The sequence below is a fragment of the Sphingomonas spermidinifaciens genome (assembly GCF_002351485.1).
GTDB classification, from domain to species: domain Bacteria; phylum Pseudomonadota; class Alphaproteobacteria; order Sphingomonadales; family Sphingomonadaceae; genus Sphingomonas; species Sphingomonas spermidinifaciens.
The window spans coordinates 1,068,767-1,125,031 of the sequence record NZ_NWMW01000002.1; the positions used below are offsets into that span (position 1 = coordinate 1,068,767).

The following is a 56,265-nucleotide window of genomic DNA, read 5'->3' on the forward strand; positions in this document are numbered from 1 at the left end:
GGTCGCGGCATCGATCAGGCCCTGGCTCTTGGCGGTCGGCCAGAGCTGTGGGTGGGCGATCCCCTGCGTCCCTGCATCCTGCGCAAGCGCAGTGGTGGCGAGCAGCGCGGACAGCGCGGCTGCGGCAGTCTTCTTCATCATATCCCCCGTCTTTTCTTGTCTTGATCAGGTCAGCGTTCGGGCGCCGCGGTCAGTGCAGCCGCGACCGCGCCATAGAGCGGCTTCGGCCTGAAGTCGCGGTCGTAGAGCGTCGGGCGGCGGCGCGCCTTGTCCCCGCGCGGCTCGAACCCCTCGATCCAGCTGTAGCGGTCGCTCAGCCCCCAGGCGAGCACGTCGCGAAGCTGGCGATAGGAGAGCGTCACGTCGAGATAGGCGCGCGCATAATCGGCCACCCCGCGATCGCGTATGGCCGGGTCGGCAGGCAGGCGGTTGTCGCGCACGTCGAACTCTGTGACGACCAGCTTGTAGCCCATGCCGGTCACGGCATCGAGGAAGCGGCGCCATTCGGCCTGTTGCCCGGCAATCCCGCCCGCAGTCCCCTGCGTCACCAGATGCGATTGCAGCCCCAGCGCATCGACGGGGGTGCCCCGCTTCCTGAATCCCTCAAGCAGCTTGAGAACGCCGGCGCGGTGCGCGTCATTGCCGGGCTCCCAGCTCATATAGTCGTTATAGACGAGCTGCGCGCCCGGCGCCGCGGCGCGCGCCGTGCGGAAGGCGAGGTCGAGCGTCGGCTCGGCCCCGCCGATGGCGCGCGACAGCGCAGTTTCATAAAGGCCGCTGCCGTTGGGATTGACCGCCTCGTTGACCACGTCCCAGCTCGCGACCTGCGGTGCGTAGCGGGCGATCACCGTCTGGATGTGCTGGGTCAGCATCGCCGCGCCGGCAGTGGCGGGGCGGGGGCCGAAATCATGCGTCGCCTCCCAGCGCGGCATCCATTTGGTCTGGTGCCACAAAAGCGTGTGACCGCGCATCGCCATACCCTTGGCCTTAGCAAGGGCGACGATGGCATCGGCGCGCTCGAAGTCGAACGTAGCAGGAGTGGGGCGCAGCCGTTGCCACTTCATCTCGTTCTCGGCGACGAGAATACCGCAGTCGCGCTCGAGGAGCGCGGTGTAGCGCGGATTGCCGATGCCGCCGCGATCTGCGCCCGGCGCGCTCCAGGCGGTCGCAGAGCCGAAGCGGAGCCCGCGTGTGCGGGCGATGGCGTCGAGCCCGCGCGCAGGCGGTGCGGCGATTGAAGGCGCCGCCGCGGTCATCGCCGCTGCACCCATGAGCGTCAACGCCTCGCGCCGTGTCGCGCCGCGTGCCGCCGGATCGTCCGTCATGTCGAGCCTCCCCTCGCAGAACCGTGCCGATCAACCGTCGGCATCGTGAGGCAACACTCCATCAGATCGGCCGAACTTGGTAGCGGTAAAATACGTATGCTGTGGTCGAAAGTAGCGGGTGCGCAGCGGGTGGAGTACAAGGTTGTTGCGCAAATAGCGCAGTTTAGCCGTGTTTCATCTGGCGACGCGACCGTGGCTGGACAGTTGCGGCTGTCACGAAATAGCCTCCCCACCGGGAAAGCCGTCGGCTTTTGGGGGAGGCTCATCTTGAAGTATCATCGTTCCGACCGTCGCATCGTCCGTTCGCTGCTCGCGGCCGCGCTGCTGTCGTCCAGCGGGCTCGTCGCGGTGCCGGCCGCGGCGCAGACGGCCGCGCCGGCCGTGCCGCCGCCGCCCGCGGGCGGCTATTACATGGCCGACGGCACGCGCACCGCAGATTACAACGCCGCGCTCGAATCGTGGCGGACCGACGCGCAGTTCAGCGTCGATTACACCAAGCGCTATCTCGGTCTCGAATATGCCTATGTGCTCGGTCTGACGGGCGCGGGGCAGACGATCGGTATCAACGATTCGGGTGTGCTGCCCAATCACCCGCTTTTCCAGGGCGCGGGCAAGCTGACGGGTCTGCGCACCGTGGTGCCTGCCGCCTATGGCAATGACGGCATCGTCAATCCGCGCCGCCCGTGGGAGATTCACGGTACCCATGTCGCCGGTACGGCGGCGGGCGCGCGCATCGCAGGCGAACGGATGTTCGGCAACGCCTTCGGCGCCAACATCGTCTCGGTCACGGCCAATTTCGCCGCCGGCGACTTCCTGTGGTGGAAGGACCAGATCCTCGACGGAACCACGGTCTCGACGCCGCGCGACAACATCATCGACGCGGCCAACACCGGCATCGTCCGCATTGTCAACAACAGCTGGGGATCGGGCACGTCGCTGCCCTATACCGCCACGCTCGCACAGGCGAAGGCGGCGTTCGCTCAGAACCTCAACGGTTTCTACGATCCGGTGCTCGCCAACGACGTGCTCGTCGTGTTCTCTGCGGGCAATGGCGGCGGCGTCCATGCCAGCATTGACGCCGTGACGCCGCTCAACGACATGCGGCTGCGCTCGAACTGGCTGTCCGTCGCCAACTATCGGGCAAACGGAACCGCTGCGCCCAGCACCAGCTTCTGCGGGCAGACCGCGACATGGTGCGTCGCCGGTCCGGGCAGCTCCGTGATCTCGGGCGTCAATCTCTATACCGTCAATACCGCGGCGATCCGCGCCAAGTACACCCCGGCGATGTTCGCCGGCATCTATTCGGCGACGACGGTCGCGGCGCTCAACAACGCTGCCACCAACGCGTGGATCAACGTGCTTGTCGGCTACCTCACTCGCAAGGACGCCGCCGAGGCAGCCGGCGTCGAGTTCGACGAGGCGCGCGAGCGGACCTTTGCCGCGCAGCAGGCGGTGGCGATTTCACTCGCTTACGGCTCGCGCTTCGTCGGCGGCGACCCCAATGGCTATACCTCGACGCTCGCCAACATCCTGACCGCGAACGTCGGTCTGCTCACCCGCGGCTTCTCCGAAAGCGTGCTGGTCCAGGCCGACGCGCTCATCACCGCAGAGCTGCGCAACTTCATCAGCTATGGCGGGCCGGGTTACGGCGCGCTCACCGGCACGTCGATGGCGGCGCCCAACGTGTCGGGCTTCGCCGCGCTGCTGATGGAGTGGTTCCCCGAGTACAATACCGGCCTCATCTCCGACATCCTCGTATCGAGCTCGCTCGACCTCGACGCCGCGGGGGTCGATCTGAAGTCTGGTTGGGGCGCACCGCAGATGGGCGTGGCGCTCGCCGGCCCGACCGCGCTTCGCGAGACGCGCACCGTCGATGTCGCGACGGGCACGGTCGATCTCTGGACCAACGACATCCAGGACGCGCGCGACCGCTATTCGCCCGAAGTGCTCGCCGGCTTTCCCGACGATATCGGCGGCCTTACCAAGCGTGGTGGCGGCGAACTGATCCTCGCCGGCGACAATAGCTACAGCGGCGCGACCCGCGTCGAGCAGGGGACGCTGACCGTCAACGGCAGCCTCATCCGCTCGGCCCTGACCGCGGCAGGGGGCGGCACGATCGGCGGCACCGGCAGGCTGTCGAGCCTGGCGGTCGCCTCGGGCGGCACCGTCTCGCCGGGCGCGGCGGGCGCGATCGGCACGCTCAACGTCAGCGGCGCGGCGGTATTTACCTCGGGCGGACAGTATCTCGTCGATGTTGGTCCCAATGGCGCATCGGACCGGCTGGTCGCCGGCAGGGCGGAGCTCGGCGGCACGCTGACATTGCGTCAGGCGGCGGGCACGTTGCCGCGCTTCGGCGACGCCTATACCGTCCTCACCACGACCGATGGCGGGGTCACGGGCACCTTCGCCAACGCCACCTCGATCAGCGCGATCCTGTTCCCCGAGCTCCGCTACGGTGCGAATTCGGTTGGCGTGCGCGTCGCTGCGCGGCCCTATGCCAGCGTCGTCGCGGCGACGCCGGTGCAGACCGCCTATGCGAGCCTGCTCGACAACAACCGCGCCGCCTATTCGTCGCTGGCCGGCATCTATAGCGGCCTCGACCTCGCCAGCGTTGACACGATCCGCGGAACGCTGGAAAGCCTGGCCCCGCGGGCCGAGACGACGCGCCGCGCGATCGGCACCGTCGCACTCGACAACATGGCGCGCTTCTATCGCGAGCGGCTCGCCTCGTTGCGCACCGACAGCTTCGCCGGCGGCAGTGTCGCGATGATCGGCAAGCCGCTCGAGTTCGCGGCGAACGAGATCGCGATGCCCGGCCGCGCCTCGCAGGTCAGCGACAGTCCTTCGACGATGATGGCCGAGGGTGTCCTGCCCGAGACGGTATCCGCCTATCTGGCCGGTGGCTATATCGACGGATCGGCGGCGCCGATGCTGGGCGCGATGCCGGCGGGCGGCCGCGACCGCTTTGACGGCTTCTACATCGTCGGCGGGCTCGAGGGGCAGCTCGGCGGAAATGGCGTGCTCGGCTTCGGCCTGTCCTATTCGGACATCGACGGCGATCGCGTGATGAACCAGCAGGCGCGCGGCGAGCTGATTCAGGGCACGCTCTACGGCAAGATCGGCGCCACCGTCGGAGCGTCGCTCGATGCGCAGTTCAGTGCGGGCGTCTATCAGTCGAACGTCCGCCGGTCGGGAACGTTTGTCGGCAACGCCTATGACTTCTACGGTCGTGACGATGCGTTCACGCTCTCGACCGAAGTGGGTGCCAGCTACAATCTCGGCAGCGAGGCGTTCACCTTTGGCCCCCGCGCGGCGATCCGGGCGAGCCGCATCGAGTTCGGCAAGGTCGCCGAACAGGGCGGCGGCGGTCCCGCGCTGACGATCGACGGGGAGAAGTTCGACAGCTTCCAGCTGCGCGGCGGCGTGCAGGCGCGCGGCAATGCATCGGGCTTCCGTCCCTTCGCCTCGGCTTATGTCGTCCACGACCTCGAGGATCGACCCGGCGTGTTCCGTGCGGGCTTCCTTGGCGGCACGCCGGCACGGGCGTTCTTCCCGACCAGTTCGCAGGACCAGACCTGGGGCGAGGTCGGCGGCGGTATCGCTTTCGGCAGCGAGCGGTTCGAGTTCTCGATCGCGGCGGATACGACGATCGAGCGCGACGACGTTCGCAATCAGTCGTACCGCGCGGGCGTGACGGTCCGCTTCTGATCGGGGCGGGGGCGGCGGTCGTCGCCCCCGCACGGTTGGCCTGCCGATGGTTGCGCTCCTGATCCTTGCGCTGGCGGCGCAGCCGGTGCCGGCGACCTTCTATAACCGGCCGGGCGCACGGCCCGGTGATGTTGCGATCAGCCTGGAACGTTGCCGGATGATTGTAACGGGCACCACCGCGCTCGGCCCGCCGCTGGGGCCGCCGGTGCTGAACGGCGGCGAGGTTCGCGCGCCCGACGATCTTCGACGCTGCATGCGCGAGCGCGGCTGGCGGCGGTTCGCGCTGACGCGGGCGGCGCGACGCCGCCTCGCGGCGATGCCCCCGGCGCGCCGTGCGGCGAGCATTGCCCGGCTGGAGGGCGCGGTCCGGCCGGCGGGCAGTCGTCCGCTCGATCCGCCGCCAATCCGCCTGCGCGTACCCGCGCTGACCGACGACGTGGCGACCCCGGCAGGGCTCGAACCTGCGACCTAGTGCTTAGAAGGCACTTGCTCTATCCAACTGAGCTACGGGGCCGTCGGGGCAGGGGCTAATCGCCCCATGCGGCGCCCGCAATCCCTTATTCGGCGGGCGCCAGCTCGGCCGGTCGGGTCAGCCGCAACTGGCGGACCGTCGGCCAGAGAAAGCCGGCGCCGCCCGCCACGAGCGCCAGATCGATCAGGTAGAGCGGCCCAATCCCGCTGGTCATGATCGCCAGATGGCCGAGCCCGGCCGCGACCATTGCCGCGCCGAGCGCAAGCCGTAGCCCGCGCGCCCACGCCTCCGCACGCGGCAGCAGGATGCCGGCGCCGATCAGCAGCGCAAGGCCGCTCCAGAACAGCGCCACCATCGGCGCCTCAGCCCCTGTCACCGCTCGAAGCGCAAGCGCGGCGAGCATCAGGAGCGGCGCGCCCCACACGGTCGCCGCCCACATCGCCTCCAGCCGCGGGCTGGCGCGGCCGCGCTGGCGCCGCTTGACCAGCCAGATCGACATGCCCGTGCCGCAGATCACCGTCACCGCCGCGCCCAACAGGACGTAGGCGAGGCGCACCGGCCAGCCGCCGAACGACCCGAAATGCAGATCGTAGGTCGAGGCGGCGAACTGTCGCCCGATCGGCCCGTCGCTCAGCCCCACCTTGTGCGTCGGGTTGCCGGCCGCATCAAAGGCATAGGTTTCACCATAGATCAGCCGCCGCGGATGCTTGGCGAGGATCGTCAGATATTGGCCACGCGTGCCGGGTTCGTGGAGGATGACATAGCTCGGCTCGATCCCCGGATGCGCGGCGGTCAGGTTCGCCATCGCCCGGTCGATGCGGGCGAGCGAGGCCTTGCCCTCGGCATGCGCGGGCTCGCCGCCGAAGATCGGGGCATAGGCCTTCTCGACGTCGCCGCCATACCATTTGGCCGCCATCGCATAGAAGCCGACGCCGCCCAGCCCGATCATCGCGCCGGTGAGCGCCAGCGCAAGGCCGAACGGCAGCGTCCACACCCCCAGCCGGTTATGCCAGTCGGCGAGCGCCAACTGCTTTTGCCCCCGTGCCCGGAGCCGGAAGGCGTCGCGGAAGATGCGCGGGTGGGCGAGCACGCCGCCCAGCGTCAGCGCCGCCATCATCACGCCCAGCGCGCCGACGATCGTCAGGCCGAGCGTGCCGGGGACGTGCAGATAGACGTGGAGGTTGATGAGGAACTCGGTCCAGCCATGCGCCTCCTTGTCGGCGACGGCACCGCTCTCGTCGATATAGACCGCCTGATTGTCGGTCGTGACGACCGCGCGGGGCAGGGCGCCGTTGGGCAGGCGGATGTAGAAATGCTCGGTCGGCTTCTTTCCCGCCTCGCTCGCCAGCACATCGCGCGCGGCGGTCTGCAGCGCCGCGGGGCTGATCGTCGCGGTCTCGGCAACGTTGGGCTGCTCCCAGCGCTGAATCTCCTCGCGCAGCACGACGATCGTGCCCGACAGGCAGATCAGGTAGAGGAGGCCGCCGGCGAGCAGCCCGATCGCGGCATGGCCCGACAGCGCGCGGCGGACGAGGTCGGCGGTGGGAAAGCGCATGTCGTTGTCCTCAGCCGAGCAGCCAGAAGGTCGCGCCGGAAACGGCGCCGATCGCCACAAGCGGCCGCAGCATCGCCGCCGCACGCGCCTCGAGCAGCAGCACCACGCCGAGGATCGACCAGACGAGGGGCGTCACGAACAGCGCAAGCGTGATCGAGTCGGCCTCGACCGCGCCGCCCGCTCGCGCCGCGGCGGCGAAGGCGAGGCCGGCGAGGAGCGAGACGAGCCCGGCGACGGGGACCGCGATCAGGAAGATGGCGACCCGCCGCCCGACATCGCGCCAGTCGCGCGCGTGGAGGTGGACCGAAGGCTCGCTCTCCACGACCCGCGCAGCCCGCGACGGCGCAGCGGACGCGAGCGCTGCCCGCGCGAGAAAGCCGAACGCGACGAGCATGACCGGAAGCGCGCCCAGTGCGATGCCCCAGGCCCCGTCGCGCGCGGCGAGGGCGGCAAGCGCCACCGCGATCGCCGACCATCCGGCGAGCGTGAGACGAACCTGCGCCGGCTCGCGAGCGTCCCAGGCGAGGCGCAGGACGACGGTGCCGGCGGCGGCCAAAAGAAGCAGCGCGGGGGTCAGCATGGTTGATGACGCGGGGAGGGCATGGCCTAGGCTTATGCCCGTCCGCATTGTTGATAGCAAGTCGCAATAGCGGTCAGATCGAGCGAGGCTCGTCTGGCCGACGATCTGTTCCGCAATAAGCGTGCCCGCCGGGGAGGGGGCAATCAGGTCCGTCGCCGGGACGACGCCCTCGATCCAGGCCATCCAGGCATCGCTGGAGAAAAGGACGATTTGCCTTGAATGATACGGTGCGACATCGGGTCCGGGGTTTGAGGTCAGCATCGTAAAGGCCTCACCCACCGTTGCATCCCGTCGCCAGATGCCCGCCACGCAGAAAAAGGCATTGGGCCGATTGCTGCTCGCATAGCGGTTGCGACGACCGTCTGATCCCGCTGCAAGCGCAAATGACCATTTGTCCTTGCGCTTCCGCGAGCCGTCCGCGGCGTCGGTGAACTCGTAAAACGAATCGAGTGGGATCAGGCAGCGCCCCCCATTTCTCGAGTTGTCGAAACGCCGTCCCTCACTTCGAAAGTTGTAGAGCGGTCTTCCGTTCGGCAATGGCCAGCTCCATCGGCGCATGACGAGTTCCGCACCGGTCTCGCCGTGACGAACGATCGCACTGGCATCGGTGATCCGAACGCTACCGGTCGCAGGAAGGTTGGGCACACCCTCCGGAAAGCGAAGCGGGATGCGGCGTTCGGCGAAATCCTTGCGGATCTGACCGATCGCCATGCGCCGAGCCGCTTCGTTGCACATCGGTTCAGTGAGGCCGGTGGGTCATTCAGCCGCCACCGCTTGCCCCCGCCCGCGCTCCAGCAGCGGTGCCAGATACCGACCCGTATAGCTCCGCGGCTCCTTCGCCACGTCCTCCGGCGTGCCCACCGCGACGATCTCGCCACCCTTGACGCCGCCTTCGGGGCCCAGGTCGATGATCCAGTCGGCGGTCTTGATGACGTCGAGATTGTGCTCGATCACCACCACCGTGTTACCCTGGTCGACCAGCGCGTGGAGCACCTCCAGCAGCTTGCGCACGTCCTCGAAGTGGAGGCCCGTCGTCGGCTCGTCGAGGATGTAGAGCGTCTGGCCCGTCGAGCGGCGCGCGAGTTCCTTGGCGAGCTTCACGCGCTGCGCCTCGCCGCCCGACAGCGTCGTCGCCTGCTGCCCGACCTTGACATAGCCGAGGCCGACTTCGGCGAGCATCGCCATGCGCTCGCGGATCGGGGGGACGGCCTTGAAGAACTCGACCGCGTCTTCGACGGTCATGTCGAGCACGTCGGCGATCGACTTGCCCTTGAACTTCACCTCCAGCGTCTCGCGGTTGTAGCGCGCGCCGTGGCAGACGTCGCAGGTGACGTAGACGTCGGGGAGGAAGTGCATCTCGATCTTGAGCACGCCGTCGCCCTGGCACGCCTCGCACCGTCCGCCCTTGACGTTGAAGCTGAACCGGCCGGGCTTGTATCCGCGCGCCTGCGCCTCGGGCAGGCCGGCGAACCAGTCGCGGATCTGGGTGAACGCGCCGGTGTAGGTCGCAGGGTTGGATCGCGGGGTGCGGCCGATCGGCGACTGGTCGATGTCGATGACCTTGTCGCAATGCTCGAGCCCGGTGATCCGATCGTGCTTGCCCGCCAGCACGCGCGCGCCGTTGAGAGTCCGCGCTGCGGCGGCATAGAGCGTGTCGATCGTGAAGCTCGACTTGCCCGACCCTGACACGCCGGTGACGCAGGTGAAGGTGCCGAGCGGGATCGACGCGGTGACGCCGGTCAGGTTGTTGGCGACCGCGTTGTGGACGGTCAGCTTCTTCTTGTTGCCCTTGCGCCGCTTGGCCGGCACCGCGACCTCGCGCACGCCCTTCAGGTAATCGGCGGTGACGCTGCCCTCCGCCGCCAGGATCTCGTCGAGCGTCCCCTTGGCGACGACCTCGCCGCCGTGGACGCCCGCGCCCGGCCCCATGTCGATGACATAGTCGGCGGTGCGGATCGCATCCTCGTCATGCTCGACGACGAGAACGGTGTTGCCGAGGTCGCGCAGCCGCCGGAGGGTCGCCAGCAGCATGTCGTTGTCGCGCTGGTGCAGGCCGATCGAGGGCTCGTCGAGGACGTAGAGCACGCCCGACAGCCCGCTGCCGATCTGAGAGGCGAGGCGGATGCGCTGCGATTCGCCGCCCGACAGCGTGCCCGACGTGCGGTCGAGGTTGAGGTAGTCGAGACCGACATTGTTGAGGAAGCCCAGCCGCTCGTCGATCTCCTTGAGGATCGCGCGCGCGATCTCGCGTTGCTGCGGGGTGAGTTCGTCGGGCAGACGCTTGTACCAGTCGAGCGCATCGAGCACCGACAGCCGCGTCACCGTGCTGATGTCGGTTCCGGCGATCTTCACCGCCAGCGCCTCGGGCTTCAGGCGCGCGCCGCCGCACGTCTCGCAGGGGTGCGCGGCCTGGTATTTGGACAGCTCCTCGCGCATCCACGCGCTTTCGGTCTGGAGCATGCGGCGGTTGAGGTTGCCGATCACCCCCTCGAACGGCTTCTTCACGTCATAGGATTTGCGTCCGTCGACGAAGGTGAGCGTGACTGCCTTGCCCTTGGTGCCCGTGAGGATGATCTCCTGATGCTCGGGACTCAAATCCTTCCAGGGCGTGTCGAGCCCGAAGCCGAACTCGCGCGCGAGGGAGCCGAGCACCTGCATGTAATAGGGGCTGGGCGGGTTCGACTTGGCCCAGGGCACGACCGCGCCCTTCTTGATCGACAGGTCGTGATTGGGAACGACGAGGTCGCGGTCGAACTCGAGTCGTTCGCCCAGCCCGTCGCACGCCGGGCAGGCGCCCTGTGGCGCGTTGAACGAGAAGAGCCGCGGCTCGATCTCGGGAATCGTAAAGCCGGAGACGGGGCAGGCGAACTTCTCGGAAAACACGATGCGATTGGCGGGAATACCCGCGCCCTTCATCGCGCCGGCATCGGTCGCCTCGTTCTCACGCCCCGGCACGACGCCGTCGGTCAGGTCGACATAGGCGAGGCCGTCGGCCAGCTTCAGCGCGGTTTCGAAACTCTCTGCCAGCCGCGTCGCGATATCCTCGCGCACCACGAGGCGATCGACCACCACCTCGATGTCGTGCTTGTACTTCTTGTCGAGGGTCGGCGCTTCCTCGATCAGGTACGTCTCGCCGTCGATGCGGACGCGCTGGAAGCCCGCCTTCTGCCACTCGGCCAGCTCCTTGCGATACTCGCCCTTGCGGCCGCGCACGACGGGGGCGAGGAGGAGCAGGCGTGTGCCCTCCGGCAGGGCGAGCACGCGGTCGACCATCTGGCTGACCGTCTGCGCGGCGATCGGCAGGCCGGTGGCGGGCGAATAGGGGATGCCGACCCGCGCCCAGAGCAGGCGCATATAGTCGTAGATCTCTGTGACGGTCGCCACCGTCGAGCGCGGGTTGCGGCTGGTCGTCTTCTGCTCGATCGAGATCGCCGGCGACAGCCCCTCGATATGGTCGACGTCGGGCTTCTGCATCATCTCGAGGAACTGGCGCGCATAGGCGCTCAGGCTCTCGACATAGCGCCGCTGCCCCTCGGCATAGATGGTGTCGAAGGCGAGGCTGGACTTGCCGCTGCCCGACAGGCCGGTGATGACCGTCAGCGTGTCGCGCGGGATGTCGATATCGACGCCCTTGAGGTTGTGCTCGCGCGCGCCGCGGACGGAAATGTGGGTCAGGGTCATGCGGTCCGTTCTAGCTTCGTTCCGGGGCGGATGCCAGAGCGACAGATAGGTCGCATGCGCGCCGGTTACGAGGGGCGCGCGCGACGCCAGGCGAGCGACCTGCGGTTGAGCTCGGTCAGGTCCATGTCACCCGCCAGCGCTTGTTCGCCGAGTGCGACGGCACGCGCGAGCGCTGCGTCATCGGCATGGGCATAGGCCGGGCGCCGCGCCACGAAGTCGTACCACACGCCGCCGAACGCATTGTCGAGGAGGATGCGCTGGAAGCAGTGATCGGCGCGCACCGGCCAGCCGCGCTCGGCGGCGAGCGACGGCATGACCGTCCGCGTCAGGTCGAGCCAGCGCGCCTCCAGGATCGCGCGTTCGCTCAGAGCAACTCCACCGCCATCGCCGTCGCCTCACCCCCGCCGATGCAGAGCGAGGCGAGGCCGCGCTTCTGGCCGTGGGTTTCGAGCGCCGACAGCAGCGTCGCCAACACCCGCGCGCCCGAGGCGCCGATCGGATGGCCGAGCGCACAGGCGCCGCCATGGACGTTGAGCACCTCGTGCCCGATCGACAGGTCGCGCATCGCGATCATCGCGACGACGGCGAACGCCTCGTTCACCTCGAACAGGTCGACGTCGCCGACTTGCCAACCGGCCTTCTCGAGCGCCTTTTGCATCGCGAACACGGGTGCGGTGGTAAAGCGCGCCGGGGCGTGCGCGTGCGCGGCGGTGGAAACGACGCGGGCGACGGGCGTCAGGCCGAACTTCTCGGCCAGCGACGCGCGCGTCATCACCAGCGCGGCCGCACCGTCGCTGATCGAGCTGGCATTGGCCGCGGTGATCGTGCCGTCCTTCGAGAAGGCGGGCTTGAGCGTCGGGATCTTCGCCACGTCGCCGCGAGCGGGCTGTTCGTCGAGGCGGATCGTCTCGGTGCCCTTGCGGCCCTTCACCTCGACCGGGACGATCTCGCGGTCGAACGCGCCCGACGCCTGCGCCGCTTGCGCGCGCTCGAGGCTGCGGATCGCGAAATCGTCCTGCGCGGCGCGGGTGAACTGATATTCCGCCGCGGTCTCTTCGGCGAAGCTGCCCATCAGCCGGCCGGGCTCATAGGCGTCCTCGAGCCCGTCGAGATACATGTGATCCTTAAGCACGTCATGGCCGATGCGCGCGCCGCCGCGGTGGCGCAGCGACAGGTAGGGCGCGTTGGTCATGCTCTCCATGCCGCCCGCGACGATCCAGTCGGCGCTGCCCGCCGCCAGCGCCTCGGCCGCCATGATCGCCGCCTGCATGCCGGAGCCGCACATCTTGTTGACCGTGGTCGCCTCGACATGGGTGGGCAGGCCGGCGCCGATAGCCGCCTGCCGCGCCGGCGCCTGGCCGAGACCGGCGGGCAGGACGCAGCCCATATAGATGCGCTCGATCGCCTCGCCCTTCAGCCCCGCGCGTTCGACCGCCGCGCCGACCGCTGCGGCGCCGAGCTCGGTCGCGGTGGCGCCGGTCAGCACGCCCTGGAAGCTGCCCATCGGCGTGCGGGCATAGCTGGCGATGACGACGGGATCGGCGGACATGCGGGGCTCTCCTGGTTCTTTGCCCGCGATCTAGGGGCGATCGGTGACGATTGAAACCTTGGCGAGCGCGCGGCGGGGCGGGTAGGGGCGGGCGATGGTCCCGCCGCTCCTCTGGCCCGTGCTGCTCGGCGTGCTGGGCGCAGTGTTCGGCAGCTTCATCGCGGTGATCGCGATCCGTTGGCCGGCGGGAGAGCGGGCGAGGGGACGTTCGCGCTGCGACGCGTGCGGCGAGACGCTGGGGGCGGGCGAGCTGGTGCCGGTGCTGAGCTTCGTCGTGCAACGCGGCCGGTGCCGGCGGTGCGGCGCGCGGATCGGGCGGTCGCACTTCATCATCGAGCTGCTGGGTCTGACGATCGGCGTGGTCGCGGGACTCGTCGCGCCGGGGGTGGAGGGCGTGGCCGGGGCGGTGTTCGGCTGGCTGCTACTTGCGCTGGGCGCGATCGATCTGGCTGCGTTTTGGCTCCCCAACCGGCTGGTCGCGGCCTTGGCGCTGACCGGGCTGGCGAGTGCGCTGACGGCGCCGCCGCCGATTGCCGACCGGCTGATCGGCGGCGCGGCGGGGTTCGGCGTGCTGTGGCTGGTCGCCGCCGCCTATCGCCGGCTGCGCGGGCGGATGGGCCTGGGCGGCGGCGATCCCAAGCTGTTTGGGTCGATCGGGCTCTGGCTTGGCTGGCGCGCGCTGCCGGGCGTGCTGCTCGCGGCGTGTATCATCGGACTGGTGTGCGCTGTTGTCCTGCGGATGCGCGGGGATGCCAAGCTGCCGCTGGGGACGCTGCTGGCGGCGGCGGCGTTTGCGGCATGGTTGGCGGGCGCAACGCTGGGCTGAGCGCGGCCTGTCCTCGCCCTTCGGGGAAGGAGACTCGCTTCTGATTCAAGCAGAAAGCGAGCGCGATCCGGGTTGCTGTCCGTTGGATCGCGCTCGCCTCTTGGCCGCGTTAGGCTCGATAATCTAAACATACGGTGAACCGGCGGCGCGGGGCGGATCGACGAGCGAAAGGGAGTGCAACCCGCCGTCCAGCCACCAAGAGATATCTCAAATAGATCCGTGACTTGCCATCACCCTTTTGGGGCGGGGTGGGTGGCTTGCGGCAATTCGTACCCGGAGAAGCATTCCGGTCGGGATGCACTCTCGCTATGCCCGCGCTATGCGCTCGCTCCTGACCCTCGCCGCCCTCATCGCCATGCCCGCCGCTGCGCAGGATCTGGCGCCGCTGCCGCCCGAAATGCCCTGGCAAGGGGCCAATGAGGCGCTGGTCGCCAAGCCCGGCAGCCGCTGGATCACGCCGGCCGAGGCGGCCAACTTCGACCGTACGCCCGATTACGCCGCGACCCGGGCATTCGCCGAGAAGCTCGTCGCCGCCTCGCCGCTCCTCAAGCTCGAGGTGTTCGGCCGCAGTCCCGAGGGGCGCGACCTTTACTTCATCCGGGCCAGCAAGGGGCCGGGCCGGCCCGTCGTCCTCGCACAGGCGGGCATCCATGCGGGCGAGATCGACGGCAAGGATGCCGGCCTGATGCTCCTTCGCGACATCGCCTTTGGCGGCAAGGCGGCGCTGCTCGACAAGGCCGATCTTGTCCTCGTCCCCATCTTCAACGTCGACGGGCACGAGCGCGCCTCGCGGTACAGCCGGCCCAATCAACGCGGGCCGATAGTGCAGGGATGGCGCACGACCGCGCAGAACCTCAACCTCAACCGCGATTACCTGAAGGCCGACGCGCCAGAGATGCAGGCGATGCTGGGGCTGATCCGCCGGCTCGATCCCGTCCTCTATCTCGACCTGCACGTCACCGACGGCGTCGATTACCAGTATGACATCACCTACGACTTCAACGGGCTGTACGGGCGATATGCGGCGAGCCCGGCGATCGGGCGGTGGCTCGACTCGCGGCTGCGTCCCGCGTTCGATCGCGATCTGACCGCGGCGGGGCATGTGCCCGCGCTCTATATCGACGCGCTCGACAATCGTGCGCTGGGCAAGGGTATCGCGCACAATGCGGATGCCCCGCGCTTCTCGACCGGTTGGGGGGACGTGGCACGGGTGCCCACGGTGCTGCTCGAGACGCACAGCCTCAAAAACTATAGGCGCCGCGTGCTCGGCACCTATGTCTTCATCGAAACGGCGCTGAGGACCGCGGGCGACGAGGCTGCGGCCTTGCGCCGGGCGATCGCCTCCGATCGCGCGGCGCGGCCGACGACGATCGTGACGGCATGGAAGGACGATCCCGCGCCGCTGTTCACGATGGATTTCAAGGGGATCGCGCAGGAGACCTACCGCTCGCCCGCCTCGGGCCGCGAGGAGGTGCGCTGGACCGGGCGGCCCGTTCAATTGAAGGTGCCGGTGATGGGCCAGTCGCCCGCCGCCCGCGTGACGCTGCCGCGCGCCTGGTGGATCCCGGCGAGCGCCACGGCGATCCAGAAGGCAGCGGGGCTCCAGGGCCTGAAGATGGAGGTGATCGACCGCCCGCGCGAGATCGAGCTCGACATGGCGCGCGTGCTCGACCCCAAGCTCGGGGCCGCGAACGAGGGCCATGTGCCGTTGTCCGGCCGCATCGTCCATGAACGCCGCCGCGTGACCATGCCCGCGGGGTCGGTGCGCGTGCCCGCCGACCAGCCGCTCGCGCTCGTCGCGGCGGCGCTGCTCGAGCCCGAGAGCGAGGATGGGGCGGTCGCCTGGAACCTCACCCCCGCGATGCTGATGCGGACCGAATATATCGAGGGATACGCCATCGCTCCGCTCGCCGACGCGATGCTGGCGAAAGACCCCAAGCTCAAGGCCGAATTCGAGGCGAAGCTTGCCGCCGATCCGAAGTTCGCAGGCGACGGTCAGGCGCGGCTTGCATGGTTCTACGAGCGGACGCCCTATTTTGACGATCGCTATCTCCTGTATCCCGTCGGGCGAGAGCTTCGCTGACGGCTTGACTCCAGCCCAGGTTCCGCTAATGGGCCGCGCTTCGCACGGTGGCCATGCTGCCGTGTGTCCGTCCGAGACAGCAGGTGGTGGGGTCTGCCCTCCTTAATGTCCTGCCGAGACGGGGAATGTGTTTCCACCGGTCCGTTCGCGGATCGGGTCGGCCGCCGGGCCAGTGTCCGGCCATGACGAGCATGCCCCTCGGACGAGGGGGTCGGGCAGCCGCCCGGTCCTCGACGTAACCGGACCCTTCGGGGTCCATTGTGAGGAGACCGGCATGGATCGTTCGCAAAAGACCGAAGCCGTTGCCGAGCTGAACCGCACCTTCAACGAGATTGCCGTGGTGGTCGTCACCCGCAACCTGGGGCTGACCGTCGCCCAGTCGACGCAGCTCCGCACGAAGATGCGCGAGGCCGGTGCGAGCTACAAGGTTAGCAAGAACCGCCTTGCCAAGATCGCGCTCGAGGGCACCGACTATGCAGGTATTTCGGACCTGCTGACGGGTCCGACTGCGCTTGCCACTTCGACCGATCCGGTCGCCGCCGCCAAGGTCGCGATCGATTTCGCCAAGACGAACGACAAGCTCGAGATCGTCGGCGGCGCGATGGGCAAGCAGGTGCTCGACGCCGAAGGCATCAAGGCGCTGGCGTCGCTGCCGTCGCTGGACGAACTGCGCGCCAAGCTGATTGGCCTCGTGCAGGCGCCCGCGACCAAGCTCGCGACGATTACCCAGGCACCGGCGGCGCAGATCGCCCGCGTGCTTGGCGCCTATGCGGAAAAGGACGCCGCCTGATCTTCGGGCGGCAACGGACACTGACCACATTCAACCCATTTGAAATTGGAGTTTATCATGGCTGACCTGAACGCGCTCGTTGACCAGCTGAGCGAACTGACCGTCCTCGAGGCCGCCGAGCTCTCGAAGCTGCTCGAAGAGAAGTGGGGCGTTTCGGCCGCGGCCGTTGCCGCTGCCCCCGCCGCCGGCGGCGCCGGTGCGGCTGCTGCCCCGGTCGAGGAGAAGACCGAGTTCGACGTGATCCTGACCGGCGACGGCGGCAAGAAGATCAACGTCATTAAGGAAGTCCGCGCGATCACCAACCTCGGCCTGACCGAGGCGAAGGCCCTGGTCGAGGGCGCGCCCAAGGCCGTCAAGGAAGGCGTGTCGAAGGACGAGGCCGAGAAGATCAAGAAGCAGCTCGAGGAAGCCGGCGCGACCGTCGAGGTCAAGTAATCTCGAACGGCTCGCCCGCATCCCCTGGATGCGTCGAGACAGGGAAGGGGCGGTCCGGCGACGGGCCGCCCTTTTCTGTTCGGACCTCGCTCGGGAGACCGCTTCTATTCCCCACCGGTTGCTCGCGGCGTCCGCTCAACCTTCAAGAGTTCAACCTGCAAGAAATGCACCGTCCGCGCCGGCTTCACCTTTGCGAGGGACGGTCGGGGTCGCTATGTGGAGCGGGATAGGCGCGCGTATCGGCGCCGATGCGAGGCGGGTTGATGGCTGGCAAGACGATGATGCGGTTCGGGATGGGTCTGGGGTCGGCGGTGCTGCTGGCCGGCGGCGCGCAGGCGCAGCAGTCGTTGCTGCCGCCCGACATCGTGCCCGAGACGCAGAGCGCGCCCGTCGCACCGGCCCCGCGCGTGCAGGCGCCGGTGGTACCGACGCCCCCCGTTATCGCGCCGCGTCCGCTGCCCAAGCTGTCGGGCGAGCAGGCAGCGCTGCTCGCGCAGCTGCTGGGCAAGGACATCAACGAGCAGGGACTGCGCTTCTCGGGCAAGGCGCCGCCCGCGCCCGCCGACAATGACGCGCTCGTCCGCGCCGCGCTCGACCATGCCAAGGCGGTGCGCGCCGGGCGGCTCAACACCGCCGATTTCCAGGCCGACTGGGCGCTCCGTCCGCAGCCCTATGATCCCTATCCCTCGTTCATGCAGGCGGTGCAGGCCGATCGCCTCGGCCAGTGGTTTGCCGAGCTCCCGCCGCCATGGGCGGGCTATGAGGGGCTGCGCAAGGGGCTGACCGCCTATCGCCGCATCGCCGCCGCGGGTGGATGGAAGACGATCCCCGCCGGCCCGGACATGGGCCTGGGCGCGAAGGGTGCGCGGGTCGCGGCACTGCGCCAGCGTCTGGCGGTCGAGGACAGCACGGTTTCCACCGCCGGCGACACCTATGACGAGGGACTTCGCGCCGCGGTCCAGCGCGCCCAGCGCCGCTACGGCCTCAACCCCACCGGCATCGTCTCGACCGGGACCATGGCGGCGCTCAACGTTCCCGTCGCGACGCGCGTGCGCCAGATCATGGCGAACATGGAGCGCTGGCGCTGGCTACCGAGCGAGCTGCCCAAGGATCGCATCCAGGTGAACATCGCCGCCGCCGTGATGACGGTGTTCGAGGGCGACCAGCCGGTCATGTCGATGAAGGCGGTGACGGGGAAGCCCGGCGGCGGCGAAACGCCGATGCTGTCGTCGAGCATCCATTCGGTGGTGCTCAACCCGCCGTGGAACGTGCCCGCGGGCATCGCGAAGCGCGAGCTCTTTCCCAAGGGCATGGGCTATCTCAAGGCCAACGGCTTTCGCGTGATCGGCGAGGGCGACAGCGCCCGGCTCCAGCAGGCATCGGGCGACACCAGCGCGCTTGGCCGGTTCAAGTTCGATTTCGACAATCCCTTCGCGGTCTATCTGCACGATACGCCGGCCAAGGGCGGCTTCTCGCGCTTCGACCGGCTGGCGAGCCATGGCTGCATCCGCCTCGAAAAGCCCAATGCGCTCGCCAAGCGGCTGCTGCGCGACGTGCCCGAATGGACGCCCGAGGCAATCGACGAGCAGGTCACGACGACGACCAAGACGGTGCGCGCGCGGCTCAATACGCCGGTCGCGGTCTACCTTCTTTATTGGACCGCGTTCGCCAGCGGCAACGGCCAGATCAACTTCCGCGACGATCCCTATGGCTGGGATGCCAAGCTTGCCGACAAGATCGAGAACCGCTCGGCCGTGCAGGTCGCGAGCCGTTGATCCCATCTGACTGGAGACTGTTTCCGATGCGCTTCCCGTTCCGCCCGGCCCTGATGCTCCTGCCGCTCGCGCTTGCGGCGTGTTCGGGCGAGCCCGAGGTGCCCGCGCCCGAAGGCCCCGACGCCAACCTGACCGAGGCGCTGCCGACCCCGGAGCCGCTGCCGACCGCGACGCCCGAGCCGCTGCCGACGCCGTCGCCGACCCCGACCTTCGAGCCCGCCCCCGCGCCCGAGGTCGAGGCCGACCAGCAGATGCAGGACGACGCCGAGGCGACGGGCATGACCGCCCGCATCAACCGCGATGACGCGCCGGCGGAAGAGCCCGCACCCGTGCCGGCGGAGGAGCAGTAAGCGCCGACAAGAAGCGGAACCCCGGATCAGGTCCGGGGCGGGCTGGCAAGAACGCTGTCGCTTATACAATACGCGCCATCCCGGCCTTGAGCCGGGATGGCGCGTCTTTCTTTTCACCCTCCGCTCGCCATCCGTGCCGCCCAGGTCGCATAGAGCGCGCCCCAGCCGTGTGCCGGGTGCTGCGGGTCGAGCGCCATGCCGAAGCCGTGGCCGCCCTTGTCGTAGAAATGCGCCGCTACCGGCACGCCCGCCGCGCGTGCCGCTGAAATCATCGCGGTGCTCATCTCGAGCGGCACGATCGGATCGTCGGCGGCGTGGAGGAGGAAGAGCGGCGGCGTCCCGGCATCGACGCGGCGTACTGTGTCGTAGCGTGCCGCTGCCTCGTTCATGACCGACGGGCCGAGCAGGTTGGCACGCGAGCGGCTGGGTGAGCCGGTTTCCGCCAGTGTCGTCACCGGATAGACGAGCCCGGAGAAATCGGGCCGTGCGTATCCGCGATCGATCGCGTCCACCGGCTCGTAGGTCGGATCATTGTAAGCGGTCGAGAGCGACCCCGCGAGATGCCCGCCGGCCGAGAAGCCGAGGATGCCGAGCTTCTTCGGGGCGATCCCGAATTCGCTCGCCCGCGCCCGGATGATCCGCATCGCGCGCTGCGCATCCTGGAGCGGCACGTCGGCCCGGTTCGCCCAGCCCTCGCCCGGGAGGCGATAGACGAGTGCGAAGACCGTGAACCCGAGCGGATTGAGCACCTTGGCGACATTGTGCCCCTCGTTCTCGACCGACACGAACTGATAGCCGCCACCGGGGATTGAAAGGATGCCGATGCCGTTGGGATTGGCGGGGCGATAGACCGACAGCGTCGGCCTGGCGATCCCGCGCAGCCACAGCTCGCGCCCGCCGGGACCGTAGCGGACGGGGGTGGGGAGCGTCGCGGGCGTCCCGGGCGCCTTGCCCGGCCACAGGTCGAACGTCTCGCGCGGTGGCCAGGGCAGGTCGCTCGGCCGATCGTCGCCAGTCTGCGCCCGCGCGGTTCCCGCTGCGACCAGCCCAGCGGCGGTCATGCCCAGCATCGTGCGTCGGTCCATCGTCATCCCCTCACTCTTGTCATCGCCGCTTCATACTGAAGCGCGAGGCTTTGCATCCGGTGGCCGGGTCCCATATGGGACCGCCATTCCCTTACTCGCGCGAAAGGCGACGATGTGAAAGACGTTCTGGTGATCGGTGCGGGCGGCGTGTCGTCGGTCGCGGTGCACAAGATGGCGAAGAATCCCGAGCTGTTCGGCAAGGTGACGCTCGCCAGCCGCCGCAAGTTCAAGTGCGACGCGATCGCCCAGTCGGTGAAGGAGCGCTTCGGCGCGACGATCGACACCGCCGAGGTCGATGCCGACGACGTCGATGCGACCGCGCGCCTGATCGACCAGGTGAAGCCGAAGCTGCTCGTCAACCTCGCGCTCCCCTATCAGGACCTCAATCTGATGGAGGCGTGCCTGAAGACCGGCGTCGATTACCTCGATACCGCCAATTACGAGCCGCGCGACCAGGCGAAGTTCGAATATGGCTGGCAATGGGCGTATCAGGACCGCTTCAAGCAGGCCGGCCTGATGGCGCTGCTCGGCTCTGGCTTTGATCCCGGCGTGACCAGCGTGTTCGCGACGTACATCAAGAAGCACCTGCTCGACACGATCGAGACGCTCGACATTCTCGACTGCAACGGCGGCGATCATGGCCAGCACTTCGCGACCAACTTCAATCCGGAGATCAACATCCGCGAAGTGACCGCGCCCGCGCGCCACTGGGAGAATGGCGGCTGGGTCGAGACGCCCGCGCTCTCCGAGCGTCAGGTATTCATCTTCGACCAGGTTGGCGCGAAGAACATGTACCTGATGTACCACGAGGAACTGGAAAGCCTCGTCAAGCACATCCCCGAGATCAAGCGCGCCCGCTTCTGGATGACCTTCGGCGAGCAGTATCTGACGCACCTGCGCGTGCTCCAGAACGTCGGCATGACCTCGATCGAGCCGGTGATGTACGAGGGGCGCGAGATCATCCCGCTCCAGTTCCTGAAGGCGGTGCTCCCCGAGCCCGCGACGCTGGGCGAGACGACCAAGGGCAAGACCAATATCGGCGACATCGCGACGGGGACCAAGGACGGGGCCGAGAAGACCGTCTATGTCTATAACGTCTGCGACCATGAGGACGCCTATGCCGAGACGGGCAACCAGGCGGTGAGCTATACCACCGGCGTGCCCGCGATGATCGGCGCGGCGCTGATGCTGAATGGCCATTGGCGCGGGGAGGGCGTGTTCAACATGGAACAGTTCGATCCCGATCCCTTCATGGACATGCTCAACCAGCACGGCCTGCCCTGGCAGGTCAAGGAACTGCCCGAGCCGCTGCGGTTCTGATCCATTGCCAGTGAAGCCCCCCGGCGCGGTTCGCCGGGGGCCAGGAGCGCCATGAAACCCGACGATACCCGCGCCGCTTCGCCGATGACGACCAAGTCGGGCGGGGCAGGCGCCTTTGCCCGCTTCGACCTCAGCCGCGTGCCGAGCCCGTGCTTCGTCGTCGACAAGGCGGCGATCGAGCGCAACCTCGCCATACTCGCCGACGTGCGCGACCGCGCCGGCGTGAAGGTACTGCTGGCGCTGAAGGCCTTTTCGATGTGGTCGCTCGGCGATCTGGTGGGCAAGTATCTCGACGGCACCGCCACTTCGGGCCTGTGGGAAGCGCGGCTGGCGGCCGAGCATTACACTGGCGAGATCGCGACCTTCTGCGCGGGCTACAAGGCGAGCGACATGGTGGAGGTCGCCACGCTGTCCGACCACATCATCTTCAACTCGCCCGGCCAGCATCGGCGCTTTGCCGACCTGCTGGCGGCGGCGCGGCATGGCGGCGCCTCCTTCGACGTGGGCCTGCGCCTCAACCCGATGCATGCCGAGGGCGAAGTCGCGAAGTACGACCCGGCGCAGCCGCACTCGCGCCTCGGCCACCCCGCCGACCAGCTGACCGCCGCCGATCTGGAGGGCGTCACCGGCCTCCATTTCCACTCGCTGTGCGAACAGGACTTCCCGCCGCTCCGCCGCACCTGGGAAGCGCTGCGCCCGCGGATCGAGCCGTTCCTCGGCCAGCTTCAGTGGCTGAACTTCGGCGGCGGGCACCATGTCACGCGCGCGGATTATCAGCGTGACGATCTCGTCGAGTTCCTGAAGGCGGTGAGGGCCGACACCGGCCTCGAAGTATATCTCGAACCCGGCGAGGCGATCGCGTTCGACGCCGGCATCCTCGTCGGTGAGGTGCTCGACGTGCTCGATAACGGCATGCCCGTCGCCATCGTCGACATCTCAGCCACCTGCCACATGCCCGACGTGATCGAGGCGCCCTATCGCCCGGCGATGCTGGGTGAGGTCGAGGGCGGCGTTCCCGTCCGCCTCGGCGGCCCCTCCTGCCTCGCCGGCGACATCATCGGCGACTATCGCTTCGCCGAGCGGCCGGCGCCAGGCACGCGCATCGCCTTCCTCGACCAGGCGCATTATTCGATGGTCAAGACCACCACGTTCAACGGCGTCCCGCTCCCCGCCATCGCCCTCTGGGACTCGCGCGACGACTGCCTGGAAATGGTGCGTGAGTTCGGCTGGGAGACGTTCCGGGACCGTTTGTCCTGACGTAAGGGATAGCGAGGCATCGCGTTTCACGGCCGCCCCGGGACATGAGCGACCGTCGAATACCGCGTGTCGAGGCGCTGCGTCGGCTTCGTGCGAAACGGAGCGCGTCGATCATCGGCATGATCGTCACGTTCGCCATGCTGGTGGCGCTCTGCGGCATGCTGGCGTTCGTCCTCACGCGGGGCGAGGCCGTCGCCTGGGTCCGGCTTCCGGACGGTTCGTGGTGGGCGATACCGCGGTGGTACGCGCAGATCGGCGCTGCCATCCTTCTTCTGCCGGTGATCGGGCTCCTCGTGTGGCGACTCGGCTTCGGGCTCTACCTGTTCTCGATTGCCGCCAGCCCCTCCTCGATAGACCACTCGCTGGAACAGGGTGAGACGATCCGGTGGGAGGGGCGGCAGGGCATCCATGCCTTCGGTCTGATGCACTGGGTCGGCATCGGCGTGACCGCGCTTGTCGCGTCACTGTGCCTGTACTTCCTCTGGCGCTCGTGGACCGAACCTGATCATGTCGCCGAGAGTGTGCTGGGTACCTCCGTCGTGCTCTTTCTCGGCGGCTTTTCTGCCATCGGCGTGATCGTGACGCATGGCGGCGATGTGTTGCGGATGGCGCGCGATCGAATGGCGGTGACCGATCGCCGGATCATCTGGTTCGATCGCAAGGGCCGGATATCACGTGAGCTATTGGCAATCGATCTGATCGGAGCAGGGTTCGTCGAGGGCGACGACCACCGCGGCTGGGTGATGGTGACGACACGGCGGGGTCGCCGTGTCCGCGAGATCGACCTGTTTGGCGTGCCGCGACCGCACGAGGCCGTCACGGCGATCGAAGCGATGATGCGTGACCATCGGCAGGCCTGACGACACAAATAGGGCGGCGGAAGCGTGATGCCTCCGCCGCCCTTTGCTTGTCGGTGATCGCGATCAACCGCGGCGGGCGCCCAGCCGTACCACGTTGCCGCTGTCGGCTTCGTCCTCCAGCCCCGCATACAGCGTCGCCATCGGCTCGTCGGTCACCTCGATCGTCTCGTCGGTGCCGAAGCCGTTGAAGGCGGTCCGCATCGCCGAGCCATAGGCGCCGAGCATGCCAACCTCGATATAGTCGCCCGTATCGACGTCGGCGGGCAGATCGAACGGTCCCGCCATATGGTCGAGGTCGTCACAGGTCGGCCCATAGAAGCTGAACCCGACGTCCTTCGCCCGGCTGTCATGCTCGCGCAGCAACGTCACCGGGAAACGCCAGGCGACATGCGCGGCATCGAACAGCGCGCCATAGGCGCCGTCGTTGATGTACAGCTCGTCGCCGCGACGCTTCTCGACGCGCACGATCAGCGAGCTGTACTCGGCGCACAGCGCGCGGCCGGGCTCCGCCCAGAGCTCGGCCGAATAGCTGATCGGCAGGCTCTCGAACGCGCGGTGGATCGTCTCGAAATAGCGCTCGAGCGGCGGGGGCTCCATGCCGGGATAAGCCGAGGGAAAGCCGCCGCCCACGTCGATGACGTCGACCGTCACCGCCGCCTCGACGATCGCCATGCGCACGCGCTCCATCGCCTGGCCATAGGCGTCGGGCGACATCGCCTGGCTGCCGACATGGAAGCAGATGCCGAGCGTGTCCGCCGCCTGACGCGCGGCGAAGAGGAGCGCCTTGGTCTCGCCCGGGCCGGCGCCGAACTTCGACGCGAGGCTGAGCTTCGACAGCTCCGACGAGACGCGGATGCGCACGCAAAGGGTCAGGTCGTCGGCACCCTTGGTGGCGCGGACGATCTTCTCGAGCTCCTCGATCGTGTCGAGCGAGAAGGTGCGCACGCCGTGCGTGAAATACGCCTCGGCAATTGCTTCCTCGGCCTTGACCGGGTGCATGAAGCAGAGCGTCGCCTCGGGCAGGGTGCGTGCGACGAGGCGCACTTCGCCGATCGAGGCCACGTCGTAATGCGTGACGCCGTTGTCCCAGAGGATCTGGAGCAGGTCGGGCGACGGATTCGCCTTCACGGCATAGAGCGTCCGGCCCGGGAACTTCTCGACGAAGAACCGAGCCGCACGAGCCGCAGCGTGCGGCCGAACCAGCGTTACCGGCTGAACCGGTCGAAGGGTACGAGCTACCCCCAGCGCGCGATGATGCTTGGCCAATTCAAGGGACCTCCAATTGCCTTTCGGCATACGGTGAAAAAAGCTGCCTTGCGGTTGGAAGTCCCATGGGGCAGCGGAGGGCGCACATAGGGTCCATGCCCCGGGGTGTAAAGCGATTCTGCGGGGTTTTTTGCGGTCGGAGACGATTTGTGACGTTTTTGAGACAACCGACCCGCGCGGGGGTGCGCGACGCCGCGGCAAAGGTCGCCGCGGTGGTACCGCCGACCCCGTTGCTCACCGCCGAGCTGCACGGCCAGACGCTTGCCTTCAAGGCGGAATGTCTTCAGCCGATCGGGGCGTTCAAGCTGCGCGGCGCCTGGCACCGGCTGACCGCCATCGCGCCGGAGGATCGGGCGAAGGGCGTCGTCGCCTTCTCTTCGGGCAATCATGCGCAGGGGGTCGCATGGGCCGCGCGGCGGCTGGGCATGCCGGCGGTGATCGTGATGCCGCACGACGCGCCGCGGGTGAAGCGCGAGGCGACGCTGGCGATGGGCGCGGAGGTCGTCGGCTATGACCGGCTGACCGAGGCGCGCGAAAAGATCGCCGCCCACCTCGCCCATGCGCGCGGCGCGGTGCTGGTGCCGAGCTATGACGACCCCTGGATCATCGAGGGACAGGGAAGTGCCGGGATCGAGGCGGCGCGGCAGGCCGAGGCGCAGGGTTTCGGCGCCATCTCGCGCGTGGTGAGCCCTTGCGGCGGCGGCGGGTTGGCAGCGGGCCTCGCGCTCGCGCTGCCCGAAGCGGCGATCGTCACCGCCGAGCCCGCGGGGTGGGACGACATGGCGCGCAGCCTCGAGGCGGGCTGGATCGAACCCGTCGGGCCGGATGCGCCGCCCACCGCCTGCGACGCGCTCCAGACGCTGCGCGTGAGCGAACGGACGTTCGAGGTGCTTGCACGCCGCGACGCGCACGGCGTGGCGGTGAGCGAGGCCGAGATACGAGAGGCACAGCGCTGGGCGGCGGCGAAGCTGCGGCTGGTGGTGGAGCCTGGCGGTGCGGTGGCGCTCGCCGCGCTCCTCACGCGCAGGGTCGAGCCGCAGCCGGGCACGCTCGTCCTGCTGTCAGGCGGCAATACCGATCCGGACGCCTATGCGCGCGTGCTGGCGGGCGAAGGCGCGTTCGCCGCGGCGGAGCCCGCCTGATGCCGGCCCCCTCCGCCACCGCCTCGACGCTGCTCGGCATCGCGATGCTGGGGGTCTTCGCGCTGCTGATCGGCGCGGTCCTGCTCTGGCGGCGCGGCGAGCGGCAGAAGCCGGTACTGATGGCGCTGGCGGCACTGGTGACGCTGGGGAACGTGCTGATCTGGACGGTTTAGGGGCGCAACCCCTCTTCCGTTTATCCTGAGTAGCGACTGGGTAGTCCGGCCATGGCCGGCGTATCGAAGGCGCGTAACGGAACTTCGATACGCGCCTGGCGGAGCTGCTCAGTCTCCGCTCGGCACGGACGGGGAAGGAGAGGGCGACGCCTACCCCACCCGCAGCCGGCTGTTGCGCCGGCCGTATGCCAGATAGATCGCAAGCCCGATCACCGTCGCGATGGCGAACCGCCCCTGCGTCGTCGCGGGCAGGCTGGCGAAGAGATAGAGGCAGCCGAGGATCGCGAGCGTCCCCACCAGCGTCGGGGCGGGGCAGCGGAACAGCCGCGGCGCGTCGGGCGCGGTGCGGCGCAGGACCATCATGCACACCGCCACCGCGATGAACGCGACGAGCGTGCCGGCATTGGCGAGCTCGGCGAGCTCGTCGATCGGGAAGAAGCCGGCGATCGCCGCGCTGACCAGGCCCGACAGGAGCGTGATCCGCACCGGCGCGCCGCGGTCGCTGAGCTTCGCCAGCCCCTGCGGCAGCAGCCCGTCGCGTGCCATCGCCAGGAACACGCGGCTCTGGCCGTACATGAAGACGAGGATGACCGAGGGGAGCGCGACCACCGCGGCGAGCGCGATCCCCTGCGCTGCCGTGACCTGGCCCACCGAACGCAGGACCAGCGCCAGCGGCTCGGGCGAGTTGGCAAGGTCGCGGAACGGCATCGCCCCGACCGCGGCGAGCGCGATCACCATGTAGATGCTGGTGCAGGCGATCATCGACCCGACGATGCCGATCTTGAGGTCGCGGGTCGGGTTCTTCGCTTCCTCGGCCGAGGTCGCGACAGTGTCGAAGCCGTAAAAGGCGAAGAAGACGATCGCGGCGGCCGCCATCACCCCCTTGCTTTGCCCGTCGATGGTCTGCGAGCCGAAGCCATAGGGCATGAAGGGCGTCAGATTGTCGGCGTCGAACGCGGGTAGCGCGAAGACGACGAAGATGGTGAGCGCGACGAGCTTGATCGCGACGAGGACGATGTTGAGCGTCGCACTTTCGCGCGTGCCGGCGATAAGCAGGCCCATGACGGCGAGCGCGACGAGGACGGCGGGCAGGTTGAGGAGGCCGCCGGCGTGGGGGCCACTCAACAGCGCTGTCGGTAACTCGAGCCCCGCCGATTGCAGCCACCCCACCAGATAGCCCGACCATCCAACCGCCACGGTCGAACAGACCAGCGAATATTCGATGATCAGCGCCCAGCCGACGATCCAGGCGAACGTCTCGCCGATCGCGGCATAGGTGAAGGTATAGGCACTGCCCGCGGCGGGAATCATCGTCGCGAGCTCGGCATAGGCGAGGGCGGCGCAGGCGCAGACCGCACCCGCGATCGCGAAGGCGAGGATGACGGCCGGTCCCGCACGCTCCGCCCCCACGCCCGTCAGCGTGTAGATGCCGGTCCCGACGATCGCGCCGACGCCGAGCGCGATCAGGTGCGGCCAGCCCAGCGTCTTGCGCAGGCCCCCGCCCGGCGGTGCCGCGGCCTCCAGCCCCTTGCGCGGTCCCAGCATCGACATCGGTGAACCCCCCTCGACGGTATCGTTGGCAACCTCCCTTCCACGCCCGGCGCGGCGGATCAACCGGGGCTGGTGGAGTTCGTCCGCGGCACGGTTGCGAAACGATTGGCGCGGACCCATTGAGGGGGCACGGCGTTCTCTCGCCGACCCTGATTTACAACCCCCCAGGAGGGATCATCCATGGCCTTCGAACTGCCGCCGCTGCCCTATGCCTATGACGCGCTGGAGCCGACCATCGACAAGGAGACGATGACGTTCCACCACGACAAGCATCACGCGGCCTATACCGCCAAGCTGAACGAAGGCGTCGAGAAGGACGGGCTGGAAGGCAAGTCGATCGAGGAGATCCTCGCCAGCATCTCGTCGGCCTCGACGCTCGTGCGCAACAATGGCGGCGGCTACTGGAACCACGACTTCTTCTGGAAGACGATGGGCGCGGCGGACGAGCGCGGCGCGCCCTCGGCCGAGCTGCAGGCGGCGATCGACCGCGACTTCGGCGGGCTCGACAAGCTGAAGGAAGAATTCAACACCAAGGGCGCGGGCCAGTTCGGCTCGGGCTGGGCGTGGCTCATCGTCGATGGCGAGGGCAAGCTCAAGGTGACCTCGACCCCCAACCAGGACAACCCGCTGATGGACGTGGTTGAGGTCAAGGGCACGCCGCTCCTGGGCAACGACGTGTGGGAGCACGCCTATTACCTGACCTACAAGAACGACCGTCCCGGCTACCTCAAGGCGTGGTGGGACGTGGTGAACTGGAATACGGTGTCCCAGCGCTTCGCCGACGCGACCGCCTGATACAAGTGGGGGCGGCACCAAGGCGGTGCCGCCCCCTTCTACGCTACGGGCTCGCCGGGCTCGTGCCCGGTTCGCCGATCCGGACTGCTCTCAGCCTTCCATCTGCTCGAGCTCCCGGCCCCGCGTCTCGTTCACCATGCGCGCGACGAAGATGTACGAAACGAACGCGCTGGCGGCATAGAAGCCATAGGTGACGACGAGGCCGATATTCGCCGCGGCCCAGGGGAAACTGACCGAGATCGCGAAGTTCGCCAGCCATTGCGCGAGGCCCGCAAAGGCGAGCGCAGAGCCGCGGATCTGGTTGGGGAACATCTCGCCCAGCATGACCCACATCACCGGGCCCCAGCTGACGTTGAAGAAGATGACGTAGAGGTTGGCGGCGATGAGCGCGATCACGCCCCAGCTGCCCGGCAGGCTGACCGCGCCGTCGGCGCCCGTCACCGAGTGCGAGAAGGCGAAGGCGACCGTCGCCAGCGTCACCGTCATGCCCGCCGACCCGATGAGCAAAAGCGGCTTGCGGCCCAGCTTGTCGACCACCGCGACCGTCACCATGCAGGCGAGGATCGACAGTGTGCCCGAGACGATGTTGATGAGAAGCGAGTCGGCTTCCGAAAAGCCCACCGACTGCCAGAGCACCGCGCCGTAATAGAAGACGACGTTGATGCCGACGAGCTGCTGGAACACCGCCAGACCGATGCCGACCCAGACAATCGGGCGGATGCGGCCCGACACCTTGTCGCGCAGATCGGAGAAGCGCGGGCGGTGATCCTGCGAGAGCGAGTCGCGAATCTCGGCAACCTTGCGGCGGCCCTCATCCTCGCCCAGCAGCTTGACGAGCACCGCCTCGGCCTCGGCATGGCGGCCCTTGGTGACGAGGAAGCGGGGGCTTTCGGGGATCGTCAGCAACGCGAAGAAATAGACCGCCGCCGGGATCGCCTGCATCCAGAACATCCAGCGCCATGCCTCGAACCCGTACCAGAAGGGCGCGGTCGAGCTGCCGGCGACGCCTGCCAGCGCCCAGTTGGCGACGAACGCGCCGGTCAGGCCGGTGATGATCATGATCTGCTGGATCGACGAGAGCCGGCCGCGGATCGCCGCGGGCGTGACCTCGGAGATATAGGCGGGCGACAGCACCGATGCGGCGCCGACGCCCAGGCCGCCGATCAGGCGCGCGATGATGAACACCGCCGAACTGCCTGCGATGCCCGCGAGCAGCGCGCTGATGAAGAACAGGACCGCCGACAGCATCATCACCTTGCGCCGCCCGATCACGTCGGCAAGCCGGCCGGCCGAGAAGGCGCCTGCCGCGCAACCGATCAGGATCGCGCCGACGTTGAAGCCGGTGCCGAGCTCGGACAGGTCGAACGCTGCCTCCAGCCCGTCCTGCGTGCCGTTGATGACGCCGCTGTCATAGCCAAACATGAATCCGCCGATCGTCGCCACTGCGACGATCGCGCCGATGAAGCCGATATTGGCCCGGCTTTCTGCCCCTTGCATTCCCGTCTCCCTGCCGTGCGGGGCGCCGGCCCCGTTCTGGATGTTAGCGATAACCTAAAGCGCCTGCCGGGCGTTTGGCAAGTGTCACCGATGGGCCGCGTCGCGCGGCGGCGGCGCGGTCGATTCGCGAACGACCAGCTCGTGCGGCACGATCAGTTCCTCGCCCTCCGCCGCGTCGCCGCCGCCGCGCTTGCGGAGCCGCGCGAGCAGCATCGCGACCGCCGTCTCGGCCATCTGGGCGATCGGCTGGCGGACGGTCGTGAGTTCCGGCCACACATTGGTCGCGAGCGCCACGTCGTCGAAGCCGACGATGCTGATGTCGCGTGGAATATGGAGCCCCTGGCGATGCGCGACACCAACCGCGGCGGCGGCCATGTCGTCGTTGGCGGCGAAGATCGCGGTGGGGCGCGGGCGCTGGCGCAGCAGCCGCTCGGTCGCGGCGAGGCCCGAGCGATAGGTGAAGTAACCCGGCTCGACCCGCATCGCCGCCGGATCGAGGCCCGCGGCCTCGACGGCATGGACGAAGCCGCGATGGCGCTCGGCGCTTGCGACCTGGTTGGGATGGCCGCGGATGAAGGCGATGTCGCGGTGGCCGAGGTCGATCAGGTGGCGGGTCATCGCCGCCGCCGCCTCGAAATCGTCGATGCGGACGTTGAAGGTGCCGGCTTCGTGCCGGCCCATCGCGACCGCGACCGAGGGAATGCCGGCGGCGGCCAGTTCGGTGCGGACGGGCTCGGACTCGCACAGCGGCGGGGGCAGGATGACGCCCTGCACGTCGGCACCGGCGAACTGGCGCGTCGCTTCCGCCTGTTCGTCGGCACTCTCGCCCTCGCACGGCTCGAGGACGAGGTGGCAGCCCGCCCGGCGCGCGGCGGCGAGCGCACCGATGAGGAACTGGCTGAGATAGGCGGCGGAAGGATTTGCGTAGAGGAGGCCGATCTGCGTCGCTTCGCCCACCGCGAGCGAGCGGGCAGCGGGGTTGGGCTTGTACTGAAGCCGGTCGATCGCCTCGACCACTGCCAAACGTGTCGATTCGCGGACATTGTGACCGCCGTTGACGACGCGGCTGACGGTCATCGCCGACACGCCTGCGGCGCGCGCGACATCCTGGACCGTGACGCCGCCTTGCCCCCGCCGTGTTGCCCGCATCCACATCCTCCGTCGCGCGCTGGTTAAGGGGGCGCGCTGTTCTTGGCAAATCTGCGGAGAACCGTGCTCCCGGGTGGGCGGGCCGCTCCTGCGGTGATAGCGATATCATGGCAGGACAGGCAGACGAAGGGCGGGAGAGACATAGATGCGATGGACCGAGTGGGGCGTGGCTGCCCTGTTGCTGGCGGCCGGCACGCCCGCGATGGGGCAGGGCTGCAGCTGGCAACCCGTTTGGGCGTCGGCACAGATGGTGCCGGGGGGCGAGAATCGGCTGGCGCCCGGTGCCATGACCGATGGCAGCCTGCGCCAGATCGTCCGGGTAAGCGCCGGCGGGCCACGCATTCGCGTTCGTGTCTCCAACGCCTTCGGAACGCAGCCGCTCACGATTCGCGCGGCATCGGTGGCGCGGCCGATGCGCATCGACGCGGCGGGCGTCGATGCGGCGAGCATCGCTGCGCTGCGCTTCGGCGGGCGGGCGGGGGCGGTGGTGCCCGCGGGGGCCGACTGGTTGTCCGATCCGGTTGCCCTGCCGGTCAGGGCGTTCGATGATCTTGCGGTGACGCTGCACGTCGCTGGAGAGCCCGGCGAGCAGACCTCGCACCCCGGATCGCGCGCGACCTCCTGGCTGGCGCGCGGCGACGCGACCCGCGACCCTGAAATGGCGGGGGCGACCCCGACCGAGCACTGGTTCAACCTGTCGGGGGTCGAGGTCGAGGCCTGCGAACGGCGCGGCGCCGTCGTCGTCCTCGGCGATTCGATCACCGACGGGCGGGGATCGACGACCAACGGCAACAACCGCTGGCCCGACCTCCTGGCGCGTCGCCTCGCCGCCGATCCGCGGACGAGGGGGATGCCGGTGCTCAATCAGGGGATCGGCGGCAATCGCGTGCTCGCCGACGGGCTAGGGCCGAGCGCGCTGGCGCGGCTCGACCGCGACGTACTGGCGCTGGCGGGCATCACCGACCTGATCCTGTTCGAGGGCGTCAACGACATAGGCACCCTTTCTCGGGCCGAACAGCCGAGGCGGAGGGATGCCGACGAGCTGTTCGATCGGCTGACGGCCGCCTATACGCAGATCGTCGCACGCGCGCGGGCGCGCGGCATCCGCGTCCATGGCGCGACGATCACGCCGTTCGGTGCGAGCGACTATTACCATGCAACCCCGTTGATCGAGGGGCTGCGCCAGCGGGTGAATGCGTGGATCCGCACGCCCGGCCATTTCGACGGGCTGATCGACATGGACCGCGCCGTTGCGGACCCGACGCGGCCGAAACGTATCGACCCTGCGCTCGACACGGGCGACGGGCTGCACCCCAACCCCCTGGGTTTTGATAGGATGGCGGCGGTGGTGCCGCTGGGTGCGCTGGCCGGCGGTAGGGCGCCGGGGCTTACCGGCGAAGCGGCGTCGCTTCGTTGAGCGCGTTGCGGATCGTCGTCGCGGCGACCCCTGCCTGGCCCATGGCGTTGGAGATCTGGTCGAGCCCCAGTACCACGTCGCCTGCGGCGAACAGGCCGGGGACCGTGGTGCGCATGTGATCGTCGACGGTTAGGCAGCCTTCGCCCGCGGCGGCAGCGCCCGCCGCGATCGCGAGGTCGGAGCGGATCGTCGAACCGAGCGCGGGATAGACGCTGTCGAAGGCGAGGCCACCCTCCGCGGTATCGAGAGTCAGCCGGTCGCTCTCAATTCGATAGCCGTCGCACGGTCCCTCGACCCGCGTGATCCCCGCCTCGTCGAGGGCGGCATGGCAGCTTTCATCGAGGTCGTGAGCCCCGGGCGCGATCAGGGTCACGTCACGGGTATAGCCGCGCAAAAACAGCGCCTCGCGCATCCCGTGCTCCCCGGTACCGATCACGCCGACGCGCTTGTCGGTGACTTCATAGCCGTCGCAGATCGGGCAGTAGCGGAGGAAGCCCCGCCGGAGCGCTTCGTCGTGGAGCGCATCGTCCATCCCCTTCGGCCGGTGATTGACGACGCCGGTCGCGAGCAGGACCGTGCGCGCCGTCCATTCGCGATCGTCGCAGACGATGCGGAAGCGGCCGTTCTGCGGCTCGATCGCGGTGACGCGGGCATCCTCGCGCGTCACGCCGAAGTCGGCGGCCTGCTCGCGCATCCGGCGGAGCAGATCCCTGCCCGAAATGCCGCCAGGGTAGCCGGCATGGTTGTGGGTGCAGGGGATGAGTGCCGCGCGGCTCGAGCCGCAGTCGAACATGCGCACGCGCAAATGGAAGCGCGCGAGGTAGATCGCCGCGGTCAGGCCGGCGGGGCCGGCGCCGACGATGATGCAATCCTCCATTGCCTTTCCTCCCTCGCGCGGGCCAAGGGACCGCATGGTCTTCGCCGCCACCGCCTTAACGCTCTATCCCGAGATGTTTCCCGGCCCGCTCGGTTTTTCGCTGGCGGGGCGCGGGCTCAGGGAAGGGCGCTGGACGCTGGAGACGGTTCAGATCCGCGACTTCGCAACCGACAAGCACCGCAGTGTCGACGATACGCCCGCTGGCGGGGGCGCGGGGATGGTGCTGCGTGCCGACGTGCTCGCGGCGGCGTGCGACAGCGTAGGCTACGATCGGCCGATGCTGGCGATGAGCCCGCGTGGGCGGCCGCTGACGCAGGCGCGCGTTCGCGAACTGGCGGCGGGGCCCGGCGTCTCGATCCTGTGCGGCCGGTTCGAGGGATTTGACGAGCGATTGTTCGAGGGGCGGCCGATCGAGGCGGTGTCCATCGGCGACTATGTGCTGTCGGGCGGCGAGATGGCCGCGCTCGTCCTTCTCGATGCTTGCGTTCGGCTGCTTCCCGGCGTAATGGGCGCCGCTTCGAGCGGTGACGAGGAAAGCTTCGAAAGCGGCCTCCTCGAATACCCTCAATTCACCCGACCCGTCGAATGGGAAGGGCGCACGATCCCCGAAGTGCTGCGATCGGGGGATCATGCGCGGATCGCGGCCTGGCGACGCCAGATGGCCGAGACCGATACACGGCTAAGGAGGCCGGACCTTTGGGAGCGCCACACCGGCGTTCGGGTCAGCCTCCCTCTGGCGCGCGGCGACGAAGATTGGGACGAACAGACATGAACCTGATCCAGCAGATCGAGGCGGAGCAGATCGCCAAGTTCCTGGCCGACAAGAAGATTCCCGAGTTCCGCCCCGGCGACACCGTCAAGGTCGGCGTCAAGGTGATCGAGGGCGAGCGCCGCCGCGTGCAGAATTACGAGGGTGTGTGCATCGCGCGCTCGAACAAGGGCATGGGCTCGAACTTCACCGTCCGCAAGATTTCGTTCGGCGAGGGCGTCGAGCGCGTCTTCCCGCTCTATTCGCCGAACATCGATTCGATCGAGGTCGTGCGCCGCGGTGTCGTGCGCCGTGCGAAGCTCTATTATCTGCGTGGCCGTACCGGCAAGTCGGCGCGCATCGCCGAGCGCCGCGACGTTCGCCAGACCGAGGTTGCCGCCGCCGAGTAAGGCAGCGCAATCCGCAAATCGAAAGGGCGCGGCAGGGGCCACCTGCCGCGCCCTTTTCGTTGGGCGGAAGAGAAACGGGCCGGATCGTGTGGGGTTGCGATCGCGGCCCGAGGGTTGCGCCGCCGCCGTGCATGGGCGAAGCGGCGGCGCGGGAGTCGATCAGTTGGCGGCGCTTGTCCGGATCGTGCCGTTGAGGCCCGAGGGGAAGAACCCGCCCTGCGACACCGCCTGGCTGCTGAGATACGCGATGTTGAGCACCTGCCCCGCGCTCCGGCTATAGGCGATGCCGCTGCTGTCGGTTGGCACGATGTTCGACGTCAGCGTCGCGCCGCTGCCCGTCGGCCGCACGCCCTGATCGCGATCGTCCGATCCGTCGAGGCTGTCGCGCGCGTTCGAGATCGCCTCGGTCGCTTCGATCAGCGAGGGCGTCGCGATGCCCTTGCGATACAGGACGGTTCGGACGAGCCCAGCATGATAGGCCTCGGCTGCGTGGATGCCGGCCGCCGCCTCGATAAACGCCTTGGTATTGAGGAACTGGATCGCACCCTTGTAGGCGGTGACCCCCACATCCTCGAAGATGAATGCGGCGAGCAGGAAGTTCTCGTCGGTGGCATAAGGATCGAAGGTCTCGCCCGCGCCGATCAGACCGGCGGCGCGCGCCGCGCTGGAGAAGGCACCCGTCGCGGTCGAGCCGATGTCGATCGAGGGCATCGCCACGCGCGCCGTGCCGAGCGCATTGCGCAGGAACAGGACATGCGCGCGCTCGTCGGCAGCGATCTCTCGCGCGTAGGCGGCGACGAGTGGGTCGGTGAAGTTGACCTGTCGCCCGCCGGTCACGGTGCCGGGCGTGCCCGATCCGGAGGTCTGGTCAGTGGTAAGGCCGGTACCCGTCGCCGCGAACAGGTAGAATTGCGCCTCGAGATATTCGAGCTGAAGCGCAAAGTTGAGAACGTCGGCCTCGCTCGGCGCCGCACTGGTGGGCGAGGGCGTCGGGGTCGGGGTCGGAGTGGGCGATGGAGTCGGTCCGGGGCGGACGACGATGTCGTCGTCGTTGCTGTCGCACGCCGCGAGCAGGCCGGCGCCCGCTACGGCCACGGTTGCGGTGCTCGCCATCTTGAGCATCGCACGGCGGCTCTCGCGGCGGGCATCGCCGGCGGCGAGAATGTCGAGGATCAGGTCCTGGTTTCGCATGTCTGCCTCCCCTGGCTCAGTTTGCCGCGCTGGTGCGGATGGTGCCGTTGACGCCCGCGGGGAAGAACCCGCCGCGGTCGGTCGACATGCGGTTGAGATAGGCAATGTTGAGCGTCTGCCCCGCCGATCGGCTGAAGGCGATGCCGTCGGGATCGAGCGGCACGATGTTCGACACCGTCGAGGCGCCGGTGCCCGATGGACGCACGCCCTGGTCGAGGTCGCTCGATCCGTCAAGGCTGTCGCGCGCGTCCGAGATCGCCTCGGTCGCATTGATCAACGCGGGGGTGGCGATGCCCTTGGCGTAGAGCGTCGTCCTTACAATCGCAGCGTGATAGGCTTCGACCGCGAGAATGCCCGCCGCTGCCTCGAGGAAGGTCTTCGACGTGATGAGCGGCGCGGCACCCTTATAGGCGGTGACGCCCACATCCTCGAAGATGAAGGCCGCGAGGAGGAAATTCTCGTCATTGGCATAGGGGTCGAAAGTCTCGCCCGCGCCGATTAGCCCGGCGGCACGCGCCGCCGCGGAGAAGGCGCTGTTGGGACCGACGCCGATGTCGATCGCCGGTTGCGCGACGGCGCTGGTGCCGAGCGCGGTGCGCAGGAATTCGACATGGGCGCGCTCGTCGGCGGCAATTTCCCGCGCATATGCGGCGACGGCGGTGTCGGTGAAATTGACCTGGCGACCGCCGGAGACGGCGCCCGGCGTGCCCGAACCGCCGGTCAACGTGGTCGGCAGGCCGGCCCCGGTCGCGGCATAGAGGTAGAATTGCGCCTCGAGATATTCGAGGTTGAGCGCAAAATTGAGGATGTCGGCGTCGGTCGGCGCGCTCTGCGCAGCGACGGGTGAGGTTCGCGTCGCGACCACGGCACCGCCCGCAACCACGGCGGCTGCGCCCATTGCCCGGAAGAAGTCACGTCGTCCATCGCGTCGGCGCGCGCGCGCATCGAGCGCCTCGATCAGATCGGGTGCTGTGTCCATGTCATCCTCCCTTTGGTGAAGTTGCCTGGAGCTACGCGCGGGCATGAGGAAAGTGACGCGAACGGCGTACAAGCGTCCGGAAGCGCGCATTTTTATGGGTTCATCCGCACGATCGCGCATCCGATTGCCGGATCGCTGCGAAACTTGTTTGGGTTAGCTTATCGATCGTGGGTCTATGTATCGCAGCAACGAGCGTCCGGATCGCAGCGAAAGCGCTGCTTACGCCAACCAGTTCCTCGCCGCCCTGTCGCGGGACGATGCGCGGGCTGTCGCCGCCGCGACGGTGCGCGTCGCGCTGGGCGCCGCGGAACCGGTGATGGCCGATGCCCATGGCCCTTCCCTCTGGCTGCCCGAAACCGCGGTCCTGTCGTTCGGCGAACGGATCGCCGGTCGCCTCGTCGAATGCGGGATGGTCGGGCGCGAAGGCGTGCTTGGCTGGGAGCCGGCGACGGGCATGGCCCCGACGACGGCGATCGGCGTCCTCGTGCGCGGCAGCGCGCTGGTCGTCCCAAGCGACCGGGTCGCCGCGCTGTGCGCCGAACGCCCGGCGCTCGCCGCTGCGCTGCTCCGTTGGCGCGAGACGGTGATCGCACAGATGCGCTCGACGATCGCCGCCCGTCTGCAGGCCCGGCCCGAGGCGCGGCTGGCGCGCTGGCTGTGCATGCTCCACGACCGCGTGGAGGGCGACACGCTCGACATCACCCATCTGCGCCTCGCCGCGTTCCTCGCCTCGCGCCGGGCGGGCGTGACCGACAGCCTGCACGTGCTCGAGGGCGAGCGGGTGGTGCGCTGCACCCGCGGCAAGATCGTCGTTCGCGACCGGGCCGCGCTGCAGCACGTCGCGGGCGAATGCTATGGCGCGGCCGAGACGGTGTATCGCGCGCTGGTGGGGCCGCTCGGGAAGCTGGCCGGCAGCTAGATTCGCGTCAGGCGTGCGGTGCCGAGGATCGTGCCGCTCGGGGCCGCATGCGGGGCGCCCTCTGCCGGTTCGAGCGTCAGCGCGAGTGTGGCGCCGTCGCGCAGCAGCGCGCGCGTCGTCGGCGCGAGCGCGAGGCGGCTGGCGCCGCTCCGCGCAAACTGGCCGAGCGAGACTGGGGCGCCGTCGGCGGGGATCACCCACAATTCGGGCTCGCCCGGTCCTTCAGGGATCGCCGTCGCGCGCACGTCGAGCGCGTCGCCCTGATCGTAGCGCGCGGCCAGCATCGACGCGCCCTCGGCATCGGGCAACTGCGCGATCAGCGCCGCGGGGGCTGGGGCCGGCTGCTGCTGCGCCGGCGGTGCGGGCGGGGCAGGGGGCGTCGCGGGACGGGTGACGAGCACCAGCGCCAGCGCGGCGGCGATGCCGCCGAAGGACAGCGCCGCGGCGCGCCAGCCGCCGATCGCCGGCCGGGAGTCGTTCGCTGCGGATCGCGGCAGCGCGGCCTCTATCCGCGACCACAGGTCCGGCGACGGCGCAACCGGCAGGACTTCTTCGTGAAACGGCGCAAGGCGTGCTTCCCACGCCTCGACCGCGGCGGCGAAGGCAGGGTCGCTCGCGCGGCGCGCCTCGGCCGCGGCGCGGTCCTCGCCCTCGAGTACGCCGAGCGCCGTTTCTGCGGCGAGCACATCGTCTTCGTCGCCCATGGTCATTCGCCGTCGAGACAGTAGCGGAGCCGTTCGAGCCCGCGTCGTATCCAGCTCTTCATTGTGCCGAGCGGGACAGCCGCGTGATGGGCCAGCTCAGAATAGCTGTACCCCTCGAAAAAGGCCGACCGGATGAACTGGCGCTGATGCTCGTCGAGTAGGTCCATGCAGCGGACGAGGCCGATGCGGACGTCGGGATCGGTGGCGTCGGCGGCGTCAGGGGCACCCTCCACCGCTTCGGGCTCGTCGCGACGACGATCGCGGCGGCGAAGGCTGTCGATCGCGCTGTTGCGCGCGATCGTCGCCATCCAGGTGATCGGGCTGGCGCGGCCGGGCTCGAAGCTGCCCGCGCGGTCCCAGATCTTGAGGTACACTTCCTGGAGGACCTCCTCGGCCGCTTCTCGATCGTGCAACATCCTCACCACGATCCCGAACAGCTTGTGCGACGTACTCTGATAGATACGCGCGAACGCGGCGCGGTCGCCCGTCGCGGCGAGTGCGATGTCGCTGTTGAGGCGCGCGCGCGCCAGATCCGCGGTCTCCATGCCCTCTCCCGTTTCGGCGCACGCCTTGTAGCCGGGCCGGGGGGCGACCGGGAAGAGATAGTTTCGGACACGCCGGAACCTAGTGATTCCGCCGCAGCATCGCGGCGATCCCGGCCACCGAATAGGGCTTTCGCACCAGCTCGAACCCGTGGCTGCCCTCGTTCGCCAGCACCTCGCTATAGCCGCTGGTCAGGACCACCCGCAGCGCTGGCCAGCGTTCGCGCAGTGCGCGCGCGACGTCGATGCCGCTGATGCCCGGCATGATGACGTCGGTGAAGACGAGGTCGAAGCCACCGTTCGCCGCGGCGGCCGCCGCCAGCCCCGCCTCGCCGCCGGTCGCCAGCGTCACGTTCTGACCCAGCTCCTCGAACAGGCTGCGGGCGAAGCCGCCGACCGTCTCGTTATCCTCGATGAGCAATACCCGTCGGCGCGGCAGCGGCGCATTTTCATCGACAGAGGCCGTCTTCGCGGCATGCCGCTCGCCATCGGCGACGCGCGGCAGATAGAGGGTGAAGCGCGCGCCCCGGCTCGGTGTGCTTGCCACCGCGATTTCGCCGCCCGACTGCTTGGCGAAGCCATAGACCTGGCTGAGGCCGAGGCCGGTCCCCTTGTTGACGGGCTTGGTCGTGAAGAATGGCTCGAACAGGCGGTCGAGCAGCTCCGGATCGATGCCTGTGCCGCTGTCGGCGACCTCGACCGCGACGAACGGTCCGGCCAGGGCCAGCGCTGACACGGCATCGAAATTGCGCGCGGCGATCGTCAGCGTACCGCCGCCGGGCATTGCGTCGCGCGCATTGACGACGAGGTTGAGGATCGCGGTCTCGAATTGGCTGGGGTCGGCTTCGACCCAGCCTAGATCGGCAGGAATCGACAGATCGAGTTCGATCGCCGCGCCCGTCGTCGAGGCGATAAGGTCGATCATCCCGCATACCCGGTCGGCGACCGCGAAGCGTTCGGGCTGCAGAGGCTGGCGCCGGGCGAAGGCAAGGAGCTGGCCGGTCAGCGTCGCCGCCCGTTCGGCGGTGTCGGCGATCGCCTCGATATAGCGGGCGCGCTTCTCCTCGGACAGGCCGGGGCGTCGCAACAGGTCGGCCGAGGAACGGATGACGGTGAGCAGGTTGTTGAAGTCGTGGGCGACGCCGCCCGTCAGCCGCCCGACAGCCTCCAGCTTCTGGCCCTGCGCCAGCGCTTCGCGATTCGCCTCGAGCTCGACCTCTGCGCGCTTGCGCTCGGTGATGTCGCGCGTGACCTTGGCAAAGCCGGTCAGCTCGCCAGCCTCGTCGCGGATCGCCTCGATCACGACATGCGCCCAGAAGGTCTCGCCGTCCTTGCGAACCCGCAGCGCCTCCTTCTCGAACCGTCCCTCAGCCCGCGTTGCCGCCAGCGCGCGTTCGGGCTCGCCCGCCGCGCGGTCGGCCTCGGTATAGAAACGCGAGAAATGCTCGCCCACGATCTCGTCCGCGGTGTAGCCCTTGATCGCCTCCGCCCCCGCATTCCAGTTGGTCACGCGGCCATCGGGGTCGAGCATGTAGATGGCGTAGTCGCGCACGCCCTGCACCAGCATCCGGAACCGTTGCTCGCTCTCGCGCAGCTTGAGTTCGGCCTCATGCCGCTCGGTCACGTCCCGAGTGATCTTGGCGAAGCCGACCAGTTCGCCTCCGGCGCCGCGCACCGCATCGATGACGACATGCGTCCAGAAGCGGCTGCCGTCCTTACGCACGCGCCAGCCCTCGGCCTCGAACCGCCCCTCGCGCGCGGCGGTGTCGAGCGCGCGGGCGGGCAGGCCGGCGGCGCGGTCCTCCTCGGTATAGAAGCGCGAGAAGTGCTGGCCGACGATCTCGGCCGCCGAATAGCCCTTGAAGCGTTCGGCACCGGGGTTCCAGCTCGCGACGATCCCATCGGGCTCGAGCAGGTAAATCGCATAGTCGCGTACCGCGTTCAGCAGCAGCCGCAGGCGGGTCTCCTCGCTCAGCTCGCTCAACCGACCAGCCATGTACGCGGACGATCCCTCCCGATGCGTGACGACGCGCACCTTCGCACGGCCGCATAAGCGGGGCGATGACCCATGTAAACGAAGGTAGCGGAGGCGCGGGGTGACTTGATGCAAGTCTCTCAACTTATGTGAGTTTTCGGAACGCCGGGGCCGCGATCCGGTTGATGGCGGGTCCGGGCGATGCGGCCACCGCCGTGCCCGGCCCACCCGTTTCAACGAAGGGAGACGCCCATGGCCGACACCGACAATGCCTATCTCGACCTCTACATCACCGGACTGCGCAATGCGCACGCCGTCGAGAAGCAGGCGCTTTCGATCATGACGCCGCAGGTCGAGCGGCTCGAGAACTATCCCGAGGTCGAGGCGCGGCTGCGTGCGCATATCGACGAGACGCACGGCCAAATTGCCCGACTGGAAGAGGTGCTCGCCGGGTTTGAGACGAGCCATTCGGCGCTCAAGGACATGGCGCTCAGCATGTCGGGCGGGATGGCGGCGATTACCCACAGCATCGCCGGCGACGAGATCCTGAAGAACAGCTTCGCCAACTATGCCTTCGAGCACTTCGAGATCGCCGCCTATTCGTCGCTGCTGACGCTGGCCGACGATTTCGGCTTCGCTGGCGGCACGGCGCTGCGCCAGTCGCTGGGCGAGGAGCAGGCGATGGCCGAGTGGATCGAGCAGTCGCTGCCGCAGGTTACGCGCCGCTATGCCGAACTCTACGCCAACGAAGGCCAGCTCGCCGCCAAGGTCTGATCGCGGGTGGCAGGCGGCACGCGGCTGCGCTAGGCTCCGGCCATGGTGCAGCAGCGTTCGATCGTCATCGTGGGCGGCGGCACGGCCGGGTGGCTGACCGCCGCCTATCTCGCTCGCGCGCTCGGCAGCCGCGCGACGATTACTTTGCTTGAATCGCCGGGTATCGGCATCATCGGTGTGGGCGAGGGGGCGTTCCCGACGATCCGCTCGACGCTGCGCTTCATCGGCATCGACGAGGCGCGCTTCGTGCGCGAGGCGGGGGCGACCTTCAAGCAGGGGGTGCGTTTCGACGACTGGCGGCGCGAGGCCGTGGGCGATCGGCGGCACCGCTATCTCCACCCCTTCGACGCGCCCTATCAGGCCGACGACGCCGATCTGGTCGCCCATTGGCTGGCGAAGGACCCGGCGACGCGGGAGCCCTTTGCCGAGGCGATGACGATCCAGAACCGCGTCGCCGATGCGGTGCGCGCGCCCAAGCAGCCGAGCGAGGGCGATTATGACGGTCCGCTCGCCTATGCCTATCACTTCGACGCGCACCGGCTGGCGGCGCTGCTGCGCGCCCGCGCGGTCGAGCTTGGCGTCCGGCACCTTCAGGGCGAGCTGACCGGGGTCGAGACCGGCGAACAGGGCATCGCGTGCGTCCACACCGATGCGCATGGGGCGCTCACCGCCGATCTCTATGTCGATTGCTCGGGATTTCGCGCCGAGCTGCTCGGCCGTGCGCTGCGGGTGGGGCCGCGCTCGGCGAAGGCGCATCTGTTCACCGACCGGGCGCTTGCCTGCAAGATCGCCTATGCTGGCCCCGATGCGCCGATCGAGAGCGTCACGACCGCGACCGCGCACGAGGCGGGATGGATCTGGGACATCGGCCTTCAGAACGCCCGTGGGCTCGGCTGCGTCTATTCGAGTGCGCATCTGAGCGACGCACGCGCCGCCGAGATCCTGTGCGGCTATGTCGGGCACGACCGGTTCGAGGCGCGGATCATCCCCTTCGAGCCCGGCTGGCGCGAGACTCAATGGGTGGGCAACTGCGTCGCGGTCGGGCTGGCGGGCGGGTTCCTCGAGCCGCTCGAATCGACGGGAATCGTGCTGATCGAGGCAGCGGCGGCGATGATCGCCGACTTCCTGCCGATGGCGGGGCCGGTCGATGCCTCGGCGGGCCGGTTCAATCAGCTGATGAACGCGCGCTATGCCGCAATCACCAACTTCCTCAAGCTCCATTACTGCCTGTCGCAGCGTCAGACGGCCTTCTGGCGCGACAATGCCGATGCCGCCTCGATCCCCGACGCGCTCGCGGCGCTGCTGGCCGAATGGCGGCACCGACCGCCCAGCCGCTTCGACTTCCAAGGCGGGGTCGAGAGCTTTGCCGCCTTCAACTACCAATATGTGCTCTACGGCATGGGGTTCGAGACCGATCTCGGCCCCAGCACGCCGCCGCGCGGCGAGCAGGCACATGCCGAGCGGCTGTTCGAGCGGATCCGCAGCTTCGGGCGACAGGCGGTGGCCGAGCTGCCCGAACACCGCGCGCTGATCCGCGAGATCGGCCAGCGCATGCCCGCCTAGCGCGCCCAGTCGAGCTGGAGCCCGAAGCGATCGCCGCGAGTCGACGCTTGGTTTGAGGTCGATGCCCTGCGCCTGCGCGGCCCCACCCGCGAGCGCCAGCGCCGCGGCGACGGCGAACGGACGGGCGCTTAGACCGCGGTCGCGAGTTCCCGGTCGTCAACGCGGTCCAGCTCGCCCGTCTCGCGCGCACGGCGGCCATAGACGGCCTCGAACACCGGCGTTGCCATCACCGTCGTCACGATCGCCATGAGGACGAGCATCGAGAAGAGGGTCGGGCCGATGATCCCCTTTTGCAGGCCGATATTGATGATGATGAGCTCCATCAGCCCGCGCGAGTTCATCAGCGCACCGATCCCGAGCGCGGTGCGGTTGTCCTCGCCCGCCAGTCGCGCCGCAGCGTAGCAGGCGCCGAACTTGGCGAGGATCGACACCGCCAGGATGCCAAGCGCGATCAGGAGGAGCGGCACCGAATTGACCATGTCGAGACGGGTGTTGAGCCCCGAGTAAGTGAAGAACATCGGCAGGAGGAGGACGACCGCGACGGGCTCCACCTTGCGCTTCATCTCGGCGACAAACTGGCCGCGCGGCATGCAGGCGCCGAGCAGAAAGCCGCCGAAGATCGCATGGATGCCGATCGCGTCCATCAGGAACGCCGACAGGCAGAACAGCATCAGCGTGATCGCCAGCACCTGCATCGACATCTCGCCGCGCGCCTCGACCGCGCGGCCGAGCGGGCGGAGCAGGCGGTGCCCGGCGGTCACCATGAAGGTGATGTAGAGCGCCGCGCCGCCGATCGCGATCACCGCCACGCCGGGACCGGCGCCGAACGCCGCGAGTACGACGGCGAGCACGCACCAGGACGCGGCATCGTCGAACGCGCCCGCGGTCAGCGAGAGCGTGCCGAGCGACGAATTGGCCAGCCCGCGCTCGTTGATGATCCGCGCGAGCATCGGGAAGGCGGTGAGGGCGATGCACGCGCCCATGAACAAGGTCGCGTTGCCGGTGCTGATGCCCGGCGTGAACAGGCCGGGTACCTCGAGCAGCCAGGGCGTGATGAGGAAGGCGAGCGCGAATGGCGCGGCGATTCCCGCGGCCGATACGCCCGCCGCGCTCCGCGCCTTGCTGCGGAAATGGTCGAGGCGGAGGGTCAGCCCGACGAGGAACATGTACAGCCCGACGCCCAATTGCGCGCCGACATAGAGGACGTTGCGCGTCTCCTTGGGAAAGATCGCTTCCTGAAGGCCGGGGGCGAGGAGGCCGAACAGCGACGGGCCGAGCAGTACGCCCGCCACCATCTCGCCCACCACCTGCGGCTGGTGAAAGAAGCGCTGGCCGATCCAGCCGACCACGCGGCACGCGGCGATGATGAGCGCGAGCTGGAGGAAGAAGTGAATGCTGAAGTCGCCGGGCGCATAGCTCTTGGCGGCATTCACCGCCGGTCCGTGCGCGTTGAGCACGTCGCCAAGTGCGGCCCAGCCCTGATTCAACAAGTCGAGCATCATTCCTCCCCCGAGGCACAGCGGTCCCGGCGACCGTCCGCACGCCGTTGAAGCCGGGAAGATCGCGCCGACGCAACGGCCGTCGTGCCCCGCGCACGACGATTTCCGGGTGAGGCTCGCAAAGTGTTGCCGGACGTCAACAGGGTAGGTACGTACCTACATGATAGCGCGATCAGTTCGGGTCAGAGAGGCAGGCACATGAAGGTCGTCAGCTCGAGGGCGTTCAACCAGGACGTCAGTGCCGCCAAGCGAATCGCACGCGAGGAGCCGCTGTTCGTCACCGATCGCGGACGGCCAACACATGTGCTGATGAGCATCGAGGCCTATCGCGGACTGAAGGGACGGCGTGAGTCGATCGTCGACTTGCTCGCGATGCCCGAGTCCACCGAGTTTCCGGCAACGCGCGATCGCTGGGATCGCTAGCGTTGTTTCTGCTCGACACGCCGATCTTGCTCGAGCTGCGCACTGCCCGTGACCCCGGCGCCGACCCGCGCCTCGTCGCCTGGGCGAGCGGCGTGGCGCGCGAGCGGCTGTTCATGTCGGCTGTAAGCCTGGTCGAGGTCGAGGGCGCGGCAATGCGCGCGGCGCGCGGCGACAAGGGCGCGGCGGCGGTGTGGCGCGACTGGATCGACGCGCGGCTGCTGCCCGCGTTCGAGGGGCACGTGCTTGCCGTCGATGCGGCGGTCGCCCGGCGGCGGGGAACGCTGGCGCTGGCCGACACGCGCGACGCGCTGCTCGCGGCAACGGCGATCGAGCATGGGCTGACGCTGGTGACACGCGACCGCGCGGCCTATCGCGGCGCACGGCTCCGGCTACTCGATCCGGCCGACCAGGCGACGGACATTGGCGCGCCGGCCGAAACCGAGGATTGGCGCAGCGCCGGCCGCGGCGGGCCGGCTTGGCTGCGCAACCTGTTCATTCGTGGCTGAAAAAGGACCATGGCGCTCTGCCCGACCCGCAAAGTGCCCGCTTCGGCCAGAATCGTGCTACACTTAGCTCAGTATAGAGCGGCTTGAAGGCACGATTCCTTAAGCTCGCCTGACTGAGGCAACCCGACACCGACTTGGCGTCTGCCCCTCAGCTTCGAAGGAAGCAACGATGCCCTATCCGTCGAATCACTCCGCTATGGCGCTGTTCGTCCAGAGGCTCGCCTCGCACACGCCGTTGGGTGCGGAGGCACGGCAGGCGTTGATCTCGTTGCCGGCCCAGCGCATCGACGTGCGCGCCCATGTCGATTTCGTGCAGGTCGGCGCGAGCAGCGACCATGTGAACCTGGTGGCAGAGGGGCTCGTCGGGCGCTTCGGCCAGACGGGTGACGGGCGGCGGCAGATCGTATCGCTGCACATTCCGGGCGAGGTCGCCGATCTGCAGTCGGTCATCGTGCCCCAGGCCATGACGGCACTGACCGCGCTTACCGGCTCGACGCTGCTGCGCGTCGCGCATGACGATCTTCGACGTGTTGGGCTCGAGCATCCGGCGATCGCCACGGCGTTCTGGCGCGCCTGCGTGCTCGACGCAGCGATCGTCCAGCAATGGCTGGTCAATATCGGCCAGCGGCCGGCGCGGTCGCGGCTGGCACATCTCTTTTGCGAGATGGCGACGCGCTATCGCCACCTCGACCAGTCCGACGGGCGCCGGTATCGCCTGCCGATGACGCAGGAGCAACTCGGCGACGCGCTCGGCCTCACCTCGGTCCACGTCAACCGGACGCTGCAGGGGCTGCGCGAGGAGCGGCTGGTGGCGGTCGCGCGTGACAGCATCGAAATCCTCGACTGGGACGCGCTGGCGAGTGCGGGCGAGTTCGACCGGACCTATCTCGCCGCAGCCTGATCTATCGGCGGCCCGGCGAGCACGCGCAGCTTGCCGAGCACTGCGCCGAGGTCGGCGGGCTTCTCCAGCCGTTCGACGCCCGCGAACCGGATGGGTAGCGCGTCGGCGTCATAGCCGGTCAGGAACATGAAGGGGATCGCGCGCGCGACAAGCGCGTCGGCCACTTCGAGCGAGACGGTGCCGCCGAGGTTGACGTCGATGACCGCACAGGCGGGCCGGCCGCGGTCAAGATGCGCCAGCGCGCTCGGCGCGTCGGCGAACGGCCCCGCGACGCGGCCGCCCGCCTGCTCGACAATCAAGCGGAGTTCGTCGGCGAGGTAATATTCGTCCTCCACGATCAGCACCTCGACGGCGTCGAGGGCCGCGGGCTGCGTCCGGTCCTGTGGCATGCGTTCAGCCTTGATCGGAGATGCGGCCCGGATCGCCGCCGCTCAGGATGCTCGGCCTCGCAACGAGCGGAATGTCGAGGGTACATTCGATACCGTCGTGCAGTAGCTCGATTCGGCCCTTACCGCGCAACTCGTATGGAACGCGCCGGGTAATCAATTCGGTCCCGAAACCTTCCCGTTTATCTTGCCCCCAGGGCATGTCGACGCCGCTCTCGTGCCATTCGAGGCGCAGCCATGGCTGCCCTGTATCGACGTGCAGGGTCCAGCGGACCGCCAGCTGCCCGTCCGCGTGGGCAAACGCGCCATATTTCATCGCGTTCGTCGCAAGCTCGTGGATGGCGAGCGTCAGCACCTCGGCCTGTTTCCCCGGCAGGCGTACCGTCGGCCCCTCAAGCTTGACCCGATCGAAGTCTGTCGCCTGAGTGGCAAGTTCATCGCGAAGGATCATCTCGAGGTCGGCGCCCGCATCGACCGCGCCGGTGAGGAGCACCTGCGTCCGCGCAAGCGCGCCGAGCCTTCCTTCCAGATGCTGGACGAACTCCTCGGCAGTCTGGCCCTGATCATGCGTGCGCCGGACGATCGAGCGCACCACGGCAAGGATGTTGCGGACGCGGTGCTGAAGCTCGCCGAGCAGCAGTCGCTGGCGTTCCTCGGCCTCGCGCCGCTCTGTAAGGTCGATCGCAGCGCCGACCATCCGCTCGGGCTCCCCGCGCTCATTGTAGGAAAAGCGGCCGCGCGCGGCGATCCAGCGGATCGAGCCGTCGCGATGGCGCGAACGGAATTCGTGAACATATTCGGTGCGGTTCGTCATCGCCGCTTCGAGCGCGGCGACCGTGGCGGTGCGGTCCTCGGGATGGATGCCCGCGACCCATGCTTTGTAGCTGGGCACGACCTCGCCCACGCCATAGCCCTGCATTCGGAAGTGCTCGTCGGACCAGGTGACGTGGCCGGTGCGCACGTTCCAGTCCCATAGGCCGAGCCGCCCCACTTCGGTCGCGCTGCGCAGCCGCTCTTCGCTCTCCTCCAGCTCGTGCTGGGCGCGCTTGATGCGGGTGATGTCCTGGTCGATGCCGCCGATCCGCTCGATCGAGCCATCTGCGCCGGGCATGGGGAAGGCGGTGGTGCGCACCCATCGATCCTCGCCGTCGGGGTGGTGGACGCGGTACTCGAACTTGGTCGACCCGCCGCCTTGCGCGCGCTCGATATGGGCGCGGGCATGTTCGCGGTCGCCTGGAACCACCCGGTCGAGCCAGCGCGACAGGCCCGGGGTCAGCATCGCGAGCGCCACCGGGATGCCGTAAAGCGTTTGAAAGGCGGGCGTCAGATATTCCCATTGCAGCGTCGCGGCGTCGCGGATCCACAGCACGTCCTGTGACGCTTCGCCGAACTGGCGGAAGCGGTCCTCGCTACGGCGTAGGCGATCGTTCGCCGCCTCGTCGCGCAGGCGGATCAGCTCGGCCTGCGCGTGCTTCCACTCGGTGATGTCCTTGGTTGTCGTGGCGACGCCATCGTTGAGCCTGGTGACGCTCTGAAGGAACCAGCCGTTGAACTGTTCGTGGATGTAGTGATGCTCGCGCAGGCTGGGTTTGCCGGTCTCGGTCACACACTTGAAGATGTCGAAGATGCCCTCGATCACAACGCCCGGATTTCGCTCGAGCAGGCTCTGCCCCTCGACCTTGCCGAAGCGCGATTCGGACGTGTGGTTGTTGAGCAGCCAGCGGAAATCGACGATCTCGCCGGCTTCGTCGCGAACCGCCTCGAACACCTGGATCATGTCGACCGAGGCGTCCATCGTGCCCTGAAGCAGGTCGCGGCTCCTCGCCAGCGCGCGTGCTCGTTCGCGCGCGCGTTGGGCGCTGGCGGCGAAGCGGGCAAGCCGTTCGAGCAGCCGCAGGTCCTCGCCGTCGAAGCGCCGGGCCGCGTCGTGCGACACGACCCACAGCGTGCCCGCCGGCGTCCCGTCGAGGCGGAAGGGCACGATCAGCAACTCGGCGGCTGCCGGGTCGCCGGGCATGTTCGGAAAGACGTCGGCGGGACGCGCCATCAGTATCGGCGCGTCGCGCTCGACAGTCAGGCCGCACGGACTGTGGGGCATCGGGATCGCCGCGCCGAGCTGGCCGCGCCAGGCGCCCGAGACCGCTTCCCAGATGCCCTGCTCGCCGTCGCAGACGGTGACGCCCGCCGAGCCGCCGATCCCCGCCTCGACCAGGCAGGCGGCGAGGTGCGACAGCACCGTGTCGGGCCGCTCGGCCAGCTCGTCCGCGAGCACCGACACCATGCGGGCCTCGAGCGCGTGGTCGGGCGCGCGGTCAGGGCGGCGGGCGATCTCTTCCGTAATGTCGGCGGCGGCGATGTCGATCCTCGTCACGGCGCTATCCCCGGCTCTGGCGACGTTCGTGATAGCCGAGCCGCTTGCCGAAGTCGCTGATGAAGCGGAGTTTTGCGCCGCGGACCTTCAGCTTCCCTTGCGCCCGAGCACGGCCACGCGCGCGGCGACGTCGGCGGAAACGCCCGGCGTCACGAAACGGGCGATGTTCCCACCATAGAGCGCGATCTCCTTGACCAGCCGGCTGGCGATCGGCTGAAGCGAGACGTCGGCCATCAGGAAGACCGTCTCGATCCGGTCGTTGAGCTGCTGGTTCATGCCGGCCATCTGGTATTCATACTCAAAGTCGGCGACCGCGCGCAGACCGCGGACGATCATGTCGGCCCCCTCGCGCTCGGCGAAGTCCATCAGCAGCGAATCGAAGGCGACGACATGGATCTCGCCCTCGATCGCCGCCACCTCGCGCCGGACCATCTCCATCCGCTCGTCCAGGCTGAACATCGGCGACTTGGACGGGTTGGTGGTGACGCCGATCACGAGCCGATCGACGATCCGAGCAGCCCGGCCGATGATATCCATGTGTCCGAGCGTGACGGGATCGAAGGTGCCGGGATAGACGGCGGTCCGCGTGCTCAACGGTCGCGCTCCAGCGTGTAGCGGGCAAGGTCGCGGAGGAGGTCCGCCTCATGACCATAGGCGTGAAGATGGGCGATCGCCTGATCGACGAGCATCCGCGCCTGCTCGCGCGCGCGATCGACACCCAGCAGCGAGACGAAGGTCTCCTTGCCCGCCGCCCCGTCCTTGCGCAGCGCCTTGCCCACCTTGTCCTCGTCGCCCTCAATATCGAGGAGGTCATCGGCGATCTGGAAGGCGAGGCCGATGTCGCGGGCATAGCCCTTGAGCCCCGTGCGCCCCTCGGGCGCGACACGGCCGAGGATTGCGCCCGATTCCACCGAACAGGCGATCAGCGCGCCGGTCTTCATTGCCTGAAGCCGCGTGACGGTGGCCAGGTCGAAGCTCGCTCGCTCGGCCTCGAGGTCCATCGCCTGCCCCCCCGCCATGCCCGAGGGACCGGAGGCGAGGGCGAGGCACTGGATCAGTTCGACGCGCACGAACGGGTCGGAATGGGTCTTTTCGTCGGCGAGGATTTCGAAGGCGAGGGCGTGGAGGCAGTCGCCGGCGAGGATCGCCGTCGCCTCGTCGAACGCCTTGTGAACCGTGGGCTTGCCGCGGCGCAGGTCATCGTTGTCCATCGCCGGCAGGTCGTCATGGACGAGGCTGTAGACATGGATGCACTCGATCGCGGTCGCGACGCGCGCCGCACACTGGCGATCGACGCCGAACAGCCGCGAGGTGGCGAAGACGAGCAGCGGGCGCAGCCGCTTGCCGCCGCCGATCGCGGCATGGCGCATCGCGCGATAGAGGTCGGCGCGCGCGTCGCCGGGTACCGGCAGCAGCGCGTCAAACTGGCGGTCCATTTCCGCCGTGATCTCGCGCATCGCGTTCTTGAGCGCGAGGCTGGGCGCGGCGAGCGTCATGCCCATCACGCGCCGAAGGGAGCGGTGCCGGCGGCGCGGCCCTCGCCATCTGTGCGGATCGCCTCGATCCGCGCCTGCGCCGCGTCGAGGCGGGCGGCGCACTGGCGCTTCAGCTGGTCGCCGCGCTCGTAGAGGTCGATCGCTTCCTGAAGCGTCGCCTCGCCGCTTTCGAGCCGCGCGACGATGCGTTCGAGCTCCCTGAGCGCGTCCTCGAACGATAGCTCGGCGATGCCGGATTCCTCTGCCATGCTCCAGCCTATGCGGCAGGAAAGCCCTCGCGCGCAATGGGGAGCCAAGCGCGCGTCCGTGGGTTGTTGGGATCAAGCCAATGCCGAAAGGGCCGCACTACCGATGTTCGAAACCGTCAATCCCGCCACCGGCGAAGCCCGACCGCCGATCGAGGAACTGGACGCCGCGGGCGTCGAGGCGGCGCTGGCCACGGCGCATGCCGCGTATAAGGACTGGCGGGTAACTTCGGTCGAAACGCGCATCGCGCTCCTTTCGGCGATTGCCGAGGCGTTCGAGGCGAACAAGGAACGGCTCGCCCGCACCGCGACCGAGGAGATGGGCAAGACGCTGAAGTCCGCGGTGGCCGAGGTCGAGAAATGCGTCGCGGGCTTTCGCTACTATGCCGAAAACGGCCCCGATTTCCTGAAGGACCAGCGCGTCGAGACGAAGGGCGGGCACGCGATCGCCAAGTGGCAGCCGATCGGCGTGGTGCTTGCCGTGATGCCGTGGAACTTCCCCTATTGGCAGGTCGTCCGCTTCCTCGCCCCCGCGATCCTGGCGGGCAATGTCGGGCTGCTCAAGCATGCCTCGATCACACAGCAATGCGGGGCGCTGATCGAGGAGATGGTGCGCGCGGCGGGTGCGCCCGAGGGCCTGTTCACCAACCTGCCCATCAAGTCGGGCGCGGTCGAGGCGCTGATCGCCGACGACCGGGTCGCCGCCGTCACGCTGACGGGCAGCGAGGGGGCGGGGCAGAAGGTTGCCGAGGCGGCGGGACGCGCGCTCAAGAAAGTGGTCCTCGAACTCGGCGGGTCCGACCCGTTCATCGTCCTGCCGTCCGCCGACCTCGACGAGGCGGCAAAGGTCGCGACCACCGCGCGCATCCAGAATGCCGGCCAGTCGTGCATCTGCGCCAAGCGGATGATCGTCCATGCGGAGGTGTTCGACGCCTTTCTCGAGAAGTTCTCGGCGGCGATGCGCGCCGCGAAGGTGGGCGACCCGATGGACGAGGGCAATGATATCGGGCCGCTCTCCAGCTTCGAGCAGCGCGATACGGTGATCGAGCAGGTGGCGCGGGCGCGCGAGGCGGGCGCCCGGCTCCTGTTCGGGGCGGAGAAACCCGATCTGCCGGGCGCGTATCTGACGCCGGGCATCCTCCTCGACGTCGAACCGGGAAGCGACTTCGCCAAGGAGGAGGTGTTCGGGCCGGTGGCGATGGTCTTCAAGGCCCACGACCTCGACGACGCGATCGCGCTCGCCAACGACGTGCCGTTCGGGCTTGGCTCGTCGATCTGGACGAATGACGAGGGCGAGCGCGAGCGGCTGGTCCGCGATCTCCAATGCGGGATGGTCGCGGTCAATCAGATGCTCGCCTCCGTCCCCGAGGCCCCGTTCGGCGGCATCAAGCGGTCGGGCCACGGCCGCGAGCTGGGGCCATGGGGGATGCATGAGTTCATGAACCTCAAGGCGGTATTGGTGAAGGATTGAGGCGGGCGCAGATTACCGTCCCTCTTTGTCTCGGATGGGATCGAGGGAACTCGAGCCCATATCGAGAGATGGTGGTGGGTGGGGCGACCCCTCGATACGCCGTCTCGACAAGCTCGACGGCTAATCGGGGCGAACGGAGGCGGGAAGATCGATCTGGCGGTGGAGACGATGCGATGTTCGTGAACTTCAACCCCGACTGGCCGCCGCCGTCAGAGCCGCCCGCGCAGCCGCCCCGGCCGCGGCTGGATCGAAAGGCGGAGGTGCGGCTCGGCTGGGTAATTGCGCTCAATCTCGCCATGCTGGTGCTGGGGCCGCTCGCCGGGGCCACGGTGCTCCACGCGTTGGTTGCCGCCTTCGCGGGTTGAGCGGGCGCGCGCGAGGCGCTAGGGCGGCGGTTGCCAGAGGGCCGGGCGGCCGCGGGCGGAGGCAACTCCGCGCGAGGAAAGTCCGGGCTCCACGAGACAGCGGTGCCGGGTAACGCCCGGCGGGGGCGACCCCAGGGAAAGTGCCACAGAGAGCAGACGGCGACGGTTTCGACCACGCCACGGTGAAAGGGTGCGGCAAGAGCGCACCGCGCGCCCGGTAACGGGGGCGGCACGGCAAACCCCACCGGGAGCAAGACCGAATAGGGGCGGCACATGGGCCTTGTCTCGGCCCGTCGCCCGGGTTGGTTGCTCGAGCGCGCCGGCAACGGTGCGCCTAGAGGAATGGTCGCCCAGTCCCGCTCGCGGGATGGACAGAACCCGGCTTACAGGCCCTCTGGCGATTATTTTTGGCAGATGGGAGCCAACGGCTGGTCTGTGGTGAGAAGCGCCTCCCACTGCTAGCAAGCAGGTCGTGCAGAGATTTCTGGTCGCGCTTCTATTGGCCGCACCTGCTGGCTTTGCCTTTGGTCAGGTTAGCCCTCCTCACCCGGCGTCGGCTACGATTGCCAAGATCGAAGCTGGAATCACCTTCTGGAGCGATGCCGAGCAGGTCGGACTGCCGTCGACGATCGGCCCTGGAGGTTCGGGTCGGAACTGGCGGGTCAGAGTGCGTCGACTGGAATGCCAGCCAAACGGGGGCGACGCCTTGTGCTCCTATGAGACGAAGCCGTGTATCGACTCGGCTGATTACACGACGCGACGGACGTGGTGCGCAAGGCAGCGTCGCTTTCAACGAGGATTCGGCTTTGCCGGAGCTGACGGCTGGATCGTCGCGACTGCGCCGTAGCGGCGCTGGAATGCGGCTAGTGGGGCGGCGGGCGGACCGCATTATCGCTCAGCATTCGTCTCTGTAAGGTAATTGCGCATTGTCGCCATCCAGCGGTCGGCCCGCGTGTATCCCGCTTGCGCGCCGCAGCATCAGGCCTATCTGCTACCCAGCGATGGCACGGCCGACACGATCCAACGACTGGGGCTTTCCGCGATGGCGGGGCTATGAGGAGGAGCGGGCGGCCGCGCGCGTGCGGTTGTGCGACCGCCATGGCTGTGATGCGCCGGGCAACTGCCCCGCGCCCAAGGCGCCCAACAGCCCCGAACGCTGGTATTTTTGCGAGACGCACGCGGCCGAATACAACAAGGGCTGGGACTATTTCGCCGGCCTCTCCGCCGAGGAAGCGGCCAAGCGCGAGGCGGACGAGCGGCGCGATGCGTCGGGCTTTTCCGAATCGAAGCATAATGCGTGGGCGGGCCCAGGCGACGGCAGCCGATCGCGCGACGAGATGCGCGCGCTCGATGTGCTCGAGCTTGAACCCGATGCCGATTTCGAGGCGGTGAAGCTCGCCTGGCGGCGGCACGCCAAGGCGAACCACCCCGACCTGCGTCCCGGCGATGCAGAGGCCGCCGAACGATTTCGCCAGGGGCAGGCCGCTTATGACGTGCTGCGCGCGGCCGAGGAGCGGCGGCAGTGGAAGCCTGTCTGAGCCTGTGAAGACAGAAGTCCGCTCCAACTGGTCGAACGCAGTGCTCGTGTGCGCCAAATGTTCGAAGCGCGTGGGCGGCGGGTTCGGGCCAAAGCGCAGGACTGCGCTGTCGAAGGCCCTGCGCAAGCATCTCCATCTGAAAAAGGGGCGAAAGGGCGTGGCGGGGGTGCTCGAGGTCAAGTGCCTTGGCGTCTGCCCGCGCGACGCCGTTGTGATCGTCAATGGAGCCGAGCCGCGCACTTGGCACCTCGTCCGGCCGGGTGCTGATCTGGACGAAGTGGCGGCGGCGGTGGGGCTGACCACCCTCTGACCAAATGCCGTTGCGACCCGGCCTTGAGTCGGGGAGCGCAAGCCAGCGGGCCGCGCGCATCGCAGTGGATAGCTTCGCTGTGCTCGCAATGATGGGGGCGCTTGACGTAACGTCCCGTCGATTCGTCAACGGGGGCACTGCACATGGAAACCATCGGCCGCGATCTTGCCGAAATGCAGCGGGTGCCGCTCGCCCCGGCGCATGTGGAGGCGATCCGGCGGGAAGGCGCCGAGGCCTTCTACCCCGCAGGCACCTTCCTCGTCCGGCCGGGCGATCCGGTCGAGCGCTTCGTCTACGTGCTGGAGGGCGAGATCGAGGTAGCCGACGCCTTTACCGGCGAGCGGCTGGTGCCCTCCACGCTCGGACCCACGCAGTTCATGGCCGAGATCTCGTTCCTGAGCGGCGGCAGCTGGTCGATGGCCATGCGCGCGGCAAAGGACACGCGCGTGATCGAGGTGCCGCGGCCGGCGATGCTGGCGCTGATGGCGCATGTGCCCGAGATGTCGGACATCATCATCACCGTCCTCGCCGCGCGCCGCCGGCGCCAGCTCGAGGCGCCGGGCAGCTCGCTCGTTCTGATCGGCGAGGAGGCCGACCGGGGCGTGCGCCGAGTGGCCGAGTTCGCGAGCCGCAACCGCATCCCCTATGCCTCGCACCCCATTGGCAGCGCCGAGGCTGTCGCCGTCGCCGGGCATTGTGCGATCCCGGCCGGGCGGCCCGCGGTGATCTTCGGCCGCGATCATGTCGTCGAGCCGCGCACCCCGCACAAGGTTGCCAAGCTCCTCGGCCTCTGCCGCGAGTTCGTCGATGACGAGGTCGTGGACGTGCTGATCGTCGGCGCAGGGCCGGCAGGCACCGCCGCGGCCGTCTACGCCGGGGCGGAGGAACTGTCGGCGCTGGTGGTCGAGGATAATGCCATCGGCGGGCAGGCGGGGACCTCCAGCCGAATCGAGAACTACATGGGTTTCCCGACCGGCATCTCGGGCGCCGACCTCGTCTGGCGGGGGGAGGTGCAGGCGATGAAGTTCGGCACCCGCTTCGTCATGCCGCTGCGCGTCGTGAAGCTGGAGCGGCTCGAGGAGGGCGATTTCTGCGCGACGTTCGACAATGGCCAGCGGGTACGCGCGAGTGCGGTCGTGGTCGCGACGGGGGTGCAGTACCGGCGCTTGCCGGTAGAGCGCCTGGCCGAGTTCGAGGGCGCGGGCATCTATTATGCCGCGACCGAGAACGAGGCACGCTTCTGCCGCGATACCGAGGTGATTGTGATCGGCGGCGGTAATTCCGCGGGACAGGCGGCAATGTATCTCAGCCGCGTGGCGCGCCGCGTCCGCGTGCTGGTGCGGGGGCATAGTCTTGCGAGCTCGATGTCCAGCTACCTGTCGAGCCGGCTGGAGGCGGACCCGGCGATCACCATCGACTATGGCGCCGCCG

General features: G+C 68.5%; 51 protein-coding genes, 1 tRNA gene, 1 other RNA gene and 2 pseudogenes (2 of these 55 only partly in view). 29 read left to right on the forward strand and 26 right to left on the reverse strand.

Annotation, left to right across the window (positions count from 1 at the left end; genetic code table 11):
* On the reverse strand, positions 1–138 hold the start of the coding sequence (locus COC42_RS15080; RefSeq protein ID WP_425442859.1) for a glycoside hydrolase family 3 protein. Its footprint begins 2,286 nt before the window's first position; the window shows 138 of its 2,424 coding nt (coding positions 1–138); it begins with the start codon at positions 136–138; the stop codon falls past the left edge of the window.
* Positions 139–170: 32 nt separating this feature from the next.
* Entirely contained in the window at positions 171–1,325 is a 1,155-nt protein-coding gene (locus tag COC42_RS15085) for an endo-1,4-beta-xylanase (RefSeq protein WP_245844192.1), read from the reverse strand.
* 267 nt (positions 1,326–1,592) lie between these two features.
* Between COC42_RS15085 and COC42_RS15090 the strand changes: the two genes are divergently transcribed.
* Positions 1,593–5,033, forward strand: coding sequence for a S8 family serine peptidase (locus COC42_RS15090; protein WP_096344081.1), 3,441 nt, complete (start codon positions 1,593–1,595; stop codon positions 5,031–5,033).
* 46 nt (positions 5,034–5,079) lie between these two features.
* On the forward strand, positions 5,080–5,505 hold the full coding sequence (locus tag COC42_RS15095; RefSeq protein WP_096344082.1) for a hypothetical protein: 426 nt from the start codon (positions 5,080–5,082) through the stop codon (positions 5,503–5,505).
* Here the strand turns inward: COC42_RS15095 and COC42_RS15100 are convergent.
* The 7 genes and pseudogenes from COC42_RS15100 to COC42_RS15125 all read right to left on the reverse strand — a co-directional run bounded on the left by COC42_RS15100 (position 5,471) and on the right by COC42_RS15125 (position 12,870).
* A tRNA-Arg gene (locus COC42_RS15100) sits at positions 5,471–5,547 on the reverse strand. The genes COC42_RS15095 and COC42_RS15100 overlap by 35 nt on opposite strands.
* Positions 5,548–5,590: 43 nt before the next feature.
* Positions 5,591–7,060, reverse strand: a complete 1,470-nt coding sequence (locus COC42_RS15105) for a PepSY-associated TM helix domain-containing protein (protein WP_096344083.1) — start codon at positions 7,058–7,060, stop codon at positions 5,591–5,593.
* 10 nt (positions 7,061–7,070) lie between these two features.
* Entirely contained in the window at positions 7,071–7,640 is a 570-nt protein-coding gene (locus tag COC42_RS18020) for a hypothetical protein (protein ID WP_245844268.1), read from the reverse strand.
* Between the two features lie 177 nt (positions 7,641–7,817).
* Positions 7,818–8,375: pseudogene (locus tag COC42_RS18025) on the reverse strand (SOS response-associated peptidase family protein); the annotation flags it as partial.
* A gap of 21 nt (positions 8,376–8,396) precedes the next feature.
* Positions 8,397–11,321 carry an excinuclease ABC subunit UvrA gene (gene uvrA / locus COC42_RS15115; protein ID WP_096344085.1) on the reverse strand — a complete coding sequence of 975 codons (2,925 nt, stop codon included), beginning with the start codon at positions 11,319–11,321 and terminating at the stop codon, positions 8,397–8,399.
* 65 nt (positions 11,322–11,386) lie between these two features.
* Entirely contained in the window at positions 11,387–11,635 is a 249-nt protein-coding gene (locus tag COC42_RS15120) for a GCN5-related N-acetyltransferase (RefSeq protein WP_096344086.1), read from the reverse strand.
* A 50-nt stretch (positions 11,636–11,685) separates the two neighbouring features.
* Positions 11,686–12,870, reverse strand: a complete 1,185-nt coding sequence (locus tag COC42_RS15125) for an acetyl-CoA C-acyltransferase (protein WP_096344087.1) — start codon at positions 12,868–12,870, stop codon at positions 11,686–11,688.
* Positions 12,871–12,964: 94 nt separating this feature from the next.
* Between COC42_RS15125 and COC42_RS15130 the strand changes: the two genes are divergently transcribed.
* The 6 genes from COC42_RS15130 to COC42_RS15155 all read left to right on the forward strand — a co-directional run bounded on the left by COC42_RS15130 (position 12,965) and on the right by COC42_RS15155 (position 19,129).
* Positions 12,965–13,696, forward strand: a complete 732-nt coding sequence (locus COC42_RS15130) for a prepilin peptidase (RefSeq protein ID WP_096344088.1) — start codon at positions 12,965–12,967, stop codon at positions 13,694–13,696.
* 319 nt (positions 13,697–14,015) lie between these two features.
* The gene (locus tag COC42_RS15135; protein ID WP_096344089.1) at positions 14,016–15,779 is read left to right on the forward strand and encodes a M14 family metallopeptidase; all 1,764 of its coding nucleotides are present in this window, start codon (positions 14,016–14,018) and stop codon (positions 15,777–15,779) included.
* A gap of 274 nt (positions 15,780–16,053) precedes the next feature.
* A complete protein-coding gene (gene rplJ, locus COC42_RS15140) occupies positions 16,054–16,569 on the forward strand; it encodes a 50S ribosomal protein L10 (RefSeq protein WP_096344090.1) in 516 nt (171 codons plus the stop codon).
* Between the two features lie 57 nt (positions 16,570–16,626).
* Complete coding sequence (rplL, locus tag COC42_RS15145) at positions 16,627–17,004, forward strand: 50S ribosomal protein L7/L12 (RefSeq protein ID WP_096344091.1); 378 nt, start codon at positions 16,627–16,629, stop codon at positions 17,002–17,004.
* Between the two features lie 263 nt (positions 17,005–17,267).
* Positions 17,268–18,779 carry a L,D-transpeptidase family protein gene (locus COC42_RS15150; protein WP_245844195.1) on the forward strand — a complete coding sequence of 504 codons (1,512 nt, stop codon included), beginning with the start codon at positions 17,268–17,270 and terminating at the stop codon, positions 18,777–18,779.
* A 26-nt stretch (positions 18,780–18,805) separates the two neighbouring features.
* Positions 18,806–19,129 (forward strand): hypothetical protein, encoded by a 324-nt coding sequence (locus COC42_RS15155; RefSeq protein ID WP_245844198.1) that lies wholly within the window; start codon positions 18,806–18,808, stop codon positions 19,127–19,129.
* 113 nt (positions 19,130–19,242) lie between these two features.
* On the opposite strand, the gene COC42_RS15160 is transcribed toward COC42_RS15155, so the two are convergent.
* Entirely contained in the window at positions 19,243–20,214 is a 972-nt protein-coding gene (locus COC42_RS15160) for an alpha/beta hydrolase (protein WP_217991297.1), read from the reverse strand.
* Between the two features lie 114 nt (positions 20,215–20,328).
* Here COC42_RS15160 and COC42_RS15165 point away from each other — a divergent pair, with 114 nt between their 5' ends.
* From COC42_RS15165 to COC42_RS15175, 3 genes are all read left to right on the forward strand, one after another.
* Positions 20,329–21,534 (forward strand): saccharopine dehydrogenase family protein, encoded by a 1,206-nt coding sequence (locus COC42_RS15165; protein ID WP_096344093.1) that lies wholly within the window; start codon positions 20,329–20,331, stop codon positions 21,532–21,534.
* Between the two features lie 84 nt (positions 21,535–21,618).
* A complete protein-coding gene (locus tag COC42_RS15170; RefSeq protein ID WP_096344252.1) occupies positions 21,619–22,791 on the forward strand; it encodes a carboxynorspermidine decarboxylase in 1,173 nt (390 codons plus the stop codon).
* Between the two features lie 119 nt (positions 22,792–22,910).
* Positions 22,911–23,651 (forward strand): hypothetical protein, encoded by a 741-nt coding sequence (locus COC42_RS15175; RefSeq protein ID WP_141395860.1) that lies wholly within the window; start codon positions 22,911–22,913, stop codon positions 23,649–23,651.
* Positions 23,652–23,714: 63 nt separating this feature from the next.
* On the opposite strand, the gene COC42_RS15180 is transcribed toward COC42_RS15175, so the two are convergent.
* Positions 23,715–24,917 carry a type III PLP-dependent enzyme gene (locus COC42_RS15180; protein WP_096344095.1) on the reverse strand — a complete coding sequence of 401 codons (1,203 nt, stop codon included), beginning with the start codon at positions 24,915–24,917 and terminating at the stop codon, positions 23,715–23,717.
* A gap of 149 nt (positions 24,918–25,066) precedes the next feature.
* Here COC42_RS15180 and COC42_RS15185 point away from each other — a divergent pair, with 149 nt between their 5' ends.
* A complete protein-coding gene (locus COC42_RS15185; protein WP_245844200.1) occupies positions 25,067–26,059 on the forward strand; it encodes a threonine ammonia-lyase in 993 nt (330 codons plus the stop codon).
* Entirely contained in the window at positions 26,059–26,232 is a 174-nt protein-coding gene (locus tag COC42_RS17775; RefSeq protein ID WP_176484707.1) for a hypothetical protein, read from the forward strand. The genes COC42_RS15185 and COC42_RS17775 overlap by 1 nt, the downstream gene beginning before the upstream one ends.
* 150 nt (positions 26,233–26,382) lie before the next feature.
* Here the strand turns inward: COC42_RS17775 and COC42_RS15190 are convergent, their stop codons facing one another.
* Entirely contained in the window at positions 26,383–27,783 is a 1,401-nt protein-coding gene (locus tag COC42_RS15190; RefSeq protein WP_425442860.1) for an APC family permease, read from the reverse strand.
* A 180-nt stretch (positions 27,784–27,963) separates the two neighbouring features.
* On the opposite strand from COC42_RS15190, the gene COC42_RS15195 reads away from it, so the two are divergent.
* Positions 27,964–28,578, forward strand: coding sequence for a superoxide dismutase (locus tag COC42_RS15195; RefSeq protein ID WP_096344097.1), 615 nt, complete (start codon positions 27,964–27,966; stop codon positions 28,576–28,578).
* Between the two features lie 90 nt (positions 28,579–28,668).
* On the opposite strand, the gene COC42_RS15200 is transcribed toward COC42_RS15195, so the two are convergent.
* Together COC42_RS15200 and COC42_RS15205 are read right to left on the reverse strand one after the other, a co-directional pair.
* Positions 28,669–30,075 (reverse strand): sugar porter family MFS transporter, encoded by a 1,407-nt coding sequence (locus tag COC42_RS15200; RefSeq protein WP_096344098.1) that lies wholly within the window; start codon positions 30,073–30,075, stop codon positions 28,669–28,671.
* Positions 30,076–30,159: 84 nt separating this feature from the next.
* Positions 30,160–31,224 carry a LacI family DNA-binding transcriptional regulator gene (locus COC42_RS15205; protein ID WP_342747319.1) on the reverse strand — a complete coding sequence of 355 codons (1,065 nt, stop codon included), beginning with the start codon at positions 31,222–31,224 and terminating at the stop codon, positions 30,160–30,162.
* A gap of 145 nt (positions 31,225–31,369) precedes the next feature.
* Between COC42_RS15205 and COC42_RS15210 the strand changes: the two genes are divergently transcribed.
* Complete coding sequence (locus COC42_RS15210) at positions 31,370–32,641, forward strand: SGNH/GDSL hydrolase family protein (RefSeq protein ID WP_096344100.1); 1,272 nt, start codon at positions 31,370–31,372, stop codon at positions 32,639–32,641.
* On the opposite strand, the gene COC42_RS15215 is transcribed toward COC42_RS15210, so the two are convergent.
* Positions 32,613–33,518, reverse strand: a complete 906-nt coding sequence (locus tag COC42_RS15215; protein ID WP_096344101.1) for an NAD(P)/FAD-dependent oxidoreductase — start codon at positions 33,516–33,518, stop codon at positions 32,613–32,615. The genes COC42_RS15210 and COC42_RS15215 overlap by 29 nt on opposite strands.
* Positions 33,519–33,552: 34 nt before the next feature.
* On the opposite strand from COC42_RS15215, the pseudogene trmD reads away from it, so the two are divergent.
* Positions 33,553–34,268: pseudogene (gene trmD, locus COC42_RS15220) on the forward strand (tRNA (guanosine(37)-N1)-methyltransferase TrmD); the annotation flags it as partial.
* A gap of 18 nt (positions 34,269–34,286) precedes the next feature.
* Positions 34,287–34,676: a 50S ribosomal protein L19 gene (gene rplS / locus COC42_RS15225; RefSeq protein WP_096344103.1), complete on the forward strand. Its 390-nt coding sequence runs from the start codon at positions 34,287–34,289 to the stop codon at positions 34,674–34,676.
* Positions 34,677–34,835: 159 nt separating this feature from the next.
* Here rplS and COC42_RS15230 read toward each other — a convergent pair whose 3' ends face one another.
* Together COC42_RS15230 and COC42_RS15235 are read right to left on the reverse strand one after the other, a co-directional pair.
* Positions 34,836–35,867 (reverse strand): ferritin-like domain-containing protein, encoded by a 1,032-nt coding sequence (locus COC42_RS15230; RefSeq protein ID WP_096344104.1) that lies wholly within the window; start codon positions 35,865–35,867, stop codon positions 34,836–34,838.
* Positions 35,868–35,883: 16 nt separating this feature from the next.
* Complete coding sequence (locus COC42_RS15235) at positions 35,884–36,846, reverse strand: ferritin-like domain-containing protein (RefSeq protein WP_096344105.1); 963 nt, start codon at positions 36,844–36,846, stop codon at positions 35,884–35,886.
* A 175-nt stretch (positions 36,847–37,021) separates the two neighbouring features.
* Between COC42_RS15235 and COC42_RS15240 the strand changes: the two genes are divergently transcribed.
* A complete protein-coding gene (locus COC42_RS15240) occupies positions 37,022–37,765 on the forward strand; it encodes a Crp/Fnr family transcriptional regulator (protein WP_096344106.1) in 744 nt (247 codons plus the stop codon).
* Here the strand turns inward: COC42_RS15240 and COC42_RS15245 are convergent.
* The 3 genes from COC42_RS15245 to COC42_RS15255 form a co-directional block, all read right to left on the reverse strand.
* Positions 37,762–38,469, reverse strand: a complete 708-nt coding sequence (locus tag COC42_RS15245; protein ID WP_245844203.1) for an anti-sigma factor — start codon at positions 38,467–38,469, stop codon at positions 37,762–37,764. The two genes, COC42_RS15240 and COC42_RS15245, sit on opposite strands and share 4 nt — an antisense overlap.
* A 2-nt stretch (positions 38,470–38,471) precedes the next feature.
* Positions 38,472–39,014 carry a sigma-70 family RNA polymerase sigma factor gene (locus COC42_RS15250; protein WP_096344108.1) on the reverse strand — a complete coding sequence of 181 codons (543 nt, stop codon included), beginning with the start codon at positions 39,012–39,014 and terminating at the stop codon, positions 38,472–38,474.
* Between the two features lie 79 nt (positions 39,015–39,093).
* Positions 39,094–40,995 (reverse strand): hybrid sensor histidine kinase/response regulator, encoded by a 1,902-nt coding sequence (locus COC42_RS15255; RefSeq protein WP_245844206.1) that lies wholly within the window; start codon positions 40,993–40,995, stop codon positions 39,094–39,096.
* A gap of 243 nt (positions 40,996–41,238) precedes the next feature.
* On the opposite strand from COC42_RS15255, the gene COC42_RS15260 reads away from it, so the two are divergent.
* Positions 41,239–41,760, forward strand: a complete 522-nt coding sequence (locus tag COC42_RS15260; RefSeq protein WP_096344110.1) for a ferritin-like domain-containing protein — start codon at positions 41,239–41,241, stop codon at positions 41,758–41,760.
* A gap of 42 nt (positions 41,761–41,802) precedes the next feature.
* On the forward strand, positions 41,803–43,323 hold the full coding sequence (locus COC42_RS15265) for a tryptophan halogenase family protein (protein ID WP_096344111.1): 1,521 nt from the start codon (positions 41,803–41,805) through the stop codon (positions 43,321–43,323).
* Between the two features lie 128 nt (positions 43,324–43,451).
* Here the strand turns inward: COC42_RS15265 and COC42_RS15270 are convergent, their stop codons facing one another.
* On the reverse strand, positions 43,452–44,822 hold the full coding sequence (locus tag COC42_RS15270; RefSeq protein WP_096344254.1) for a cation:proton antiporter: 1,371 nt from the start codon (positions 44,820–44,822) through the stop codon (positions 43,452–43,454).
* A gap of 198 nt (positions 44,823–45,020) precedes the next feature.
* On the opposite strand from COC42_RS15270, the gene COC42_RS15275 reads away from it, so the two are divergent.
* The 3 genes from COC42_RS15275 to COC42_RS15285 all read left to right on the forward strand — a co-directional run bounded on the left by COC42_RS15275 (position 45,021) and on the right by COC42_RS15285 (position 46,652).
* Positions 45,021–45,245, forward strand: coding sequence for a type II toxin-antitoxin system Phd/YefM family antitoxin (locus COC42_RS15275; protein ID WP_096344112.1), 225 nt, complete (start codon positions 45,021–45,023; stop codon positions 45,243–45,245).
* Between the two features lie 2 nt (positions 45,246–45,247).
* The gene (locus tag COC42_RS15280) at positions 45,248–45,751 is read left to right on the forward strand and encodes a PIN domain-containing protein (RefSeq protein ID WP_096344113.1); all 504 of its coding nucleotides are present in this window, start codon (positions 45,248–45,250) and stop codon (positions 45,749–45,751) included.
* A 169-nt stretch (positions 45,752–45,920) separates the two neighbouring features.
* A complete protein-coding gene (locus COC42_RS15285) occupies positions 45,921–46,652 on the forward strand; it encodes a Crp/Fnr family transcriptional regulator (protein WP_096344114.1) in 732 nt (243 codons plus the stop codon).
* On the opposite strand, the gene COC42_RS15290 is transcribed toward COC42_RS15285, so the two are convergent.
* The 5 genes from COC42_RS15290 to COC42_RS15310 all read right to left on the reverse strand — a co-directional run bounded on the left by COC42_RS15290 (position 46,634) and on the right by COC42_RS15310 (position 51,153).
* Positions 46,634–47,041: a response regulator gene (locus COC42_RS15290; protein ID WP_096344115.1), complete on the reverse strand. Its 408-nt coding sequence runs from the start codon at positions 47,039–47,041 to the stop codon at positions 46,634–46,636. The two genes, COC42_RS15285 and COC42_RS15290, sit on opposite strands and share 19 nt — an antisense overlap.
* A gap of 4 nt (positions 47,042–47,045) precedes the next feature.
* A complete protein-coding gene (locus COC42_RS15295) occupies positions 47,046–49,409 on the reverse strand; it encodes a PAS domain-containing protein (RefSeq protein WP_096344116.1) in 2,364 nt (787 codons plus the stop codon).
* Between the two features lie 87 nt (positions 49,410–49,496).
* A complete protein-coding gene (coaD, locus tag COC42_RS15300) occupies positions 49,497–50,003 on the reverse strand; it encodes a pantetheine-phosphate adenylyltransferase (RefSeq protein ID WP_096344117.1) in 507 nt (168 codons plus the stop codon).
* Positions 50,000–50,866: a polyprenyl synthetase family protein gene (locus COC42_RS15305; protein WP_425442863.1), complete on the reverse strand. Its 867-nt coding sequence runs from the start codon at positions 50,864–50,866 to the stop codon at positions 50,000–50,002. Before COC42_RS15305 ends, coaD begins: the two co-directional genes overlap by 4 nt.
* Positions 50,867–50,910: 44 nt before the next feature.
* Positions 50,911–51,153 (reverse strand): exodeoxyribonuclease VII small subunit, encoded by a 243-nt coding sequence (locus COC42_RS15310; RefSeq protein ID WP_096344118.1) that lies wholly within the window; start codon positions 51,151–51,153, stop codon positions 50,911–50,913.
* Between the two features lie 103 nt (positions 51,154–51,256).
* Between COC42_RS15310 and COC42_RS15315 the strand changes: the two genes are divergently transcribed.
* The 6 genes from COC42_RS15315 to COC42_RS15340 all read left to right on the forward strand — a co-directional run.
* On the forward strand, positions 51,257–52,621 hold the full coding sequence (locus tag COC42_RS15315) for an NAD-dependent succinate-semialdehyde dehydrogenase (protein ID WP_096344119.1): 1,365 nt from the start codon (positions 51,257–51,259) through the stop codon (positions 52,619–52,621).
* Positions 52,622–52,794: 173 nt separating this feature from the next.
* Complete coding sequence (locus tag COC42_RS15320) at positions 52,795–52,986, forward strand: hypothetical protein (protein ID WP_096344120.1); 192 nt, start codon at positions 52,795–52,797, stop codon at positions 52,984–52,986.
* Positions 52,987–53,019: 33 nt separating this feature from the next.
* Positions 53,020–53,388, forward strand: an RNA gene (gene rnpB / locus COC42_RS15325) — RNase P RNA component class A.
* A 599-nt stretch (positions 53,389–53,987) separates the two neighbouring features.
* Positions 53,988–54,524, forward strand: a complete 537-nt coding sequence (locus COC42_RS15330; RefSeq protein WP_096344121.1) for a J domain-containing protein — start codon at positions 53,988–53,990, stop codon at positions 54,522–54,524.
* 4 nt (positions 54,525–54,528) lie between these two features.
* Entirely contained in the window at positions 54,529–54,834 is a 306-nt protein-coding gene (locus tag COC42_RS15335) for a hypothetical protein (protein WP_096344122.1), read from the forward strand.
* Positions 54,835–54,977: 143 nt separating this feature from the next.
* Positions 54,978–56,265, forward strand: partial view of an FAD-dependent oxidoreductase gene (locus COC42_RS15340; protein WP_096344123.1) — the 5' portion only. It continues 347 nt past the right edge of the window; the window shows 1,288 of its 1,635 coding nt (coding positions 1–1,288); its start codon is at positions 54,978–54,980; its stop codon lies beyond the right edge, outside the window.

Coding starts and splice junctions, on each gene's coding strand:
- COC42_RS15250 (WP_096344108.1), bottom strand. CDS start 39,014: ATGGAGACCGCGGATCTGGCGCGCGCGCGCCTCAACAGCGACATCGCA.
- rplS (WP_096344103.1), top strand. CDS start 34,287: ATGAACCTGATCCAGCAGATCGAGGCGGAGCAGATCGCCAAGTTCCTG.
- COC42_RS15285 (WP_096344114.1), top strand. CDS start 45,921: ATGCCCTATCCGTCGAATCACTCCGCTATGGCGCTGTTCGTCCAGAGG.
- COC42_RS15245 (WP_245844203.1), bottom strand. CDS start 38,469: ATGGGCGACGAAGACGATGTGCTCGCCGCAGAAACGGCGCTCGGCGTA.
- COC42_RS15235 (WP_096344105.1), bottom strand. CDS start 36,846: ATGGACACAGCACCCGATCTGATCGAGGCGCTCGATGCGCGCGCGCGC.
- COC42_RS15305 (WP_425442863.1), bottom strand. CDS start 50,866: ATGCGCGAGATCACGGCGGAAATGGACCGCCAGTTTGACGCGCTGCTG.
- COC42_RS15320 (WP_096344120.1), top strand. CDS start 52,795: ATGTTCGTGAACTTCAACCCCGACTGGCCGCCGCCGTCAGAGCCGCCC.
- rplJ (WP_096344090.1), top strand. CDS start 16,054: ATGGATCGTTCGCAAAAGACCGAAGCCGTTGCCGAGCTGAACCGCACC.
- COC42_RS15310 (WP_096344118.1), bottom strand. CDS start 51,153: ATGGCAGAGGAATCCGGCATCGCCGAGCTATCGTTCGAGGACGCGCTC.
- COC42_RS15095 (WP_096344082.1), top strand. CDS start 5,080: ATGGTTGCGCTCCTGATCCTTGCGCTGGCGGCGCAGCCGGTGCCGGCG.
- COC42_RS15200 (WP_096344098.1), bottom strand. CDS start 30,075: ATGCAAGGGGCAGAAAGCCGGGCCAATATCGGCTTCATCGGCGCGATC.
- COC42_RS15240 (WP_096344106.1), top strand. CDS start 37,022: ATGTATCGCAGCAACGAGCGTCCGGATCGCAGCGAAAGCGCTGCTTAC.
- COC42_RS15290 (WP_096344115.1), bottom strand. CDS start 47,041: ATGCCACAGGACCGGACGCAGCCCGCGGCCCTCGACGCCGTCGAGGTG.
- COC42_RS15275 (WP_096344112.1), top strand. CDS start 45,021: ATGAAGGTCGTCAGCTCGAGGGCGTTCAACCAGGACGTCAGTGCCGCC.
- COC42_RS15315 (WP_096344119.1), top strand. CDS start 51,257: ATGTTCGAAACCGTCAATCCCGCCACCGGCGAAGCCCGACCGCCGATC.
- COC42_RS18020 (WP_245844268.1), bottom strand. CDS start 7,640: ATGCTGACCCCCGCGCTGCTTCTTTTGGCCGCCGCCGGCACCGTCGTC.
- COC42_RS15160 (WP_217991297.1), bottom strand. CDS start 20,214: ATGGACCGACGCACGATGCTGGGCATGACCGCCGCTGGGCTGGTCGCA.
- COC42_RS15265 (WP_096344111.1), top strand. CDS start 41,803: ATGGTGCAGCAGCGTTCGATCGTCATCGTGGGCGGCGGCACGGCCGGG.
- COC42_RS15230 (WP_096344104.1), bottom strand. CDS start 35,867: ATGCGAAACCAGGACCTGATCCTCGACATTCTCGCCGCCGGCGATGCC.
- COC42_RS15270 (WP_096344254.1), bottom strand. CDS start 44,822: ATGCTCGACTTGTTGAATCAGGGCTGGGCCGCACTTGGCGACGTGCTC.
- COC42_RS15330 (WP_096344121.1), top strand. CDS start 53,988: ATGGCACGGCCGACACGATCCAACGACTGGGGCTTTCCGCGATGGCGG.
- COC42_RS15150 (WP_245844195.1), top strand. CDS start 17,268: ATGGCTGGCAAGACGATGATGCGGTTCGGGATGGGTCTGGGGTCGGCG.
- COC42_RS15190 (WP_425442860.1), bottom strand. CDS start 27,783: ATGTCGATGCTGGGACCGCGCAAGGGGCTGGAGGCCGCGGCACCGCCG.
- uvrA (WP_096344085.1), bottom strand. CDS start 11,321: ATGACCCTGACCCACATTTCCGTCCGCGGCGCGCGCGAGCACAACCTC.
- rplL (WP_096344091.1), top strand. CDS start 16,627: ATGGCTGACCTGAACGCGCTCGTTGACCAGCTGAGCGAACTGACCGTC.
- COC42_RS17775 (WP_176484707.1), top strand. CDS start 26,059: ATGCCGGCCCCCTCCGCCACCGCCTCGACGCTGCTCGGCATCGCGATG.
- COC42_RS15175 (WP_141395860.1), top strand. CDS start 22,911: ATGATCGTCACGTTCGCCATGCTGGTGGCGCTCTGCGGCATGCTGGCG.
- COC42_RS15155 (WP_245844198.1), top strand. CDS start 18,806: ATGCGCTTCCCGTTCCGCCCGGCCCTGATGCTCCTGCCGCTCGCGCTT.
- COC42_RS15120 (WP_096344086.1), bottom strand. CDS start 11,635: ATGCCGTCGCTCGCCGCCGAGCGCGGCTGGCCGGTGCGCGCCGATCAC.
- COC42_RS15215 (WP_096344101.1), bottom strand. CDS start 33,518: ATGGAGGATTGCATCATCGTCGGCGCCGGCCCCGCCGGCCTGACCGCG.
- COC42_RS15205 (WP_342747319.1), bottom strand. CDS start 31,224: ATGCGGGCAACACGGCGGGGGCAAGGCGGCGTCACGGTCCAGGATGTC.
- COC42_RS15135 (WP_096344089.1), top strand. CDS start 14,016: ATGCGCTCGCTCCTGACCCTCGCCGCCCTCATCGCCATGCCCGCCGCT.
- COC42_RS15105 (WP_096344083.1), bottom strand. CDS start 7,060: ATGCGCTTTCCCACCGCCGACCTCGTCCGCCGCGCGCTGTCGGGCCAT.
- COC42_RS15125 (WP_096344087.1), bottom strand. CDS start 12,870: ATGTCCGCCGATCCCGTCGTCATCGCCAGCTATGCCCGCACGCCGATG.
- COC42_RS15210 (WP_096344100.1), top strand. CDS start 31,370: ATGCGATGGACCGAGTGGGGCGTGGCTGCCCTGTTGCTGGCGGCCGGC.
- COC42_RS15170 (WP_096344252.1), top strand. CDS start 21,619: ATGACGACCAAGTCGGGCGGGGCAGGCGCCTTTGCCCGCTTCGACCTC.
- COC42_RS15085 (WP_245844192.1), bottom strand. CDS start 1,325: ATGACGGACGATCCGGCGGCACGCGGCGCGACACGGCGCGAGGCGTTG.
- COC42_RS15195 (WP_096344097.1), top strand. CDS start 27,964: ATGGCCTTCGAACTGCCGCCGCTGCCCTATGCCTATGACGCGCTGGAG.
- COC42_RS15260 (WP_096344110.1), top strand. CDS start 41,239: ATGGCCGACACCGACAATGCCTATCTCGACCTCTACATCACCGGACTG.
- COC42_RS15130 (WP_096344088.1), top strand. CDS start 12,965: ATGGTCCCGCCGCTCCTCTGGCCCGTGCTGCTCGGCGTGCTGGGCGCA.